At 51.0% G+C, this 57,671-nt stretch carries 51 protein-coding genes, 1 tRNA gene and 1 pseudogene (2 of these 53 running past the window's edge); 21 read left to right on the forward strand and 32 right to left on the reverse strand.

Features of this window, described 5'->3' with window-relative positions; translation table 11 throughout:
- From glmM to KF749_04060, 14 genes are all read left to right on the forward strand, one after another.
- A protein-coding gene (glmM, locus tag KF749_03995) for a phosphoglucosamine mutase (GenBank protein ID MBX2990315.1) crosses the window boundary here: on the forward strand, positions 1-694 show its 3' portion. It extends 689 nt beyond the left edge of the window; 694 of the gene's 1,383 nt are visible here — the last part of the coding sequence; its start codon lies beyond the left edge, outside the window; it ends in the stop codon at positions 692-694.
- Entirely contained in the window at positions 691-2,571 is a 1,881-nt protein-coding gene (locus KF749_04000) for a glycoside hydrolase family 127 protein (protein MBX2990316.1), read from the forward strand. The genes glmM and KF749_04000 overlap by 4 nt, the downstream gene beginning before the upstream one ends.
- Before the next feature lie 12 nt (positions 2,572-2,583).
- Complete coding sequence (locus KF749_04005) at positions 2,584-3,090, forward strand: DinB family protein (protein MBX2990317.1); 507 nt, start codon at positions 2,584-2,586, stop codon at positions 3,088-3,090.
- Positions 3,091-3,120: 30 nt separating this feature from the next.
- Positions 3,121-3,519 carry a hypothetical protein gene (locus KF749_04010; protein MBX2990318.1) on the forward strand — a complete coding sequence of 133 codons (399 nt, stop codon included), beginning with the start codon at positions 3,121-3,123 and terminating at the stop codon, positions 3,517-3,519.
- Between the two features lie 79 nt (positions 3,520-3,598).
- Entirely contained in the window at positions 3,599-3,871 is a 273-nt protein-coding gene (locus KF749_04015) for a EutN/CcmL family microcompartment protein (GenBank protein ID MBX2990319.1), read from the forward strand.
- Positions 3,872-3,876: 5 nt separating this feature from the next.
- The gene (gene dprA / locus KF749_04020) at positions 3,877-5,004 is read left to right on the forward strand and encodes a DNA-processing protein DprA (GenBank protein MBX2990320.1); all 1,128 of its coding nucleotides are present in this window, start codon (positions 3,877-3,879) and stop codon (positions 5,002-5,004) included.
- A 115-nt stretch (positions 5,005-5,119) separates the two neighbouring features.
- Positions 5,120-5,680 carry a DUF3109 family protein gene (locus KF749_04025; GenBank protein ID MBX2990321.1) on the forward strand — a complete coding sequence of 187 codons (561 nt, stop codon included), beginning with the start codon at positions 5,120-5,122 and terminating at the stop codon, positions 5,678-5,680.
- A 16-nt stretch (positions 5,681-5,696) separates the two neighbouring features.
- A complete protein-coding gene (rpoN, locus tag KF749_04030) occupies positions 5,697-7,172 on the forward strand; it encodes an RNA polymerase factor sigma-54 (protein ID MBX2990322.1) in 1,476 nt (491 codons plus the stop codon).
- A gap of 35 nt (positions 7,173-7,207) precedes the next feature.
- On the forward strand, positions 7,208-7,744 hold the full coding sequence (hslV, locus tag KF749_04035; protein MBX2990323.1) for an ATP-dependent protease subunit HslV: 537 nt from the start codon (positions 7,208-7,210) through the stop codon (positions 7,742-7,744).
- A gap of 3 nt (positions 7,745-7,747) precedes the next feature.
- The gene (hslU, locus tag KF749_04040; protein MBX2990324.1) at positions 7,748-9,148 is read left to right on the forward strand and encodes an ATP-dependent protease ATPase subunit HslU; all 1,401 of its coding nucleotides are present in this window, start codon (positions 7,748-7,750) and stop codon (positions 9,146-9,148) included.
- A gap of 230 nt (positions 9,149-9,378) precedes the next feature.
- Positions 9,379-10,029, forward strand: coding sequence for a hypothetical protein (locus tag KF749_04045; protein MBX2990325.1), 651 nt, complete (start codon positions 9,379-9,381; stop codon positions 10,027-10,029).
- 36 nt (positions 10,030-10,065) lie between these two features.
- Positions 10,066-11,406: a hypothetical protein gene (locus KF749_04050; GenBank protein MBX2990326.1), complete on the forward strand. Its 1,341-nt coding sequence runs from the start codon at positions 10,066-10,068 to the stop codon at positions 11,404-11,406.
- A gap of 19 nt (positions 11,407-11,425) precedes the next feature.
- The gene (locus KF749_04055) at positions 11,426-12,850 is read left to right on the forward strand and encodes a hypothetical protein (protein MBX2990327.1); all 1,425 of its coding nucleotides are present in this window, start codon (positions 11,426-11,428) and stop codon (positions 12,848-12,850) included.
- A 17-nt stretch (positions 12,851-12,867) separates the two neighbouring features.
- Positions 12,868-14,178 (forward strand): hypothetical protein, encoded by a 1,311-nt coding sequence (locus KF749_04060; protein MBX2990328.1) that lies wholly within the window; start codon positions 12,868-12,870, stop codon positions 14,176-14,178.
- Between the two features lie 189 nt (positions 14,179-14,367).
- On the opposite strand, the gene KF749_04065 is transcribed toward KF749_04060, so the two are convergent.
- The 4 genes from KF749_04065 to KF749_04080 form a co-directional block, all read right to left on the reverse strand.
- Positions 14,368-15,753 carry a hypothetical protein gene (locus KF749_04065; GenBank protein MBX2990329.1) on the reverse strand — a complete coding sequence of 462 codons (1,386 nt, stop codon included), beginning with the start codon at positions 15,751-15,753 and terminating at the stop codon, positions 14,368-14,370.
- Complete coding sequence (locus KF749_04070) at positions 15,750-17,810, reverse strand: hypothetical protein (GenBank protein MBX2990330.1); 2,061 nt, start codon at positions 17,808-17,810, stop codon at positions 15,750-15,752. The genes KF749_04065 and KF749_04070 overlap by 4 nt, the downstream gene beginning before the upstream one ends.
- Positions 17,811-18,167: 357 nt before the next feature.
- On the reverse strand, positions 18,168-18,494 hold the full coding sequence (locus tag KF749_04075; protein ID MBX2990331.1) for a DUF3467 domain-containing protein: 327 nt from the start codon (positions 18,492-18,494) through the stop codon (positions 18,168-18,170).
- Between the two features lie 41 nt (positions 18,495-18,535).
- A complete protein-coding gene (locus KF749_04080) occupies positions 18,536-19,711 on the reverse strand; it encodes a hypothetical protein (GenBank protein MBX2990332.1) in 1,176 nt (391 codons plus the stop codon).
- Positions 19,712-20,013: 302 nt separating this feature from the next.
- On the opposite strand from KF749_04080, the gene KF749_04085 reads away from it, so the two are divergent.
- The 3 genes from KF749_04085 to KF749_04095 all read left to right on the forward strand — a co-directional run bounded on the left by KF749_04085 (position 20,014) and on the right by KF749_04095 (position 22,532).
- Positions 20,014-20,427 (forward strand): HIT domain-containing protein, encoded by a 414-nt coding sequence (locus tag KF749_04085; GenBank protein MBX2990333.1) that lies wholly within the window; start codon positions 20,014-20,016, stop codon positions 20,425-20,427.
- A 31-nt stretch (positions 20,428-20,458) separates the two neighbouring features.
- Complete coding sequence (gene icd, locus KF749_04090) at positions 20,459-21,712, forward strand: NADP-dependent isocitrate dehydrogenase (protein MBX2990334.1); 1,254 nt, start codon at positions 20,459-20,461, stop codon at positions 21,710-21,712.
- A 325-nt stretch (positions 21,713-22,037) separates the two neighbouring features.
- The gene (locus KF749_04095) at positions 22,038-22,532 is read left to right on the forward strand and encodes a hypothetical protein (GenBank protein ID MBX2990335.1); all 495 of its coding nucleotides are present in this window, start codon (positions 22,038-22,040) and stop codon (positions 22,530-22,532) included.
- Between the two features lie 75 nt (positions 22,533-22,607).
- On the opposite strand, the gene KF749_04100 is transcribed toward KF749_04095, so the two are convergent.
- The 26 genes and pseudogenes from KF749_04100 to KF749_04225 all read right to left on the reverse strand — a co-directional run bounded on the left by KF749_04100 (position 22,608) and on the right by KF749_04225 (position 53,601).
- The gene (locus KF749_04100) at positions 22,608-23,000 is read right to left on the reverse strand and encodes a PspC domain-containing protein (protein ID MBX2990336.1); all 393 of its coding nucleotides are present in this window, start codon (positions 22,998-23,000) and stop codon (positions 22,608-22,610) included.
- Between the two features lie 141 nt (positions 23,001-23,141).
- A pseudogene (locus KF749_04105) lies at positions 23,142-23,339 on the reverse strand (PspC domain-containing protein).
- 130 nt (positions 23,340-23,469) lie between these two features.
- On the reverse strand, positions 23,470-24,027 hold the full coding sequence (gene frr / locus KF749_04110) for a ribosome recycling factor (GenBank protein ID MBX2990337.1): 558 nt from the start codon (positions 24,025-24,027) through the stop codon (positions 23,470-23,472).
- A gap of 21 nt (positions 24,028-24,048) precedes the next feature.
- Positions 24,049-24,777: a UMP kinase gene (gene pyrH / locus KF749_04115; protein ID MBX2990338.1), complete on the reverse strand. Its 729-nt coding sequence runs from the start codon at positions 24,775-24,777 to the stop codon at positions 24,049-24,051.
- 56 nt (positions 24,778-24,833) lie between these two features.
- A complete protein-coding gene (locus tag KF749_04120; GenBank protein ID MBX2990339.1) occupies positions 24,834-25,697 on the reverse strand; it encodes an elongation factor Ts in 864 nt (287 codons plus the stop codon).
- Positions 25,698-25,731: 34 nt separating this feature from the next.
- Positions 25,732-26,493 (reverse strand): 30S ribosomal protein S2, encoded by a 762-nt coding sequence (gene rpsB, locus KF749_04125; GenBank protein ID MBX2990340.1) that lies wholly within the window; start codon positions 26,491-26,493, stop codon positions 25,732-25,734.
- A 139-nt stretch (positions 26,494-26,632) separates the two neighbouring features.
- A complete protein-coding gene (gene rpsI / locus KF749_04130; GenBank protein MBX2990341.1) occupies positions 26,633-27,028 on the reverse strand; it encodes a 30S ribosomal protein S9 in 396 nt (131 codons plus the stop codon).
- A 21-nt stretch (positions 27,029-27,049) separates the two neighbouring features.
- The gene (rplM, locus tag KF749_04135) at positions 27,050-27,487 is read right to left on the reverse strand and encodes a 50S ribosomal protein L13 (GenBank protein MBX2990342.1); all 438 of its coding nucleotides are present in this window, start codon (positions 27,485-27,487) and stop codon (positions 27,050-27,052) included.
- Positions 27,488-27,590: 103 nt separating this feature from the next.
- Positions 27,591-28,469, reverse strand: coding sequence for a lipoyl synthase (gene lipA / locus KF749_04140; GenBank protein ID MBX2990343.1), 879 nt, complete (start codon positions 28,467-28,469; stop codon positions 27,591-27,593).
- A gap of 1 nt (position 28,470) precedes the next feature.
- Positions 28,471-29,802, reverse strand: a complete 1,332-nt coding sequence (locus tag KF749_04145) for a 2-oxo acid dehydrogenase subunit E2 (GenBank protein ID MBX2990344.1) — start codon at positions 29,800-29,802, stop codon at positions 28,471-28,473.
- A 121-nt stretch (positions 29,803-29,923) separates the two neighbouring features.
- Positions 29,924-30,802 (reverse strand): toll/interleukin-1 receptor domain-containing protein, encoded by an 879-nt coding sequence (locus tag KF749_04150; protein ID MBX2990345.1) that lies wholly within the window; start codon positions 30,800-30,802, stop codon positions 29,924-29,926.
- Between the two features lie 199 nt (positions 30,803-31,001).
- Positions 31,002-31,979, reverse strand: coding sequence for an alpha-ketoacid dehydrogenase subunit beta (locus KF749_04155; GenBank protein ID MBX2990346.1), 978 nt, complete (start codon positions 31,977-31,979; stop codon positions 31,002-31,004).
- Positions 31,980-32,007: 28 nt separating this feature from the next.
- A complete protein-coding gene (locus KF749_04160) occupies positions 32,008-32,676 on the reverse strand; it encodes a response regulator (GenBank protein ID MBX2990347.1) in 669 nt (222 codons plus the stop codon).
- Between the two features lie 39 nt (positions 32,677-32,715).
- Complete coding sequence (locus tag KF749_04165; protein ID MBX2990348.1) at positions 32,716-33,117, reverse strand: DUF4357 domain-containing protein; 402 nt, start codon at positions 33,115-33,117, stop codon at positions 32,716-32,718.
- Positions 33,118-33,207: 90 nt separating this feature from the next.
- Positions 33,208-34,218: a thiamine pyrophosphate-dependent dehydrogenase E1 component subunit alpha gene (locus KF749_04170; protein ID MBX2990349.1), complete on the reverse strand. Its 1,011-nt coding sequence runs from the start codon at positions 34,216-34,218 to the stop codon at positions 33,208-33,210.
- On the reverse strand, positions 34,215-34,655 hold the full coding sequence (locus KF749_04175; protein MBX2990350.1) for a hypothetical protein: 441 nt from the start codon (positions 34,653-34,655) through the stop codon (positions 34,215-34,217). Before KF749_04175 ends, KF749_04170 begins: the two co-directional genes overlap by 4 nt.
- Before the next feature lie 150 nt (positions 34,656-34,805).
- On the reverse strand, positions 34,806-36,839 hold the full coding sequence (locus tag KF749_04180) for a tungsten formylmethanofuran dehydrogenase (GenBank protein MBX2990351.1): 2,034 nt from the start codon (positions 36,837-36,839) through the stop codon (positions 34,806-34,808).
- A 100-nt stretch (positions 36,840-36,939) separates the two neighbouring features.
- A complete protein-coding gene (gene lpdA, locus KF749_04185) occupies positions 36,940-38,337 on the reverse strand; it encodes a dihydrolipoyl dehydrogenase (protein ID MBX2990352.1) in 1,398 nt (465 codons plus the stop codon).
- Between the two features lie 246 nt (positions 38,338-38,583).
- The gene (locus tag KF749_04190; protein ID MBX2990353.1) at positions 38,584-39,114 is read right to left on the reverse strand and encodes a hypothetical protein; all 531 of its coding nucleotides are present in this window, start codon (positions 39,112-39,114) and stop codon (positions 38,584-38,586) included.
- 39 nt (positions 39,115-39,153) lie between these two features.
- Entirely contained in the window at positions 39,154-39,594 is a 441-nt protein-coding gene (locus KF749_04195; GenBank protein MBX2990354.1) for an OmpA family protein, read from the reverse strand.
- Positions 39,595-39,786: 192 nt separating this feature from the next.
- Complete coding sequence (locus tag KF749_04200; GenBank protein MBX2990355.1) at positions 39,787-42,783, reverse strand: T9SS type A sorting domain-containing protein; 2,997 nt, start codon at positions 42,781-42,783, stop codon at positions 39,787-39,789.
- Positions 42,784-43,217: 434 nt separating this feature from the next.
- The gene (locus KF749_04205) at positions 43,218-45,302 is read right to left on the reverse strand and encodes a T9SS type A sorting domain-containing protein (GenBank protein MBX2990356.1); all 2,085 of its coding nucleotides are present in this window, start codon (positions 45,300-45,302) and stop codon (positions 43,218-43,220) included.
- A gap of 195 nt (positions 45,303-45,497) precedes the next feature.
- Entirely contained in the window at positions 45,498-46,130 is a 633-nt protein-coding gene (locus KF749_04210) for a response regulator transcription factor (GenBank protein MBX2990357.1), read from the reverse strand.
- A gap of 35 nt (positions 46,131-46,165) precedes the next feature.
- Positions 46,166-49,321, reverse strand: a complete 3,156-nt coding sequence (locus KF749_04215) for a hypothetical protein (GenBank protein MBX2990358.1) — start codon at positions 49,319-49,321, stop codon at positions 46,166-46,168.
- A 472-nt stretch (positions 49,322-49,793) separates the two neighbouring features.
- Entirely contained in the window at positions 49,794-50,471 is a 678-nt protein-coding gene (locus KF749_04220) for a response regulator transcription factor (GenBank protein MBX2990359.1), read from the reverse strand.
- A 70-nt stretch (positions 50,472-50,541) separates the two neighbouring features.
- Entirely contained in the window at positions 50,542-53,601 is a 3,060-nt protein-coding gene (locus KF749_04225; GenBank protein ID MBX2990360.1) for a hypothetical protein, read from the reverse strand.
- Positions 53,602-53,747: 146 nt separating this feature from the next.
- Here KF749_04225 and KF749_04230 point away from each other — a divergent pair, with 146 nt between their 5' ends.
- Positions 53,748-54,167 carry a secondary thiamine-phosphate synthase enzyme YjbQ gene (locus tag KF749_04230; protein MBX2990361.1) on the forward strand — a complete coding sequence of 140 codons (420 nt, stop codon included), beginning with the start codon at positions 53,748-53,750 and terminating at the stop codon, positions 54,165-54,167.
- On the opposite strand, the gene KF749_04235 is transcribed toward KF749_04230, so the two are convergent.
- Positions 54,168-54,971 carry a hypothetical protein gene (locus KF749_04235; GenBank protein MBX2990362.1) on the reverse strand — a complete coding sequence of 268 codons (804 nt, stop codon included), beginning with the start codon at positions 54,969-54,971 and terminating at the stop codon, positions 54,168-54,170. It abuts the gene before it with no gap.
- A gap of 173 nt (positions 54,972-55,144) precedes the next feature.
- Positions 55,145-55,227: transfer RNA gene (locus KF749_04240), tRNA-Ser, on the reverse strand.
- Between the two features lie 479 nt (positions 55,228-55,706).
- On the opposite strand from KF749_04240, the gene KF749_04245 reads away from it, so the two are divergent.
- The 3 genes in view from KF749_04245 to KF749_04255 are tightly spaced (at most 12 nt apart) and all read left to right on the forward strand, a layout consistent with a single transcriptional unit that may run on beyond the window.
- A complete protein-coding gene (locus KF749_04245) occupies positions 55,707-56,663 on the forward strand; it encodes a glycosyltransferase family 2 protein (protein ID MBX2990363.1) in 957 nt (318 codons plus the stop codon).
- Positions 56,663-57,436, forward strand: coding sequence for a glucose-1-phosphate cytidylyltransferase (gene rfbF, locus KF749_04250; GenBank protein MBX2990364.1), 774 nt, complete (start codon positions 56,663-56,665; stop codon positions 57,434-57,436). Before KF749_04245 ends, rfbF begins: the two co-directional genes overlap by 1 nt.
- A gap of 12 nt (positions 57,437-57,448) precedes the next feature.
- Positions 57,449-57,671 carry the 5' portion of an NAD(P)-dependent oxidoreductase gene (locus tag KF749_04255; GenBank protein MBX2990365.1) on the forward strand. It continues 821 nt past the right edge of the window, so only the first 223 of its 1,044 coding nucleotides appear in the window; the start codon lies at positions 57,449-57,451; its stop codon lies beyond the right edge, outside the window.

Raw genomic sequence — 57,671 nt, forward strand, 5'->3', positions numbered from 1 at the left:
CAATCGCGTCAAGTCGGAGAAGGCCGATATCGGTATCGCGGTTGACCCTGATGTTGACCGGCTTGTTCTCATTACAGAAAACGGAGAGCCCTTTGGCGAGGAATACACAATTGCCTCGGCTATAAAATTCGTTTTGGAAAAAGAAAAACAAGCCGGCCGGACGTTCACACAGTCCGTTGTCGTCAACCTCTCGACAACTCGCGCAGTTGACGACATCGCCGCAGAGTACGGTGCAAGAGTCCACCGCACGCCAGTTGGCGAAATAAACGTCGCCAAACACATGAAGAACATCGGTTCGATTATCGGAGGCGAGGGAAGCGGCGGCGTCATTCTCCCTGCTGTTCATACGGGACGTGACGCCATTGTTGGGATTGGTTTGATTCTGCAATTGCTGGCTGATTTTGGTGGAACAGTGTCTCAACTCAAATCGAGCCTGCCTCAATATCAGATAGCAAAAGGTAAGATTGAGTTGGGCAAGATTTCACCGGATGATGCACTGAAAAGAATCCGCCGGTCGGTCAGTGTCGATGCACGCGTAGACACGAATGATGGCCTGCGCATTGATTATGCCGACTACTGGGTTCATCTGCGTAAATCCAACACCGAGCCTATCGTGCGTGTGATTGCCGAGGCGCGAACTATGGGAAAGGCCGCAGAAGTCGTTCAGAAGTTCAAGCAACAGATCTTGACGTGAACGCGCCTGCAAAAGCAGTTCTTGCTGCACTCTCAGCCGGGCTCGCCGCCTGGCTTGCCAACCCGCCATTAATTACCGAGCAGACAGGGAGCCGCTTTCGATCTGCCGCAATACATCCCGTTGCCGATGTTTTCACTCCCCTGCCCCCCTCGACTGTGGAATTCAGCGGATTTCTGGAAAGAAGGTACAACGCGAATATCAGTAACTGGCTTCTCACAAAAAACGAGGACTCGTTGCTCTCGTGCTACACCCGACGCCCGGGCGCTTATGCATGGCAGGGTGAGCATGTCGGCAAGTGGATTCACGCGGCAACGCTTGCATGGGCTAATACGCGCAATGCCGAACTGCGTCGGAAACTGGATCGTGTCGTGGCAACACTTCTCTCAACACAACTCGATGACGGTTATCTCGGCACGTACCCTATCGGTTTTCATTGGAGCAGACGGAATGAATACAAATGGGATGTGTGGGTTCACAAGTACAATCTTATCGGATTGCTGACGTACGCGGAGTTCACCGGATCCGCAGAAGCACTGAAGGCGGCCAAGAAAATAGGAGATCTCCTGATTTCAACATTCGGGCCACGCGGAAGGATGAGCCTCAACAAACAAGGACCGCACAGCGGTATGGTATCCGGCAGTATTCTGGAACCTGTTCTCCTCCTCTATCGCGCAACTTCTCAAGAACGCTATCTCCAATTTGCCCTCTTCATAACGAACCAGTGGGAACAATCGGGCGGCAACAAACTCATCAGCTCCCTCACAAACGGAACTTCCGTTCGCAACACGGGCAACGGCAAGGCATACGAAATGCTCTCCTGCCTCGTTGGATTGAGTGAACTCTATCGCGCGACGGGAGATTCAACGTACTTGCTTCCCGTCCTGAACGCATGGAACAACATCAAACACCATCAACTTCTGCCGACCGGCAGCGGAAGCCGTGGGGAGTTCTGGCTGAAAGAGAATGACACATGCGGTGACGCGTGTGACGGATTGGGTGAAGTGTGTGTTACCGTCACGTGGATGCAGCTGAACCAACAACTGCTCAGACTAACAGGCGATGTTCGTTACGCGGATGAATTGGAACGGACCATCTACAACCATCTCGCATCGGCTCAAAAGTCCGATGGCTCCGCATGGTCGTACTTCACAAATCTGCAAGGGAAAAAAAACTATTCTCCAAAACAAACCTGCTGCTCTTCAAGCGGACCGAGAGGATGGGCTTCCCTGCCGATGTACGCGTACATGCTTGCGCAAGATGGTGTCGTTGTCAATGTCTTCTCAACCGGCAAAGCGACGATGACACTTCGCTCTGGTGAATCAGTAACAGTCACTCAAACGACAGAGTATCCCGCGAACGGAGATATCCGCCTTGTTGCCAAGGCATCAAACCCTGCAAATTTTGCGGTTTACATCCGTATTCCATCATGGTCTCAACTGGAAGACAGACCGCCGGTATCCGGACAATACTCACGCTTCATTTCAGATGAGAATGGCGTTTTGGACACTCGTCTACGCCTTAAAATCCCGACCTATTTCGAGAGAAATCTGCTTAACCCGGCCTCCGCAACACTTATCCGTGGCCCGCAAGTTCTGGCTCTTGACGGGAGGTTCAATCCGCCGTCGACACTTGCAAATCCTCCTAATCTTCAAGTATTCCCCCAGTTTGCCGAACCTATACAAGGGTCATTTGACATCGACGGTCAACCTGTTTACAAATTGCTGGCAAATCGTTATACTGCCAAGGCAAAACCGGATCGTCCCGATGCCATCGTGCTCATGCTCAGTCCATTCTCATCAGCCGGTGCTGAGGGTACGTTCTACAGAGTGTGGCTCCCCGTTGCCCGCGAATCAAGCGCAACTCATCCACAGCAATAACAACTTCTGACAATGGCAGAACTCGAACCTTGGCTGCGTGGCCCGGTTGCAGGCATCGATTCACTTCTTCAACCGGTTGCACATTCTCTTTTGCAAGCCCGGGAAGATCTTCCCCTCATTGTTGGTGGTCTGACAAACGAGCAACTGTGGGCAACTCCGGGTGGAGCTGCTTCGATCGGATTTCATCTCAAACACATCGCGGCAAGTCTTGACAGGTTGTACACCTATGCACGAGGCGGGAAACTCAGCGAAACTCAACAAGCCGCCCTTCGCATAGAGAAGGAGCCCGAGAGTCGGAACGTCGAAGAACTTCTCTCATTGGCAACGGTACAAATCGACACAGCTCTGCAACAAATACGCGAAACACACCTCGACGCTCTTAATGAAACATGTCCGGTCGGGCGCGCAGCCATCCCGGCTACACGGTTCGGCCTGCTCTGCCACGGCGCCGAACACGTACAGCGCCACATCGGTGCAATCATTGCGACGGCGAAAGTTGTGAGAGAGTACATCCGATAACTATAGCACGAGATAGGTACGGGCATTCCCATGAAGGACGCAATTCGAGAATATTTGAAGGACAAAGGATGTGCTGAACATGTTGTGAAAGGCGGCCTGCAGGGCTTGGTTGAAATGTGGGAGACCATCGTTACAGAAATCTCCCACGGCTATGATTTGACGTTTGAAGACTATCTGAGTGATATGGACACGCGTCAGCTTCTCGAAGAAGTGAAGCCCCTTGCCACGACTGCAGCGCACAAGTCACTTGTCAGGAAGCTCGGACGCATTGATGCGATCATGAGAACTCTCGTCGAGCCAACGCGGCAAGCGATACCGGGCGACCATATCGCACAGGAACGGAGTTGGATTCCGGCCAGACATTGGTGGTACTTCAGCAAACCCAGGCACCTTGGCCCCGACTTGCGGGAGGAAATGGAGAATTTGTAGCCTTTCATCCTCCTGGTAAATCTCGTATCTTCGTTGCAGTTGTATTCAACACGCACCCACTTCGCAAACCGGAACCAGCATGACACTCTGCAAGGTCACAGGCACAATCGTCGCAACACAGAAAAAAGAGCAGCTTAACGACAAAAAGATTCTGCTTTGCCAGCCGATCTCGCTTGACGGGAAAGCCATCGGGCGCGACGTTCTTGCCCTTGACAGTGTGGACGCAGGAATCGGGGACACCGTGCTTGTCGTGCAAGAAGGCGCGGCGGCAGCGCAAATTCTGAAACGGACGGATGTGCCGGTTCACAGCATAGTCGTGGCCGTTGTTGACGGACTGGATGTTGCGGAGTAAAAGGGATGCGGATCGATCTTCGGGAACTTCTCACCCTCTCCACGATTCCCGGGATCGGCTCGACCCGGCTGATCAATCTCCTCTCCCACTTCAATGATTCGCATCGGGTCGTTACCGCCCCGGCAAAAGATCTCGTACGTGTGCAGGGCATTGAGAAGAAGACGGCTCTCTCCATTGTAAACTTCTTCCGCGATTCGGGTGCCGCACATGCACAGCGGTATGTTGACGACCAGCTTTCCCGCCTCAACAAAGCCGAAGCACGCATCGTGACGTTCTGGGACAAGGAGTATCCCGCCAACCTTAAGAACATCTTCGACCCTCCTGCATTTGTTTTCGTGCGGGGTAGAATTCTGGATGAAGACAAGTATTCCGTTGCTCTCGTCGGTACACGCAGCGCTACACCATACGGCATTCGGATGGCGCAAAAATTCGCCGAAGGATTCGCATCGCTCGGCATCACAACTGTAAGCGGACTTGCCCGAGGTATTGATACCGTCGCCCATTCATCAACCCTCAAGGAACGTGGCAGGACGATTGCCGTTCTCGGATCGGGGGTGGATTCCATTTATCCTTCGGAAAACAAAGAACTCGCCAACCGCATCGTCCGGTCCGGCGCATTGATCTCAGAGTTCCTGATGGGCGCAAAGCCTGACGCTCCCAATTTTCCAAGACGCAACCGCATCATCAGCGGCATCTCGCTCGGTACGGTCATTGTGGAGACGGGAATCGAAGGCGGCGCTATGCTTACCGCCTCCCTGACATTTGATCAGAATCGGGAAGTGTTTGCAATTCCGGCGGCAATTCAGGATAGGAAAAAGTGCGGAACGCATCTGCTCATCAAACAGGGAAAGGCATCACTTGTCGAAACCGTTGAAGACGTCATAGCTATTCTGGCGGCGCAGCTCAAACCTGTGATCGGCAAGGCGCCATCCGCAAAACACACCCCCTTACCCGAACTCACCGTATTCGAACAGAAACTCATCGATGCGCTGGGCGAACAGCCGATACACATTGACGCCCTCGCCGAACGCGCAGGATTCCCGACCTCCGATACACTTGTTCATCTTCTTTCTTTGGAGTTCAAAGGTGTTGTAAGGCAACAACCGGGGAAGATGTTCGTCCGCATTTCGTAAGCTGTTTCCCGTACTGACGTAGCTCACAAAAAGAGGGCCAGAAGCTAAAAGCCCTTTTCTCTTTGCTTGAATTTGGCTATTTTGATTGCAGTTACAGCAATAGCGGAAAGGATGTATGCTCATAATTGGCGAAGTTATGGTAGACGATGCTGTTCCTGTAACAGACTTCTGTTGCGACCTGAGACAATGTAAAGGCGCATGCTGTACGTTGGAGGGCGGTCGAGGGGCTCCGTTGGAGGACGAAGAAGTGCTGGAAATTGAGAAGGCCTATCCCATCGTCAAGAAATACCTCGACGAGGAGAATCTCCAGACAATCGACGTGAGGGGTCTGTACGAGGGAACGAAAGGCGATTTCTCAACTACGTGTATAGAACGTCGCGCATGTGTCTTTGTGTATTATGATGCAGGTATCGCCCGTTGCAGTTTCGAGAAAGCATTCCTGAACGGAGAGATTGATTGGCGCAAACCGGTTTCGTGCCACCTGTTTCCGATCAGGGTTCGCAGTGACGGAGGCAAGCTACTCAAGTACGAACAAATAGAAGAATGCGCCCCGGGCCGCTCGCGGGGCAGAACCGAAGAGGTAGCCCTCATCGATTTTCTGAAGGAACCTCTTGTACGCAAGTACGGAGAAGCGTGGTATCACAAGCTTGTTACATCTAAACAAAAAGTAGGATAGCTGTTTTGTCAACCCGATGCTGAATCTCTCACTCCAACATAAGATGATGATGAAGCTGTCGCCTCAGCAGGTGCAATACCTGAAGATGCTGCAGCTTCCGACATTGGCCCTTGAACAGAAGATAAAGGCCGAGTTGGAGATGAATCCCCTTCTTGAGGAAGGCATCGAGGACGAAGTAGAAGTTACCGAAGATCAGTTGGAACAAGAAAAAATGGAATCCGCTTCCGAGGAAGGCGCTGAAGAGGCTGTCAAGGCGGACGAGGCAGCCAAAGCGACGAAAGAAGAAGAGTACTCGCTCGACGACTATCTCAAAGATGAATACACCGGACACAAGGCAGCCGAGCCGTTCGATGCTGAAGAAAAGGAAGAAATTCCGCTCGCTGATTCCGTACCGTTGTACCATCGCCTGCTCGAACAGTTTACGTTGCTCGAATTGGACGACGAAGAAGCTCTCGTCGGGCCGGAGATAATCGGCAATTTGGATGAAGACGGGTATCTACGGAGGGATTTGAGTTCTATTGTTCAAGACCTGAACCTTTCACACGGGACCAGTATAGAACTCAAGAAGGCCGAAGGTGTGTTGTTCAAAATTCAACGACTTGATCCGGTCGGCGTCGGGGCACGCACGTTGCAGGAGTGTCTGATCGTTCAGGTCGAGATGAAAGAGATGGATGATCACTACCTCAAGTTGATCACGCTACAGGTCCTGAAGGAGTTTTACGAAGACTTCACCATGCGGCACTTCGAGGAGCTTGCCAAGAAACTGAACATCACCCTCGATGATTTGAAACGGGTTATTGACGTTATTCAACATCTCAACCCGAAACCCGGAGAAGGCGAGTTTACAGCGCACGAGAACTATGTTGTTCCCGATTTCATCGTCACGCAATCAGATGACGATTTCGTCATCACCCTGAACGATAGGAACATCCCCCCTCTTCGCATCAACAAGCAGTACAAGAACTTGATGTCGAAGCGAAAGAAAGACGGCGTGCCGACGGAAGCCAAGGATTTTATCCGGCAGCGATTTGAGGCGGCGAAATGGTTCATCAGTTCCATTCACCAGCGGCGCGAAACAATGTTGAAAGTGATGCGCACAATCGTGGAAAAACAGCGGGAGTTTTTCGAGACCGGCGAAGGGCTGAAGCCCATGATCTACAAGGATATTTCTGAAGTCATTCAGATGGATATCTCTACAATCAGCCGCGTCGTCAACAGCAAATTTGTGCAGACGGATTACGGTGTATTTTCGCTGCGTCATTTTTTCAGCGACTCCATCAGCACCACCGATGGCGAAGAAATTTCCAACAAAGAAGTGAAGAAGAAATTACGGGAACTCATCGATGCAGAAGACCCTCTGAAACCCCTCAGTGACGATAAACTGGCAAAACTCCTGAACGATCAGGGCTTGAACATCGCACGGCGGACGGTTGCAAAATATCGGGAAGCGATGCTGATTCCTGTAGCACGACTTCGGCGTCGGCTCACATAGGTCCCTCACCTTCATTTTCTGCGGAGCATTCCTCCATGTCTCACATAATTCGTTCCACAACTGTTCTCGGCCTAACCTGGCAGGGAAAGAGCGTCATGGGTTCTGACGGACAAGTCACCGTCGGCAATGCCGTCATGAAGCACAGCGCGAAGAAAGTCCGGAAGCTGTACAACAACACCGTTCTCGCAGGCTTTGCCGGCGCGGCCGCTGATGCCTTCACCCTCTTCACTAAATTCGAGGATTATCTTGAGAAGCACCGCGGTAATCTTGAGCGCGCGGCGGTGGAGTTGGCCAAGGAGTGGCGGACTGACAAGTACCTTCGCCATCTTGAAGCACTTCTCGCCGTGCTGAACAGCGAAAAATCCCTCATTATCTCCGGTACCGGAGAACTCATCGAGCCTGATGACGGTATCGTTGCAATCGGTTCGGGAGGAAGCTATGCGCTTGCAGCCGCAAGAATGCTTGTGAAGCACTCGCATCTTTCTGCCCGTGAAGTTGTTGAAGAATCCCTGCGCACCGCCGGCAGCATCTGCATCTACACGAACACGAATCTGACACTTGAAGAGCTCTGAAGTATGAACGACACACCACAGCCGGGATCCGAACAGCGCGCACGGGAGTTGACCCCGCGTGAAATTGTACGCGAATTGGACAAGTACATTATCGGACAGCAAAATGCAAAAAAATCCGTGGCAATTGCTTTACGTAACCGGTGGCGGCGACTGCAAGTCCGCTCCGGCCTGCGCGAAGAGATCATGCCGAACAACATCATTCTGATCGGCCCGACAGGTGTCGGGAAAACGGAAATAGCCCGCAGGCTGGCAAAACTCTCGGATGCCCCGTTCATCAAGGTTGAAGCGTCGAAGTTCACGGAGGTAGGCTATGTTGGCCGCGATGTCGAATCGATTATCCGCGACTTGACTGAATATGCAGTCAATATGGTCAAGGCCGAGAAGCGCGCCGAGGTGAACGACAAGGCAAAGGAAATGAGCGAGGAACGCATCCTCGACATTCTCATCCCTCCTTCGCGGAAACGTCACGCTGTTCCCGCGGAAGGGCCGCTCCTCAATACAGATGAGCAGGAGGATAACAAGGCAACCCGCGAGAAATTCCGGCAGAAGTTGCGTGATGGCAAACTCGAAGACAAGATTGTCGAGCTTGATGTTCCAGCATCCAACGATGCGCCGCTGATGCAGGTTATCGGTCCGATGAATCTGGAGGAAATGGGCGTCAACCTGCAGGAAATGTTCGGCGGATTGATGCCGAAGAAGATGAAGAAGCGCAAAGTAAGCGTGGCGGAGGCCCGGGTTATTCTCGCAAATGAAGAAGCAAAGAAACTGATTGACCAGGATGCTGCCATCAAGCAGGCGCTGCTCAGGGTTGAGAACTCAGGCATTGTGTTTCTGGATGAGATTGACAAGATTGCCGGTTCAAAATCGACATCCGGGCCCGATGTGTCACGCGAGGGTGTTCAGCGCGACTTGTTGCCCGTTGTCGAAGGCTCGAATGTTATGACGAAATATGGAATGGTTCGCACAGATCATATTCTGTTCATAGCTTCGGGGGCGTTTCATATGTCGAAGCCCTCCGATCTTATCCCGGAACTTCAGGGACGATTTCCGATTCGTGTTGAGTTAAGCAGTCTCACCGAAGACGATTTCGTCAAGATTCTCACCATACCTCAGAATGCCTTGATCAAACAATACGCGGCGCTGATTGAAACGGAGGGAGTGGAAGTGGAGTTTTCTGACGACGGAATCCGGGAGATTGCAAAGATCGCAAGCGAAGTGAATGAGAACGTCGAGAACATTGGCGCCCGCAGGCTGCACACCATCATGACGTCACTCCTCGACGATATCCTCTTCGACGCACCGGATGACCTTGAGGAGAAGAAGATTCTCATCAATCGTGAGCTTGTGCAATCAAAGCTCTTGAATATTGCCAAGAATCGGGATTTGAGCCGGTACATTCTCTGACGGAGACGGCTTTTGAGGTTTCCACAAGGTTCAAAGCCGCCGGCAACGCCCTTATTCCGTGCTGAAATCAAAGGGGGTGAAAGGCGGGAGCAGGAGGATTTGACGCATCTCACACGAAAAACATATTACTTGAAAATAGTTGTGAATTCAATATATTGACATGAGTTATCGCGGTCGAATCAGAACGACAACGACACTGCAACAAGAAAACTTTCATACAGGGGAGAATCATGGAGACACACAAGACTGTGTCTGGGGTACAATACGCGCCACCAGTCCACAACGTACGCGCTGAGCCGAACGGAATCGCCAGATTCTCGAACAGGGTTCAGGGACTCGCGTACGGAGGCGCAGCAGCACTGGTCGTCATCATCGGACTCCGGTCAATTTATGGACGCAATATTCCCACATGGCTCGTAATTAGTGCCCTCCTCCTGGAGGCGTGCCTCCTCCTCATGATTGCCGCCGTGTATTACCTTACTCCTGAGGATAAAGGTGGCGCCGCTCCTTCGACAGAAACTCAGATCCTTTCCGGCGAGAAAGAAATTCTCAACCTCCTGAAGAAAGATATCATCCCCGGAGAGAACGAGATGATTCGTGTACAGCGGGAGATGTCGGGAAATCAACGGGAAATAGTCAGTGTCCTTCGCCACGAAATACTCGCAGGTCAGCGGGAGATGTACACTTCATTGCGCGAGGATCTGCTGAACAGCGGGGCGGAATCACTCCATGTGCTGCAACAAATTGAATCCAACATCAACAAGATCGTCGAACGGGAAATAGAACGGGTTGTGCAGGAGAAAGTTCAGGACGTCTTCACATCAATGGTGCGGCAGGAAGTACACAAGTCGCTTGAGTCGCATCGCAACAAGGTTGCGTAGTCTTGTGAAGAATACTGATACCGGGGAAAAGATCCGATGAAACAGAAAACGTCATTCTATTTCGTGTTGTACCTCGTCGCGCTTGTGAGTTTGCTGGATGTCATCTCGGAACGCGATGAAGCACAACGGGAAATAGCAGAAATCCTTGTCCGGAAAATATCGACGGCTCCCGATTTGCAAGTTCCGGATACGCTTATCTGGTTTGCGAAAGACAGCAGTCGCTCGCTGATCAGGGTTCGCGGACTTGTCTCGGAAGCCGAAAGAGCAAGCATTCTCTACGAACTGAAATCCCTCAACGGCGGTTTTCCGGCCGGCCTCTCACCCATGATCGTCAAAGATTCTGACGGAAACGGAATCATCATGGGGACGATGCCCGAGAAAGGAACCTATACACTTCAGGCATCCGCCGAGGTCAGTCGCGAACTGCCGAATGATCTTCCGGAATCCGTTCTCGATCTCATCAAGCGACAAATCGGAAACGAGATTCCACTCAAGAGCAATCCGGCCACCTTCACATTACGAGTGGAGCCTGAACTGGCCGCTCCGCCGAAGCTTACACTCACGGTTGAACCGCCGAAAGACGAGAGATGGATAGTCGGGTCGCCGTATGCAAAGAGCATCTATGTCGGCGGACCGGATCCACGCATCGTCAGCTTCTCCGTTTCTGATCCGCGGTTCACAATTGTTCGGGATATCGGCCGCATACGCCTCGAGTGGAGCAATCCGATTGTTACGAACAACCCCATTTCTGTGACAGTTTCCGCACGCGCAAATCGCGGAGCGGCCCCTGATTTGGAGAATGCCACAACAAGTTTCACCTTGTCGGTTGCCCCGCCCCGATGGGATCCTGAGCCGCCAATTGAAGCATATTGGGAGGTGCCTTTCACATTTGCGAGCGGTGTTCGCGGACTTGACGCGAGCAAATTCACCGTGGAGATCCTCGCTAACGGCACGACTCCAATCAGGCGAGTATCAGCAATCGAGTATCCGATTGTTTTCAAGCCCGAGCGGACATGGACAAGCTTGACATTCCGCGTCCTGTCTGTTGTAAATACCGAAATGCTGAAAAAAGAAATCCCTGTGAAGAAGCCAATTCCGCCACAAATCAAGTGGATCGGATCGACATGGCAAGGGAACGAATACGTTATTAAGTTCTCCAGCGTCGACGTCGGCAATGGCGACGTGGTGGTTGATAACTGCACCGTCATCCAACCGGAGGGGATCGTGTCCAGACTTGATTCTCGCCGTGGCAAGCAGTTTACCCTGACTGTTCAGAACTTGCAGGCAACACGTCCGAGCGCTATCAAGCTCAAGGTTACCGTGACCGGCATCGGAGGTTCACGAACAGATCAGGTAACCCAGGCAATACTCTATTGACAATCATTGTAGAAGAGAAATGAAAACACTCGTGTTCGTTTGGTTTGTAGTTGCGCCGTTTGCGGGATTTGGCGCTATGGAGATGGACAGTGTGCAGTCCAACGACATTAACCGGTCGTTATCTCTCGCCGCCAATAATCTTGCTTCTGCCACGTTGACCGAATTGCCGGCGCAACAATCGTCCGGCCGATCTCCATTACACGATTCGCTGAAGGCTACCATGAATCGGATCGAGCGCCTTCAAAGCGTGCTCGACAAAGTAACTTTCGGGCCGCAATCATACTACTTCACGCGGCTTCGTTCGTGGAGCATCCCGCTTGCTGATGTGCTGAACGACTCGATTGCACAGTACTTTTTTGAAGTGCTTGATAACGATTCAAGCTTCATCGAAAGCCGCGGTGACATTCAGGTGATCGCAACTCCCGAACCCTCGACAGATCTCGTTGCCGTGTACTTCGCAGGCAACGGCAAAGAAATGAAGGGACAACGCCTGCGTGAAGCACTTGAGAAGAAGAAAGAACGGCAGATGTACAGTCAAATTCTTGAAAGCCGCGAGTACAGTGAGGATAAAGAGCTGATCGACAGAAATTTCCGCATCGTGCAAAACGACGGGCCGCATCTGATCAAAGAGGCAGACAGTGTGATTGTGCCGTTTGATCGATACAGCTATGTCAGCGTTGACCATCGAACGGAAACCATCCTGACGATCCGGATACCCGACAACATCCGGGTAAGGTTCGGGAATTTGTGGGGGGCGGAAGTCAAACTTGGCAACGACGAGTACGGGTTGCCCATCTGGAGTTCGGGAAACGTTGCCCTGCTTGCAATCTACAACCAGGTGAAGGTCGGTGTACACATCCCGTTCAAATGGGGCGCGCCTGGAACAACAGGCCTCACGTCCTTCCTGAAACCCCGGGTCCTGAACGGAACGATTGGCGTTTCGGGTGAATTCGACTGGGCGTTCGCCGGCGGATCCTTCCTGGTCGGCTTTCCTCGAACCGATGTTGACGGCACGTATTCGACGAACAGAGATACAGTGTACTCACTTCAGGTTGCCGGCACTGTGTGGTATTCGTTTACCTTCAACACCAATAACAAAGCAAATCTATTTCGTATCAAGACGGGAGCTGGGATTGAGCAAATCGGTATTGATTTTCTGCGAAGAACCCCCGGCGGAGCTATCAGGGAGGTGAGAGCGGTGGAAGACAGGTTTGTCTGGAGCCCGTTCTTCAGAGTCGACTATATGAACCAACAGTTCGACAGGCGCTTCGGTGGAGGGGCACACTATTTCCGTGAGCGCATCTTCGCAACACTTTGGATGGAGATCCTGCCGGAACAACTTCGTGTTGAGCTTAAGTACTCAACCAATGTGGCCAGCAGCCGCGATAGCTGGGAGATCCCGTATATATTCGCGTTCTCAATACCATACACGTTTAGCCTGTAACGGGGAGATTTGAAACCATGAGGAAAGCGACCATAAAACAAGTAGTCATCCTGTCTGCATTCGTGTACTGCGGAGTACCCACTGGCGTTCTGGCACAATCGAACGGAGAGCCAACTCCGGAGATGAAACTTATGAGTGATATCGAGAATGCCCGCCTCAATCAACAGTCGCTGGAGCGCATTCTGGGGGAATTGAACATGGTTGACAGCGCGTACGCCCCTTCGTTCCCGCGTTGGCAAGTCGATGAGCCGAACCTGAAGCTCCGCGTCTATGCAGCTTTTCGAAACAGAGGATTGAGATTCTCCGCGGATGAACCCATCACCGTAATCGCCAATCCCGATTCACAATCCATTTCCGAGATAAAAATCGGGGATGTTTCATATGGAAAAATCTATGTTCAGACTCTTCTCGCCCGCGATCTCAAAGCCGATTTATTGAGTCAGGCAGCGCAAAACGAACCCCCGTACGGACTTCTGGATCACTACGAGGAAGTCTCTAACCCGCTCGCCCGCCCAAGCAAGCCCGACTGGGTCGCCGCTGAGTTCTCATTATTCGGGGGCGCTTTGCGTTTCGGAAATAATTGGGGGATCGCAGCACGAATCGGAGAGGATGAGTTGGGGTACACCTTCTGGTCAGTCGGAAATATGAGAGTCATGCTCTCCTACAAATCCCTGAAATTAGGTGCCTGGGTGCCAATTAACGGTGGACTGGTCAGAGACGACAAGGATGAAATCACGGAAGAAGAAAGTTCATCCCGTTTGCTCAATGGAACGTTTGGTGTCGTCGGAGAATTCGAGTTCGAGTGGGATTTGATCAGAATCAAATCCGACTACTTCCCTTACGCTGCAATCGGCGGAAAATTCGGTTTTGGAACGCTGCCGGGACGACGTGAGACCTTCTATACACCCAATCTCGACAGTTTGAGATATATCTCCGTATCCGCCCAAGCGTACTACGCGTTTGACGTTCTGTTTGATGAGAAACAACAGAATCTCAACGTGCATCTTGGCGTCAGCTATCACAGAGTGAATTTAGGCAAAGCTCTGCCTGTCGGTGGAGTAGAAGACAAGATGGTTGTGTTCGAAGCCGGACCCCCTGAAGCTTTCGTCGATCCGTATGTCCGCATTGAGTACAGATATGCCCGTTTCGATCGATTCAGAGTTACTGCTCAGTACAGCAATCTCCTGATGCTGATCGGTTGGGCCGAGATTGTACCTCCGTTCATCTACGTTGAGGTCAAATACTCTGCCCCGGCGTTTCGCGACAGACGACCGTGGGAACACAAGAACTACCTGTACGCGACTGCTGGCTTCAAATTTGATTTTTGATTTGCCTTTGCCAATGGGCTACGGGAAGAAAAACCAGTAGCCCGTCTTTGTTCCTTCCGCCTTCCCTTCCGGCCGGATTCATCCGACCGTCCATTCAGCGAGCAATAGGTTCTGCACTCCACAAACACGAAGGCGCTTCGCATACAGCCAAAGCGCCCGATGGAAAAAACAGATGTTCTGAGGATTGGATCAGAACCTGAATCGCGTGCCAACGGCAACCGAACCATGAGTAACACCGTCACCCGCCCAAAGCAATTCCATATTTTCTGTCGCGACATCCAGATCGAAGAAACCAAGATTGAATCCGAAACCCAATGCATAGTTCAGCCGATCAGTCCCTCCAAATGATACTCCGCTTCGTAACGGCAGGAACTTCAATAACTTCCACTCGAAGCCTATCGAGAACCGGCCGTGGAGTGTCGTACCCGGAGCATCAACTAACCCTTGGTTGTAGTCTGTCGCAATCAACAACTCGCCCGGTATCCAGGTGGAAATCTTATCCATTTGCACTGCCACTCCAACACGGAATGTCGTCGGCAGATGAGATGAAAACGGCGTCCCTTCCCGCTTGTGTCCTTTCAGGACGTTCTCGATGATGTCTCCATTTGCTACTTCACGCGGGTCATTAATCGTCAGACTCGTGTCGGCGTAGGTTTCCTCGATCTTTCCTTCCCATTTCATTTTCCCGATATCGGTAACACTCACACCAACAGTGACGTAGCTGCCGATACCGCCGGCAATCCCGAAATCGAACCCCGTGCCGTTTCCGTGCACCGGCATTCCGAAAGGCAGTATAGTAAAACCACTGTTGTTTTCTGTCGGGTCAACGCCAACAAGGCGTGATTGGTAGCCGATTCGGCCTGTGAGGGTTCCGTTGTCGGATGTAGCAAGAGATGTGTTGACCTTCCCTAACTCGTAGTATCCGTAGCCCTGAACAATCTTTACTGCAGCACCGACGGAAAGCCATTGCAGAAACTCAGGATGAGGTATTGTCCCTCCGAACGAAAGGGCGTATTCGCGCAACCACGAGGCTCTGGCTCCCGTCCTGCTAAAGTCGTACGATGAGCCGGGTGTGTTCCCGTAGAGTCCGAATCTGACGTAGTCACTTGGGATACTGACAAGACCTGCAATTTGGTCCGTGATCGTTACCGCAAACCCGCCTACTGATGGAATCTGGTAAGAAACACCCGCGAGACGCACACTTGCATCCATGCTCACCTCGCCAACGTCACCACGAAAGGCATTAAGGATGCGTTGCTTGTCCGCTTCCTGAAGATGTTTGCCCGCACGTCCCTCGGCAGTTTCCACTCCGACAAAATAGTCTCTGTATAACCCCAGCGTCAGGAAGTCACTTCCCGCATGAATCCCAAACGGTGCAAGGCTCAGCGTCAGCTTATCTTCCTTCATAGCAAGAAGAGCCGGATTGATGCTCACTGCATCCAACCCTCTTGATGCAGCAACATAACTGCGGGCCATTCCCATTCCCCGGACATTTGCCCTATCTCCTCCTGCAAACGAACTGCTTACTCCAATCATTAAGAGAGTAACGGCTGTATATAAGATTCGTGTTCTCACTTTCCTACCCTCCCTGAAACTGTTGTCCACACTCGCACTTTCACCTGATGATTTGTCTTGAATTGCACTGTAGAGCTCCCTCCTGCCGTGTTCAGGCCGACGGTATAAGCAACAAATTCAGCAGGATTGAATTGAGAGAGATCATTCGCGGTCAATTCAAGAACCGTTGTACTTCTACTGGGGGCAACAACATCGCCGGCGCTATTCACTTGTGCCGCGCTTAAGTGAACCAAGTGTCCTTGGTGCGGAAGCGTAAGCAGGTTCTGTAGCGACAGGTTCAGTAGCGATGTCTTAAACGTCAGGTCTGCCGGAGTCCCGTTTTCCAACTCAATGTATACGTTGCCCTTGTTGTAGCGATCCAGGAAAGATTGATCGAACGTCACGCCTCTCCTTCCGTTGCCGGACGTATCGCCGATAACAAGTGTATCACGAACCGTTCCTCCCACAATCCCGATATTGAGCGGCACATCCACACTAGCAGAGCCAGCAAGCGCACTCTTGCTTCCAACCGATGCAACGCCTGCAACGTTTGGGACATACACATCATGCGGATTGACAAGGAATCTGCCGTACACGCGAAGCGAATCCGGGAACTTTGCAGATAACTGGCTCAGGAATTGCCCGACCTCCGCTCCATTAAATACTATCTCATCTCCGCCCGGCGTAATTCTCCTTTGCGAAGCCGGGACAGCAAGAAAAACGGAATCGCCCGATACTCTTCGCGCTCCAACGCGGAAGTATGCATCTGCGGGAAATCCGACAGATGATGACGTGGCAAGGCGAAATTGGGCCGACGGAAGAATGAGTTGGCCGGAGAATTTTTGCGCCGCCGTTCCGAAATTCAGGGCGACTTTTGTATCGATATCAACCCACGTCGGTTTCACAACTCCGACCGCCGAGTCAACGACAACAGTGGATGTGTTGGTTACTGAGATATGAATCAGATCCGTTTCCGAGATGGAAACTGGTTGACCCTGAGTCGGTGCGATCGATATTGACCCCGCCACATCGAGAGAACTGATCAATGAATTATCGGAAGCCTTGATCCTCGTATTTGCGAGGTCAAGACTCATTGAGCCGTTTCCACCCGCCGGAAGGAACAGACTATCCTCGTATTGAACATAGGCCGAACCGACTCTCCGATACAACTGGTTGAACTGGAACACGAACACCATCGGAACAGCAACATCGTTCCTGATTGCAAAATTCAGCCTCCCGCTTTTGATATGCACCTCCTTGACGAGCGTCGAATCGTCCATTCGAAGTCGGGCACTATCATTATCTGCAAGTCTCTGTTGAGGAATATGAGCTAAGGTGGCTTGTCGAGCCTTGAGGTTACTGGTTGAGATTGTCGCGGTAAGCAACTCACCGATAGGAATCATCACCGGAACTGCGCTGCCCGGAGTGTGGAACTCCAATCCCGTCATCCGGTAGTCGCTCGAGAAGCTCTTTGATCCAAGATCATCCGATGCAATCCGGTAACTGTGTGCCGGGATCACTGCCGGACTGAAATGAAAAACCGCAATGATGGCACCGCTCAGATCTAGCAACTGTATTGGTGAAAGTATCTCCATTGGCACAGGAAGATTGTTATCAACTCTCAGCGAGATGGTACCGCTCTTCAGAGTGATTGTTTCGAAGGCATCAAGCCTCGAATGGATGTCGGCAATGTGTAACACGGTATCAGGAATCGGAATAGTGTATCCTCGCGGAAGCCACGGAATCTCCAGAGAAATTGCCTGGTCGGGCGAAGAGACAGAAAAAGCACCCAACTGCATCTGCACAGAAGTATCTTTCGGATTCAGAGTGAGGAAATCATTGACAAACGTCGGGGGTACCGAAGCTGACTTCGATACAGAAATCTGGCTGCCCTCGCCTCTCTTCAGCAGCGACGTATCCTTCGAAATCAGATCACCGAGTGTATACGTCCGGCTGCTGAGCGGAAATGTCGCGGTGGCATCCCATGTCGGCGAAACAGGCGACAACGGTTCGTTGAAACAATTCAACGAAATAACAGCAGTGAAAAGAATTAAAAGAACTCTCTGCAAGTATCTCATGTCTCCTCCGAAGATGAGCAACAAATGACAATTTCATTCATCTTAGGAATTGCAAGGCAAGTGCCAACATGATCCCTTTTGCTCGCCCGTCACAATAACTCTCGGAACAGGTTGAATCAGCCGATTCGGTGAAGATGAATACAGAGAATGGAAACAGGTGATGCAGATACCTCGCTCATGTCAAGCGCCGATTCTTCAAACGGCTGGGGATTGACGAATTCGAAAAGCCGCAACAATTGGATGATGTGTATGCAGAAGAACACTCATACTGCTCTTCGTAACGCGCTGACCAGAAATGAAACGCCCGATTCTCGTTGCGAGAATCGGGCGGCAATTACCAGATAGGACAAATACTGATTAGTGTACTTTCTCGTCCTTGACAACGGGCTGAAATCCGAATCCGCCCGGCGCGTCACCATGGATCTTTATCTCGCCAAATTTGCCTTCGAACTTGCTGATATTATCTTCAAGGGCGTGCATGAGCAATTTGGCGTGTTGGGCTGTCATAATAAGACGAGCCAACACCTTTGCTTTCGGAACACCGGGCAAGACTCTTGTGAAATCAATAACAAACTCTGCCGGCGAGTGGGTAATGATAGCAAGATTCGAGTAGATTCCTTCCGCTTCTTTTTCACCCAACTCAATGTTGATTTGCTGTCCGCCGGGTTGCTGTGGATCATTCATGAGATTCTCTTTCGTAGTTTGGTGAGCACATCGCCCGTGCTTTACTCTCCCTTTAGCAGCTTGTCTGCGGTGTCAAAAGCAGCCTTCGCTTCTTTTGTCATGTTGAGATTTGCGTACAGTCTGCCAAGCGCCTGATAGATTGTCGGGTCGTCTTTTTTGAACTCCGTCACCTTCTCAAAATAGGTGAGAGCTGACTTGAACTTATCTTTGTACCTTAAATCAGCCTTCTCTTTCCCTTTGCTGTCTTCGACCTTCTTGTCCGACTCTGCCTTCATTGCCACACCCCAGTTTTGATACGCAACGCCAACATTATACACGCCGTCTTGGTACATATCATCCTTGTTGTCGGGCTCGATCTCGATCATTTTCTGGAATTGGGTGATGCCTTCTTCGAAGCGATCTTTCTTGATCAGGTACAGACCGTAGGCATAGCGGCACAGCCGGTTATTCTCGTCCTGCTTGATGCAGCCGGAAGTCAACTCAAGAATCTTGTCATCCTGTTTCGAATGCTCATAGGCAGTAATAAGACTTCTGATGTTTTCCGGATCGGCGGGATCCGCTTCGTATGCCTTAAGCAGCGCATCGGCAGCCAACCGATACTCGGCAATGGCCCCGCTTGCATCCTTTGCATCAGCCTTGGCATTACCTTGATTCATGTGCAAGTCGCCGAGTAGACGTGCAGCCTCTGTACGTCGCGGATCTTTCTCCAAGCATGTCTTCAGAAACGAGATTGCCTGGTTATTGTCTTTTTTCGCATACGAAGCCAACCCTGCCACGTAATACGTACTTGCGCTATCCGGTGCCATTACAATGGCTGTTTTGAACAAGCTCACTGCCTTGTCATATTTGGCAGGATCGTCTCTGCCTTCATTATAGGCTGCAATTCCTTCATTGTAGTTGCTTGCCCAAGCGGCAAGTCTGTACCGATCAATCTCGGTTTTGTGCGAGTTGCCGGCTGCAAGGGTCTTGGTAAAGGCTTCATGCATCCCGATGTGATCCTTGAGTTCGGAACGAACCTGTCCGAGCATGTACCATGCTTCTTCGTTCTTGTCGTTCTTTGCAACCTCCTTCATCAGGCTTTCTTCGGCCTTCTTCCAGTCTTTTTGCTGCATTGCGAGCTTGGCAGTCGTGATTTCAGCGGAGCCGCATTGAAAACCGGTAACGCTTACGTACACCACGGCAAGCACAAGAGCGACCAGGGGAGTTAGTTGTTTCATGATATCTCCTACTAAAAAAGTAATGTAGATGTGTAATGTTGGCAGGCAACGTGATACAAAAATATACCCAAACACCACCTGAAAAACAAGGAACTGTCCGTTGACTTTCCCTCACCTTTTGGTTAATTTTTCCCCCGATGTTGCATGAAGTTGAATGCAAGGCTGGGTCTGCAACATCCTTGAGTGAGACCTTCCTTTCTTCCCGTTTGTTCTTTTCGACCCGTTTGTTCTTTTCGAATAGATACGTGAAGCCCGGTTATCGACGAGACCGCTTATTCTAATAATGACTGTGTGATTGAATTGTGGATTGTGTTTTTTGCAAAATTGCCGCGCATCAACTCCCGGCTGAGATTCTGTATGAGACTGAGAACGTCGTTGCGATTCTCGATATCAACCCCATCCATTACGGGCATGCCCTTGTTATTCCCAAAACACATTGCACAGATTTCCTGCATGTGCGGGAAAGGGACCTTCACGATGTGCTTCACGTGACTCAAATTGTGGCAAGGGCCATGGTACAATCACTGGAGCTCGAGGGCTTCAACATATTCTCGAACAACGGCAAGGCGGCAGGACAGTCTGTGTTTCATTTTCACATGCATGTAACGCCGCGTTATCCCGACGACGACATCAAGTTTGTGCTCACGTTAAAAACATACGACGGCAACGCAATGGCAACTTATGCGGAGAAGATCCGTCGACTTATTACCAACTAACTTCCGGCTTACCCACAAGGAGAAACGAACAATGGCAACATACAAGAAACTGACACCGCCGACGAGCGGGCAAAAAATCTCGATAGTCAACGGAAAGCTCAACGTTCCCGACAATCCCATTGTCCCCTTTATTGAAGGAGATGGAACCGGGCCTGATATCTGGCGAGCTTCGCAGATTGTGTTTGACGCGGCCGTCTCGAAAGCATACGGCAGCAAGAGGAAGATTGTGTGGTTCGAAGTGTATGCCGGCGAGAAATCCAATGTTGTGTACGGCGAAAACACCTGGCTTCCTGATGACACGCTTGAAGCCATCAAGGAATACACGGTAGGTATAAAGGGCCCGTTGACAACACCGGTGGGTGGCGGTATCCGCTCTATCAACGTTGCATTGCGCCAATTGCTTGACTTGTATGTTTGTTTGCGACCGGTTCAGTACTTCAAGGGCGTCCCTTCACCCGTCAAACACCCCGAGTTGATCGACATGATCATTTTCAGGGAGAACACCGAGGATATTTACGCCGGCATTGAGTGGAAAGCAGGAACTCCCGAGGCTCAAAAAGTGGTGAAATGGCTTCAAACAGAGATGGGGGTGGCGAAGATCAGGTTTCCTGAAACATCAAGCATCGGCGTGAAACCCGTTTCACAGCAAGGAACTGAACGCCTCGTGCGGGCAGCGATACAGTATGCGGTAAATAACAAGCGTAAATCGGTTACGTTTGTTCACAAAGGAAACATCATGAAATTCACGGAAGGCAGCTTCAGAGACTGGGGATACGAACTCGCAAAACGCGAATTTGCCGGTACGACTGTCTCGTGGGATGATTGCGCCGGGAATCCGCCCGCAGGGAAGGTTCTTATCAAGGACGTGATCGCTGACGCGTTCTTGCAGCAGATTCTGACTCGTCCGGCGGAATACGATGTTATTGCAACGCTGAATCTCAACGGAGACTATATTTCCGATGCGCTCGCTGCCCAAGTCGGAGGAATAGGAATCGCTCCGGGAGGAAACATTAACTACGAGAATGGCTATGCCATGTTCGAGGCAACCCACGGAACAGCACCAAAGTACGCGGGGCTTGATAAGGTCAATCCCGGCTCGGTAATTCTCAGCGGCGAAATGATGTTCCGTTACTTCGGTTGGACGGAAGCAGCTGACCTGATTATAACCGCCCTCGAAAAAACGATCCAGTCAAAAGTTGTGACATACGACTTTGCCCGACTGATGGATGGCGCAAAGGAAGTAAAATGCTCCGACTTCGGCAAAGCAATCATTTCAAACATGTAAACATCTCTGTTCTCTCTCCTTTACTGAGGCGTTTCCCGGAACCGGAAATCTTGGGAAACGCTTTTGCTTTAACATCTCTCACCGGCGTCATACTAACTCCCGCCTCTTGTCCACTCATCGTTCATCGCATACAGGAAGATTGAACAACGTATTGATTGCAGTTCTACAAACCGCGGCGTGCATACCTCACCGATACGAAGACCATGCAATCAGTTCAACAAATCCGCTCACCTGGAAATGGCACACGGTTAGTTGTAGAAAAGGACATCGGAAAAGGATTCTACTCAGTAACATTCAACCATACATTACACAGAAAGGTAATCACGTGAGAATACTTTCATTCTTTGTTGCGCTTGTTGTTGCAGTGGCTTTCTTAGGATGTCAGGACGGCAACAGCCCAATTGCGCCCGAACACGCATCAATAACTCCGACATTTGTGAAAAGTGCATCCATTCCCGGAGGCTTGCTTATTCTGAACGCGGAAGTGAGTTCGGGTTACGGCAACGTTCATGAGATCGTCTACGACCTTGGAGGCTCAATCCGGTACTCGCTTGTAACCGAAGAGGGTGGAAAAAGCATCCTCGAACTCTTGATCGATGCCACGTTGACGGAAAAGAACGCAAACGGAGAAGTCAAGAAGATTCAATCCGAAAAAGCGGAGTATTTCGAGGCGCTCGAGGAGATAACATTCTTCTCCCAGGAATTCTCAGTTGATGGTACGCAAGGCAGCCTCCACTTGTTCATCGAATTCCAACTTAGCGGCAACCAGATTCAAGTACAGAGGGTTGCATTGGTTGATTCAAACGAAGCTGCAGGATAAGCAGACAAACAAATAACGAAACGTCCCGGCACAGCCATCAGTGTCGGGACGTTCCTTTTTCAGAAACAGATCTTCTCAGGAAATCTTGTATGAGGGAATTTCTTTCGGCAGAATAATTGCCATCAGGATGTACCCGAGCAATACAATTCCGCCGGACGCAAATGCAGCAACAAGAAACAGAATTCGGACGATGGTGGAATCAATCCCGAAATACTCCCCCAACCCTCCACACACACCAAACAACTTGCTGTCCGTGAAGGATCGATACAGGCGACGAGGCTGTTGAGACTGCTCTTCAGAATAGGATGGCACAGGCTCACCTGTTGCTTGATCGGGCGCAGCAGTCGCCGGTTTGGTAAGTGAATTCCTGCCTCCCCACAGAAATGCAACACCTGCCAGGATCAACAAAACAGGGACAAGCAAATCGGGGCCGAACCACCACCAATTATGCCAGAATGAAAAGCCCATGTTGTGAAGGAAGAGGACAAATCCTATGGCCATCAACAGGATACCCCAGAAGAGACTGTTCTTTTTCGATGACGACGCACCTGCGTCCGGAGTAGACGAGGGGGTTGCCGGTTCTGCTTTTTGGAAGGCCGCCATATTGAACGGCTCTTTGGGAACCACGATCATTGCAGCAATATACAGCAAGATGCCCGAGCCACCCATGAGCGTGAGCAGAACCCATGCGATGCGAACGAGGGTCGGATCGAGGTTGAAGTATTTCGCCAATCCACCGCACACACCGTCGATCATTCGGTCTGATCGGGATTTATAGAATCTCTTTACGCCGGTTGATTCTGACATGCCTGCCTCCTGTTGAATGGTGATTTCTACGTTGTGGTACGCAATGCCCATTGGCAAGTTGCATCCGTAAACCAGAAAAGCCGGTCTGCGACCGGCCTTTTGCTAAATGATGGCAACGTACATTTACGCGTTACACTTCCATGATTTCTTTCTCTTTGTGCGCTAAAAGTGTGTCAATATCCTTTACGAATTTGTCAGTCAGTTTCTGGGTTTCCTGCTCGCCCCGCTTGCGGTCGTCTTCCGACAAATGCTCAGATTTCTCCGACTTTTTCAGATGTTCAATCGCATCACGGCGGATGTTGCGAATGGCAACCTTCCCTTCTTCGCCAAATTTCTTTGCCAGTTTTACAAGCTCACGACGGCGTTCTTCATTAAGAGGAGGAATCGGCACGCGGATCAAGTCTGCATCTTTCATGGGATTCATTCCAATGTTTGCAGCTTGAATGGCCTTCACAATCGGATCGAGCATGCTCTTGTCCCACGGAGTAACAGTAAGGGTATGGAGATCAGCGACGCTGACATTTCCCACTTGATTGAGCGGAGTCGGCGTTCCGTAATAATCAACCTTGATGGAATCGAGAAGTGTTGTTGTTGCTTTGCCGGTTCGAATTCTGACGAGTTCCTGGCGCACCACATCCGTAGCTTTCGTCATTCGTGTTTCGGTATCTTTAAGGATCTCTTTTATCATAGTGTAACCTTCGTTGTTGTTCTACGATGAAGCAAGCTCATGAACTCTCGTTCCGATCTCCTCTCCCGTCATCAAGCGTTTCAGGTTGCCGGGTTTGTTCATATTGAAGACAAGAATAGGCAATTTGTTCTCCCGGCAGAGAGTTATTGCCGTCATGTCCATCACGTTGAGATTTCTCTTCAGCACATCGATATAGGAGATTTCAGGAAACTTCATGGCATGGGGATTTTTTTCGGGATCGGAATCGTATACACCGTCCACGCGGGTTCCCTTGATGATAACATCGGCCTCGATTTCCACTGCACGCAATGCCGCCGCCGTATCGGTGGTGAAATACGGATTGCCCGTTCCGGCTCCGAAGATGACGATTCTATTCTTCTCAAGATGTCTTACGGCTCGCCTGCGGATAAACGGTTCGGCAATCACTTCCATTCTGATTGCAGAAATGAGTCGGGTAACCAAATCCTGATGCTCGAGGGCACTCTGCAACGCCAGTGCGTTGATGAGTGTGGCGAGCATTCCCATGTGATCGCCCGTTACCTTGTCGATATTATCGGATGAGTTGGAGACGCCACGATAGATATTTCCTCCACCAATCACAATCCCCACTTGGGCACCCAAATCGTACACGGATTTGATTTCGAGGGCGTATTGCTTTAACACTGCCGAGTCGATACCGAACTGCTTGTCTCCCATCAGCGCCTCGCCGCTCAGTTTCAGCAAGACACGCCTGTATTTGAGTTTGCTCATGTATTGAAGTTCATTTGACGTGATACAAAAATGTCCCCTTGAAGGGGACATTCATGTTACTTGGTTTCTTCACCGAGATGAAAACGCTGGAAGCGCTTGATCGAAATCGGCTGACCTGACAATTTGCCTGCCTCGGCAAGGAAGTCCTTGATTGTTTTCCCGGAATCCTTGATAAACGTTTGTTCCATCAGCGCAACTTCCTGATAATATTTTTCAAGACGACCGAGGGCAATCTTCTCGACGATCTGCGCCGGCTTTCCTTCATTTGCGGCTTGGGTCTTGTAAATATCGAGTTCACGTTCTATCAGAGATTTTTCAACCTGATCGCGAGAGATGACGAGCGGGTTCATTGCTGCAACTTGCATTGCCACGTCACGCCCGGCACCGGTTGCCGCTGCGTCAGTTCCGATACCCGTCATTTCGACCAACACGCCTATTTTGTTTCCGAGATGCGTGTATGCGCTCACAACGCCGTCCGGAGAATCCACAACGCTGAAACGGCGGATTTCTATCTTCTCCCCCACTTTTGCGAGCAAGTCGTTGTAGAGTTCAGAAACCTTCTTTCCGTTCATCGTCACGTTCATCAGCGCTTCGACCGAAGCCGGACGATGCGCCTCAACCGCCTGGGCAATCGTGTTGGCAAACGTCGCAAAATCATCACTGCGCGCCACGAAGTCGGTTTCACAATTCACTTCTACTATGACGCCGCTTTTTCCGTTTGCTGCAATACGTGTGACAATCATGCCTTCTTTGGCCGCCCTGTCTGCACGCTTCGCTCCGGACGCGGCTCCTTTTTTGCGAAGATACTCGATGGCTGCATTCATGTCTCCGCTCGATGCTTCAAGCGCCCGTTTGCAGTCCATCATTCCTGCCCCGGTTTTCTCGCGGAGATTCTTGATCATTTCACTGGTGATTTCCATAACAACAGTTCAGCTTTCCTTTGATGAATCGAAATCAGTTGAGGGACGCTTTTTCTTCCGCCTCTTTGCTTTTTGCTTCCGCTTCTACCGCCATCTCCATTTGTCGTGCTGCTGCCCGTTCCTTGCCTTCCAGAATGGCATCTGCAAACACCTTCGTAATAACCTGAATCGACTTCATGGCATCGTCATTCGCCGGAATGACGTAGTCGATATTATCCGGATCACAGTTTGTATCAACGATGGCAAAAACCGGAATGCCGAGCCGGTTCGCTTCCTTCACACTAATCGCTTCTTTCTTCACATCAACCACGAACAGGGCCCCGGGTAAGCGCGTCATTTCAACAACACCGGAAAGTACGCTGTTCAGCTTTTCCTTTTCACGTGTAAGAAAGAGTCCCTCTTTCTTTGTGATCTTATCAAACGTGCCGTCACTTTCCATTTTCTCTATGTTGGTGAGACGCTTCACGCTTTTGCGAATAGTGGTGAAGTTGGTAAGTGAACCGCCGAGCCATCGTTCGTCGACATAAAACTGTCCACAACGAACTGCTTCCGCCCTTACGATTTCGCTTGCCTGCTTTTTTGTCCCGACGAACAACACACGCTTCCCTTCGGCAACAACTCTGGCGATGGCATTGCACGCTTCTTCAAGAAGGTCACGGGATTTCATGAGGTCTACGATATGAATCCCGTTCCGTTCCATGAAAATGTACGGCTTCATTTTGGGATTCCAACGGCGGGTGAGGTGTCCGAAGTGACATCCTGCTGCCAACAACTCGGCAACTTCTACTCGAGGCATGGGGTCTTCCTTTATTTTGTGTTTTTCTTCTGCCTTTCTCATCTTTTGTTGAGATCCCGCTCTGATCGGAGCAGGACACTCTCAACAAAATCAAAAGGCATGCTTATTTACTGCAACTGCTATGAATCTTACACTCAGATTAGCGCTTCGAGAACTGGAAGCGTTTTCGCGCCTTTTTCTGTCCGTACTTTTTGCGCTCGACCATACGCGGGTCACGCGTAAGGAGGCGTGCGGTTCGCAATGAAGCACGATTCTCTTCGCTCATCTCGACAAGTGCGCGGGCAATGGCAAGTTTCACTGCTCCGGCCTGCCCGGTTGAGCCGCCACCCTCAACATTCACTTTCGCGTCATATTTCCCGGTTGTCTGCGTTGCTTCAAACGGTTTCATCACATCGGCCCGGAGCATCTCGAGGGGAAAGTACTGCTCAACAGGTTTCCGGTTAATGGTAATTTTTCCCGAACCGGGCAGCAAAATGGCCCGCGCTACGGCTGTTTTTCGTCGACCAACTGCATTTGTTGCGTGTGCGTGTTGCATTCTTTTTCTACACTCCTGAGATTAGTTGAGATTGTACGCTTCGGGACGTTGCGCAAGATGCGGATGCTCGGCACCGGCATACACTTTCATTTTCTTGATGATCTTCCTGCCCAACCGGTTGTGCGGCAACATTCCCTTTACAGCATGTGCGAACACTCGTTCCGGATGTTTGCGAATCAAGTCCTGAAATTTCTCGAACGTTGCCCCGCCCGGATAGCCCGTGTAGTGGAAGTACTCTTTCAACTCGCTTCGTTTTCCGGTGAGTTTCACATTCGCCGCGTTAACCACAACCACGAAGTCGCCCAAGTCGGCGTTCGGGGTGAACATCGGCTTGTGCTTGCCGCGAAGAAGTTTCGCAACTTGCGTCGCGACGCGGCCTAAGGTCTGCCCGTTGGCATCAACGAGATGCCATTTTTGAGTCGTATCAGACGTCTTGAAGAACTTTGTTGCCTTTTCCACTTGAAGTAACTCCTGTTGAAATACGATGAAAAGCTGGGTTCAAAAGTTGTTAAATTTAGACAAAAGGGGTTAGAGAGTCAACGAGGCCTCTGATTAAGAGTGCTTAATCCACATGCTTTTCAGCGTGGTACGAGCTTCGAACAAGCGGGCCGGATTCCACATGCTTGAAGCCCATCTCCTTGCCACGAGTCTTGTACATTGCGAATTCATCGAGTGCAATAAAGCGATCAACCGTCAGGTGTTCCCTTGTCGGCTGCAAGTACTGCCCGATAGTCATGATGTCGCAACCACTCGCGTAGAGATCGGACATCACTTCCAACACCTCATCAACCGTCTCGCCGAGTCCCACCATAATGCCGCTCTTCGTCGCCATTCCTGCTTCCTTCGACCATTTGATGATTTGAAGAGATCGTTCATACTTCGCCTGCCGTCTGACTTTTCGATAAAGCCGCGGAACCGTTTCGGTGTTGTGATTGAGGATATCGGGCTTTTCCGCCAGAACTATTTCAAGCGCCCATTTCTCTCCCTGGAAATCAGGAATCAGAACTTCAATGGTAATTTCAGGATTAACTTTCCGGGCCTGCCGAATCGTCTCTGCAAAAATCTCCGCTCCGCCATCAGGCAACTCATCTCGATTTACGGACGTGATGACGGCATGCTTTACGCCCATGATGCGGATTGCATCGGCAACACGGGCGGGTTCTTCCTTGTCCAGCCACGTTGGTCGGCCCGTCTTCACATTGCAGAATCCGCACGAACGCGTGCACACATCGCCCAAAATCATGAAGGTCGCCGTGCCGGCGTTCCAACATTCGGACATATTGGGACAGCGTGCCTCCTCACAAACCGTGTGAAGCTTGTGTCCCGCGATGAGGTTTTTGAGTCGAGCATATTCTTCACCGGACGGAATCTTGATTTTCAACCACTCCGGTCGTGATGGACGTGGTTGGGGTTTCTGAACCGGTATTTCCTGGATGACCATGTTAGAATGAAAGACTCGTATCGAAATTCTCCAATCCCTTTACAATCTCTTCAAGAAACATCCCGCCCAACGCTCCGTCAACAATGCGATGATCGAACGAGAGTGTAAAGAACGCCATCGATCGGATGGCAATCATATCATCAACAACCATCACGCGCTTCTTGATTGCGCCCGTTCCCAGAATTGCGACTTGCGGCTGATTGATGATCGGTGTTCCAATGACAGTGCCAAACACGCCGAAGTTAGAAATCGTGAACGTGCCGCCTTGAATGTCGTCGGGGGTCAGCTTCTTCTTGCGCGTGCGTGTTGCAAGGTCGTTCACGGCACGGGCGAGGCCGAGAAAATTCTTCTCTTCGGCATTCTTGATGACTGGAACAATCAACCCGTTATCCGATGCAACAGCAAGTCCGAGGTTGATGAAGTTTTTCCTGATAATCTTGTCACCATCAATCGACGTATTGACAAGAGGATATTTCTTCAGCGCATCAACAACGGATTTGACGATGTAGGGAGTGTATGTAAGCTTGAAGCCTTCCTTTCCCTCGAAGGATGCAGCGTTCGCCGTACGATGCTTCACAATCTGTGTCATATCGACTTCGTGAACGGCAGCAACATGCGGAGATGTGTGAACACTCTTGACCATATGTTCCGCCATCTTCTGCAGAACATTGCTCATCTGAATGATCTCGTGTTGCGGAGCAGGATACTTCGCCCGCAGTTCGGGAACTTCGACAACCTTGCCTGTCGCTGCCATCGAAGGCGCTGCCGGTGATGGCTTGGTTGACGGCATTGCTGCCGCAGGTCTCGGAGATGCAACAGCGCCGCTCTTCTTTGCATTAACGTACGCAAGAATATCCTTCTTCGAAACACGCCCACCCTCTCCGGTTCCGGGCACGGTTTCAAGTTCTTGCATCGAAATGCTTTCCTCGCGGGCAATGTTCAATACGAGAGGCGAATAGAATCGGCCGCTTGCATGCTGGGCCAATGGTTGAATAGCCGGCACAGTTGGAGCAACTGTTGCGTGTGCGGGGGCAACGTGTTGCGTAGCCGGAGTTGCAGGCTTCGGGACTTCCGTGGCAACTGCGACTCCTCCCTCGGTTTCAAGGAACGCAATCACGGTCCTCACCGGAACTGTCGTCTGTTCCTGCACAACAATTTCGGCCAGAGTTCCGGAGGCGGGAGAAGGAATCTCCGAATCGACTTTGTCGGTTGAGATTTCAAGAAGCGTTTCGTCCTTCTTCACCTTGTCGCCGATTTTCTTGTGCCACTTGACGATTGTGCCTTCGGCGATGCTCTCGCCCATTTGTGGCATTACGACTTCTACTCGTGCCATGACAACTTCCTTATGTTCTTTTCCATTTACTGTTAGTATCCAATGCTCATGTTTCCGCCACTAGCGGGATAGTTCCTTCCGCCTTCGTCGGCACCCACCAGGGTTTCTTGTCGTGGCCCGGCTATTTTGTCGGAAAGGGATTTAGCGCGCCAACCGTAACGGTTACCGAATCTGATGCGTATCCAACAGCGTTGCTACAACTAATATAGTAAGTCGCTGTATTGGTTAGGTTTCCTGTGGCGAAGGATCCGGACAAACCACGACTGCCATCCCAACCATTCGTACCACCATAGCCAAGACAGGAAGTGGCATTGATGGATGACCAACGAATGGTCGTAGTTCCATTGTAAGGAACATAAATGTTGTCTGCTAAAATTTTGACGTAAAGCAGAGGTTTTATCGTTTCCTGTGGTTGAACATCTTGCGTGAGCATTTGTGGAATAATCCAAATCCCTGCGAGTGCAGTTATTCCTGTAAGCACAATAATCGTCAACACGCGTAGGACCTTCTTGAAGTAAAAGTCCTTTGCTGGTCGGATCCTGACTTTGGGTTCAGCAATGCGAGTCAAAAGCGCTTTTTTAATCTGTTCACCTATCTCGACGAGCGCTTTTTCCTGTTTCCACTTTGTCATACTCTCGAGCGGCTCTTGCGGATCATGTGTTGCCTGATAGGCAGGTAGCTCGGTTTCACCAAACATGCAATAGGAAATAGGCACCCAAATTATTTTCATCCCTCGGCTCTTAGCTGCTTTGAGTAATTGCGGAATCTCTTGACCGGTGACAAAATCCGATGCAAGAAAATTCTGGCTCACAAGCATCACTGCAATATCGGCTTTATTGAGCTCTTTTTCGATTTCCTCTTTCCATTGTTCGCCAGCGTGAATCTTAGTATCATCCCACACCGAGATGGGATTGTTGCGCAGAAACGGCTTCAGCGTCCTTTGAAGACGTTCAAGCCATTGCTTGTCTTTATGACTATAGCTGATGAACACATTATGCATCGCACACCGTTCGCACTATCCGAATCAGTCTTCTCTCTTGATGCTCTCGCCCATCTGAGGCATTACGACTTCTGCTCGTGCCATTCTTTTCCTCTGGTTGTTCGAATCGAGTTCGTAGGGTTTGTAGAGTTAATGGAGTTGCATGCGGAAGAAAAACTCTACAAACTCTCAACTCTATGAACTCTACAAACTCACATACTTAAAACGCCGCCATTTCTCGCAGCTCGTGAACTATTCTTGATGTATTCGGCAAAACAAAATCCTCAAGCGTCGGCGCAAACGGAACGGGGACATCCAAAGCTCCCAACCTCTTGATTGGTGCATCGAGATAATGAAAGGCATTGTCGGCAATGAGTGCAGCAACTTCCGCTCCGATTCCGCCGGTAACATTATCTTCATGAACGATGAGGACCTTACCGGTTGACTTCACCGCCGCGAAGATTGCATTCTTGTCCAGTGGAGCGAGCGTTCGCAAATCCAACACCATCACCTCAACGCCATCTTCTTTAGCGAGAATCTCAGCTGCCTCCAGAGATTGATGCACAGTCGAACCGTATGTGATGATTGCGATGTCGCTGCCATTTCGCTTTACATCAGCTTTACCAATCTCGACAACATTATCTCCTTCGGGAACTTCGCCTTTGATGCGGCGATAGAGGTATTTTGATTCGAGATAGAGCACGGGATTATTGTCCCGCACCGCAGCTTTCATGAGTCCCTTTGCATCAGCCGGAGTTGAAGGGGCAACGATCTTGAGCCCGGGAAAATGGTGAAACCACGCTTCCGTACTCGACGAATGATACGGCCCGCCGCGAATATATCCGCCGTTCGGCAGGCGGATCACCATCGGCGCCGGAAGATTCCAGCGATAATGAACCTTCGCGCAATTGGTAATGATTTGGTTGAACCCGCACGACACAAAATCCGCAAACTGGATTTCGACAATGGGCCGCATGCCAACCACCGCGGCACCCGCAGCCGCGCCAATGATTGCGGCCTCTGACAGCACGGAATCAATCACACGTTCTTCGCCAAAATGCTTTTGAAATCCTTTCGTTGCTTTGAACGCTCCGCCGTACGCGCCTATGTCTTCGCCAATCAGGAAAACAGACCCGTCACGTTCCATTTCCTCCCACATGCCTTGGGAGAGGGCTTCGATGTATGTTAGGGTTGGCATATGCAAAAATGCTATTCGGATTCCAGCATCATAAAATGTGACTCTGACTAACCTCAAATCGCACTCTAAGACTACCACAATACTTCTGAAACGACAATGCATCCTGGTAGCGATAGAAACTCCTCATGAGGGTCTGCGAGCCACAGAAAAGCTCCACGTGATATATGAGCCTCGGCTGAAGCGTACTATCTTTTTGTGGATTGAAGGGAACCCAGTCTTTAGCCATGCGGATTTTTCGTTGTTCTGCCGTTTCCTTCATAATCGAGTTAGCGGGAGGTTTTGCCTCTGTTTGAGTCTTTTCAAAAACAGGCGCATTCGCAACTGTAGTAAGCGCATCATCTATCACATTAAGTAACTCATCCCTATCGACAGGCTTCCATACCCACGCGTGGGCTCCAAGTTCGAATGCTCGATCTTTTTTGTATTCTGTTCCTCGCCCAGTTACAATGATAATGGGAATGTCTCCCGTTTTCTGATTCTGCTTAATCCTCTCCAAGAACTCGATGCCATCCATTCCCGGAGACATGATATCAGTCAAAACAATGTCGGGTTGCACCGAATCGATAGACTCTAAGAAGCTTGCTTTGTCCTCAGCCTCACAACACACATAACCAGCGTATTGCAGTACCATTTTTAGTGCAGACCGAAGTTTCTTGTCATCATCCAAGATCGCAATAAGCCCTTTCCCTCGATCCATCTTGTACTCCCCAAGAAAACATGATTACAACAAACTCGATTACCGACCAGAGTCCTTAATGGACTTTAGGCTCTTCCACAAAGTTTGCCCGGGAAAGCGGCACTCCCAAAAGACCCAACCGTTCACTGAGTTTCCTGTGACTGCAATCGCAGCTGCAGACGGCGAGCTGTGTACTTTACCGTCAAGGTACAGCCCGCCGTTTTGTGCTTCGGCTTGATAAACGCGCCCTTTGTAATTCGCTCTGAACTCTGTTCCAACTGGGAAGTGAATGCCCTTGCTGACCCATCCGCCGCCTTGCTGATTCTTCTGAATACGTGGAGCTGTAGAAGAGGGCTGAAGATCCAACATTGCGCGAAGGACATCATTGTATGTCTCGCTCTCTGAACGGCGCTTGCTAGTCAGCGCTTTGAAGACATCGAAATCGACTTCGATTGTTTGCATTGGCTCTCCTTATTTATTATTAGCGCTAATAGAACTAATAGTAGTATAGCACTAATAAATCAGATTGTCAAACCAAATTCGCGAAAATGCCTATTTCGTGTACACTCCTTCCCCCGCCCACTCACCAACTGGATAGGGCTGCGCTACTGCATAATCAACCGCCTCCTGAATCTCCGCAAGAATCTTCTCATGCATTTCATTCTTAAGAGATTCAGAGAGAATATTCTGTGACATCAACTTTTCTTCGTACAACACAATAGGGTCTTTCTTCTTCCACTCGTCAACCATTCCCCTCGGTACGTACGAGGCGTCATCCGAAAGAGAATGTCCGTGCATGCGCATCGTAATCGTTTCGATGAGTGTGGGACCATCGCCTTTTCGTGCACGCTCAACAGCTTCTTTGCATACCTCGTACACTCGCTCGACATCTGTTCCGTCAATAGTGAAACCGGGAATGCCGTAGCCAATCGCCCTGTCCGACAGTTTCTTCGCCGCGAACTGTTTGTGGTTCGGGGTAGAATAGGCGAATTGATTGTTCTCGATAATCATGACGAACGGCAGCTTCATCACCGCCGCCATGTTCATCCCCTCATGAAACTCACCGACGTTGCATCCGCCATCGCCGATGTAGTTCATCACCACGGCATTTTCCTTTCTCATCTTCGAAGCAAGCGCAACCCCGCACGCCATGGGAATCATGGCGGCAAGATGGCTGACATTGCCGTAGATTTTCTTTGATGGGTCAGCATAGTGCCCCGTTCCGTCGCGACCGCGGGCAAGCCCCTCTCCCCTTCCGAGTTGCATCAGGAAGATGTTGCGCAACGTCTGCCCTTTGACGAGATGCGCTCCGAGATCACGATGCATCGGAAATAGATAGTCATGCTCTTCAAGCGCGAACGCGCTGCCGACAGCCGTCGCCTCGTTGCCGTATCCTGTAAACGCCCCGCCGACCATCTTGCCTTGCTTGTAGAGCTTGATGATGGCGTTGTCTACCTCGCGTGTCAAGAGCAGATAACGGAATAACTCCAGACGATCCTGATTCGATAGAAGTGATTTTGTATCCGTCAATTTCAGATCAGCAGTCTGTGAATAGTTTCTCATGCAAGATTTTCGAGATCGTCACGGTCTCTCGGTCTGCCGCTCTTTCTCTTGTTCGTCAGAAGGTCATCGAAACCTATCAGGCTGATCTTCAAGCCGTGGACTTCAATCTCACTTCTTCTTTTGTACGCGGCGTCGAAATCGACTCCATCAATTGAGGTAATGACATCGATCCGAACCGGCGGTACTCCAAGTTGATTGACTTTTCCTTCGGAACAAAAATCTTCTGCTTTGAACCCAAGCGAACCAACGCCGAAATCATCAAGTGTCTTCAAAACTTTTTGCGCGTTTTCCACGGTGGGACGGACCCAGATATCCATATCGCCGGTAAAACGCGGATAGCCATGAAGCACGACGGCATATCCGCCGACTAAAAGGTACTCAACGCGGTTTGCGTTCAGTAACTGTATAAACTCTTTGAAGTCCGGGTCGCTTATCATACTTGAAACGAATGTACTGATCTCTCAAATAATCCAGAGCGTCGAGACGTTTCTCGTAACTTTGTCTTGACCAATACGCGAAGTCGTTTTCCTTGTTATGGAGTGTCGTCCGCCTGCCTTGTGTCTTGTCCAATCGTACCATCACTCACCTCAATAGTTTGACAACTTCTCCAGCGCTTTCACAATATCCGATTCTTGCGGCAACATTGCATTCTCCAACTCCGGTCCGTAAGGAACAGGAGCATCCTTCGCAGCAACGCGCTGAATCGGCGCATCGAGACGCTCAAAAGCCTCGTTCGCGATAATGGCGGCAATCTCTGCTCCGAAGCCGCTTGTGAGTGTGTCCTCGTGAACAATGAGGACTTTGCCTGTCTTTCGAACAGAGTTCAGAATCGTTTCCTTGTCCAATGGAATTAGCGTTCGTAGATCAATCACTTCAACGCTGGCGCCGGTTTTCTCCTGAATCTTGTTCGCCGCATCAAGTGAACGCTGCACCAACATCCCCCACGTAATGATTGTGATATCGTCGCCAGGGCGTTTCACTTTTGCAAGGCCAAACGGAATGAGATAATCTTTGTCGGGCTCGGGAGATGAAGCGAAGCCTTGACGATACAATCCTTTGTGCTCACAGAAAATGACGGGATTCTCTTCACGACACGCCGTCTTCAACAAGCCTTTCGCGTCAGCGGCGTTTGATGGGAACACAACATGCACTCCGGGAATGTGCGTGAAGAATCCGTCGATAGATTGACTGTGATACAATCCGCCGTGAATGTATCCGCCGACCGCGACGCGAATCACCATCGGGCATGCCCACTCGTTGTACGAACGGAAGCGCAGCATCGCGACCTCGTCGCGGATTTGCATGAACGCGGGCCAAATGTAATCGCCGAACTGGATTTCGACAACGGGCTTGTAGTCGCCGCGCACGGCGAGACCGAACGCAGTTCCCACAATACTCGCCTCAGCAAGCGGAGAATTGAAAACACGATCTGCACCGTGCTTTGCCGTCAAACCTTTCGTTGCCGTAAACACGCCGCCCTTGTTGCCCGCCACATCCTCACCGTAGATGAGCATCTTCGGGTTTCGTGCGAGTTCTTCATCAAGAGCGTGGTTGATGGCGTCAACCAGAACGATTTTGTTCCCCTTGTGTTCAGATTCGACAAATCCGTCCTTTGGAACGGCGACGCGAGGTGAATACACATACCTTTCCAAGTCGTTTACATCAGGCAACGGCTTCTCTTCCGCCCACTCGGCAGCCTTGTCAATTCTTTCTTGAATCTCTTTCTTGATCTTCTCGAAATCAGCATCCTTCAGAATCTTCTGATCGGCCATGAACTTCTCGAACCGGGGAATCGGATCTTTCTTGCGATCTTCTTCCAACTCCTCGTTGCTGCGATATTTCTTCTGATCGTCTGAAGAGGAATGGGCAAGAAGGCGGACGGTGTCGGCCTCAATCACGCTCGGCCCTTGTCCGTTGCGAGCTTTCAAAACCGCATCAGCAACCACTTCATACATTTCCTTGAAATCGCATCCATCGACGCGGTAGCGGTTCAAGCCCTTGTAGCCCGCAACCAGCCCGTAAACGGACTCGCCCGCCATCTGATCCTTTACCGGTACTGAGATGGCAAACTTGTTATTTTGAATGAGAAAGATAACCGGGAACTTGCCCCTCGCCGCCCAGTTCACCGCTTCGTGAAACTCACCTTGACTCGTCGTGCCCTCGCCCGACGAAACATAGACGACCTCATCCTTTCCATCCTTCACGGCACCCATTGCCGTTCCGACTGCTTCGAGAAACTGGGTACCCGTCGGCGATGATTGCGCAATGATGCGTTGCTTCTTGTGTCCGTAGTGGAACGGCATTGCAAAGCCGTTGCTGCTCGGTCCGCCTTTGCGATGGAGCGCTTCGAGCATGATCTCTTCAATCGTATATCCGAACTGAAGCGAGAATGCAAGGTCGCGATAGTACGGATATGCCCAATCATAGCCGGGCTTCATTGCAAGTGCCGTGGCCGTCTGTGCCACTTCGTGCCCCGATCCGCCGATGTGAAAGAATACCTTGCCCTGCTTCAGCAAAACAAGAATCTTGTTGTCAAGCAAACGTGCAGCAACACAGTTCTTATACGTGTTGATGATTTGGTCGTTGGTGAGATTTGACAACGCGCTGCCGGCAAGGATGATCGGTCTTGAGCCGTTCGAGCCCTTCGGCGTACTCTCAGTCTTCACATTCTTAATGGTGGACACGAATCGATTCCTCACGATTGATGATCGAAATTTCTCTTCAGATGTTGATCGCCTCGCCGTACGCCGCCGCCGCCGCTTCCATCACTGCTTCGCTCAATGTCGGGTGGGCGTGGATTGTATGGAAGATGGATTTACCGGTTGCTTCGAGTTTTTTCGCCAACGCAAGCTCGGCAATCATCTCCGTCGCTTCGCTGCCCATGATGTGCGCGCCGAGTAGCTCGCCGTACTTTGCATCGAAGATGAGCTTTACCATTCCCTCTGTCTCGCCGATGGCAATGGCTTTACCGAGCGGACGGAACGGGAACTTGCCGATTTTCAGTTCGTATCCCTCAGCTTTCGCCTTCTCTTCCGTCAACCCTACGCTTGCGATTTGCGGCTGGCAATAGGTACAGCCGGGAATCATCGAATAGTCGATCGGTTCGAGATTCATCCCTTTGATGGCTTCGACGCAATGAATGCCCTCCGCACTCGCAACATGCGCAAGCCACGGTGCACCGATCACATCGCCGATGGCGTACACGCCGGGAACGTTCGTTCGATAATCCTTGTCAACTTTGATGTGATTGCGTTCTACAGTAACGCCAATCTTCTCCAATCCGAAACCCTCGACATTCCCCTGCACGCCGATTGCCATCAATGCGACATCTCCCTTCAACTCCTTCATTCCTTCGGGAGTGTTGACGACAACAACTACATCGTTTGCGGAACTCTTCACGCTTTCGACTTTCGTGTCGGTCAGAATTTCAATCCCCTGCTTTTTGAAGCTCCGCTCCATCTCTTTCGTCAACTCTCGATCTTCAATAGGAAGAATGCCGGGCATCATTTCAACAACGGTGACTTTCGTGCCGAGGGCGTTGTAGAAGTAGGCGAATTCAATGCCGATGGCTCCTGCGCCAACCACGATCATGCTCTTCGGCTGTTCGCTGAGCGACATTGCCTCGGTACTCGTAATGATCCGCTTGCGGTCGATTGTTACGCCGGGAATCGAGCGGGCGCGGGCGCCGGTTGCCACGATGATGTGCTTCGCCGAGACTTTGTATGATGCACCTTCTTTCGGCTTCACTTCTATCACCCCGTTGCCTTGCAGCGTTCCGTATCCCGACATGTAATCAATCTTGTTCTTCTTCATCAAGAACTCGACGCCTTTGGAGATTTTGTCGGAGATGCCGCGGCTTCGCTGGATGATCTTACCGAAATCGAACTTCAGATTGTCGTATGAAATCCCCCATTCGCTCGCCTTCTTGAATTGATGGAGAATCTCGGCGTTCTTTAGCAATGCTTTGGTCGGAATGCATCCCCAGTTCAGACAAATACCGCCTAATTTTTCCGCTTCAATAATGCCGGTGTTGAATCCAAGTTGGGCAGCACGGATTGCTGCTGTGTAGCCGCCCGGCCCGCCACCAAGAACGATTATATCGAATGATTTTTCTGCCATGAGTTCCTCTATATCAGGGAGCGATTGGACAAATCGCCTCACTCCACACAACAAAAAAGGGAATTGTGGTTCCCTTCTTGATATCGCTAAGAATTGGTATAAGAACGAATCCCCACGTTGTCCCCTGTTCGATTGCTTATGGGAAAAATCACCATTACAGGAGAGAAATGACCTAACTTTCGGGGAACAAAGTGCGGAAAATATACCCAAAGCGGGCTTGAAAGTCAACGAAACCGAATCCGGCGGCTATTCTATAAGGTAGTCCATTTCGTTGTTCTGGTAGGATTCTTCATGAACCGGTTCACGACCGAAGTAATCTACGGGATGAAAGGCATGCGGATAATAGGAATCCGTGCGGAGTAAAAAGTGCAACCGGATTCCGGGTGGAAACTGCCCCCAATGATCAAGAACGACTATCGTGCTGTCACCTGCAGCAATCTTCCTTCTGCCGAGACCACCGGCAAAGGGATACCGATTCCTCTCGATATCCCTCCAATCAGGTGTGTAGTTGAACATCGTGGAGCCCTCGAAGTCCGCAACTCCGACATTCCGGATGTAAAGAGAGAACTTCGTCATCGGTTGCGAAGGACCGTGACTCCCGTACCTTTCGTAGGTAAAATGTTCAATGTGGGTGATCGCAAGATCGGGAATCGGGCCTGCCGGCGGCTTCGGAGCCTCTTGGACATGACGTTGTAACTGAGTGTAGCCGCAGGAGACGAGAACACAGCATACAAGCAAAGGAATTATTCTTGATACATAGTCTCCGATATGACTCACGAGCTTCTCCGATCAATCGAGTTTGCCGCAACGGAGGTTTTACTTCTTTACAATCTCCACTCGCCTGTTCTTTTGCTCGCTACCTTCTGTCTTATTGTCGGCGATGGGCTTTTCCTGTCCCCAGCCTTTAGACGAAAGCCGTGACTTGTCAATCCCTTTGGCGATGATAGCGTTCATCACCGATTTGGCCCGGTTCTCGGAGAGCGTCTTGTTTGACGCGGCAGATCCGACGTTATCCGTGTGACCTTCGATGCTGACGTTCAGGGATTCGTCCTCGTTCAACAGCTCAACCACCTGATCAATGATGTATTGTGATTCGGGTTTGATATCCGCCTTGGCAGTCTCGAAATTAATCTGGAGCGTGATAAATCCGGTTTTCTCCATTTCATCCCTCATCGTTTCGGAATCCGAACAGGCGGCAAAAAGAAACGCGAACAGCGTGATGCCTGCAACAGAACACAAGTGAGCTTTACGATTCACGGCTGACTCCTATCGTTGTTGTGAATGATTCGTTCGCAGAACGGGAATGACTAACGGGAAATACTGCATGGAGAATACCAAATCATGAAGTAAGTTGCAACACGAAACGAGAATCAGCCAGCTCATCAAAACCGTATAAAAAAGGAAATCCCGCCCATTACAAAGCGGGATTTCTCTGAAAAGCGAACCATTCTAACGCATTAGCGTCAGTTTTCTTGTTTGAACCAGACCTTCTGATTGAAGTCTGTAGAAATAGACTCCGCTTGCCAAGTCTCTTGCGTCGAGAACGGTTTCGTATCTTCCGGCATTCAGGTGCCCGTCCAGCAGCCTCTGCACTTCCCTTCCAAGAACATCGTACACCGACAATCTTGTGTGCCCGGAAACAGGAAGCGAAAACGCTATCGTCGTTGTCGGGTTGAACGGGTTGGGATAGTTTTGCATGAGAGAGAACTCTTCGGGAACATCAAATCCCCAGGTGATTGTCATGTTTCCCCCTTTATACAGAATATTGCCCGTCGGGATGATGCCCGAATTTATCTTGACTTTATTATTCACTTTCGTCGCAAGATCACGGGCAAGAGCATCGTTGGACGATATACCGTCGGTGACAAGCATGGAAACGTACGTCAGAACGTCACCCGCCGTTCGGTTATCCTTCGTGACGATTGTATGCTGGCCGATCTTGAGTGAAACAAAATTCATCACAAGGGCTGCAAGCTGCTTTTTCGCCTTGTCCTGCATCGATGGATGCCGCCGAAGACTCAACACATCGTCCCAATCGTTAATCGTCAGAAGGTTCGCAAACACATCGAAATGCGGAGTGTAATGCTGGTGCACGGCCTCTATGTAGGAATTCAGTTGGATGAGGTTTTCATCCCAGCGGTGGCGGCGGCACCTGTGTTCGTCGAATTGATGCTTCCAATACCCGACGCTGCGAGCCCGATTTGCAATCACGGCTTGCGTGAGCGTGAAATCGACTATTGCTGATCCCCCCGCCGGTAGTGTCAGCCCTTTTGGATTTGCATCAACTGCATAGCCGAGCGGCTCGATGATTATCACTTGGTAGTCGATTCCGGAAGGTACATCTGCGAACGCATATTCTCCCGAGGCATTCGAAATGACAGCGGGAAAATCCTCAATCGAAGCACCGTCAGCATCCAGCAGTTTCACGGTTACGTTTTCCATTCCACCACCGCCTGATCTGAGAATGGTTCCCGAAATCGTGCCATTGGAAACTGAACCTACAGAGACGGCCAAGTTGCTTGAAGCTCCCGAGAAGCAACTGTTCTTGGGTGTAACACTGACATCTCCTGAGGCAGCGCCCCAATCAACTGTGATCGATGTTGTGCCTTGCCCTGAAGCAATACTCGCCCCTGACGGTACGGTCCACTCGTATTCTTGCGCTCCCGTCACATCTGCAATCGAGAATCCGACGCCAGATTGTCCCGAACTGACCGTTGTCGGGCCTGAGATGCCGCCTGCCGCCGCCACAACGGGTATGACTGTGACGGCAAGCGGGCTGGAGGTTGCGCTATTTCCTTTTGCGTCGGTTACCGTCACGGAGTAGTCTTCTTGTACGGAAACGGCAATGGATTGTGTTGTGGCCCCCGTTGACCAGAGGTACGAAGCGGCCGCGCTCGATGTCAGCGTGACACTCCCGCCTTCACAAAACGAGGTCGGGCCGTTTGCGGAAATTGCCGGGCTTGCGGCATTGTTTCTCAGCAGTATATCGTCGATACGGTATGCACTGCTGGCAGAACTTCGGAATCTGATTCTCAGATTCTCCGTTGCAGGAATTGTGCCGCTTGCCGTCCGCGAATACCAGCCTGTCGAACCGCTGGCCGTGGGCAATCCGCTGAATGTCAAAGCGGAATACGCCAGTCCGTCGTCACTTACCTCAACGAAGAAATCCGACCCGTCAAGAGCAAGGGCGTCTTTTCGAATGCCGAACGAAAGCTCGAGGGCATTCAATCCGGTGGTAGTGATTCCCGCAATCTCGAAAGAAGCATTCGATCCGCCGGAGAAGAAGATGTTGGCGCCGCCGGATGCGGCCGAATATCCTGCAGACGCATTGGATGCCCGTACATCAGAAGTACCGCTGAAAGTGAGGTTGTCACTGTCAAAGCCACCTGCGGAGACATGCGCGGCAATCGAAGTCGTGGTTGAAACAGTTCCCATTGTCTCATGAAACACAACCTGAAACGGAATAGGCATTACCCCTGTCCCGCTCACAGGAATACTCTGCGAGGCGGCGCCTGTACTTACACACGAGATGTTGCCGGAGTAGGGGCCTTCGACTGCAGGCGAGAAGCGCACCTCGATTGCCGTTGCGTTTACGACATCCCCCGAGCGCGCAAGAATAATCGGGATTGATGAGAATGGATTGATACCGGTTCGGATTTCAAATCCGGCGGGCGGTGTTATCGTAATGTCGTCTATCAGTTCTGAGCCGCTGACAACAAAACTCGAAGAGCCGGATGACCCGCCAACCGGCACGCTGCCGAAACTGCCATTAAATGATGAGGTGTTCAAGAGAATAGTTGCCCCGCCGGTCAGTTCAAATGTTCCTGTTAGCGTGATGTTTCCCTGCAACCCTCCGGTGCCGGTGGTGCCTTCGGAGTTGAAGCCGTACAGCCTGAATTCGGCAGTGCCGGCAAGCTCCTCGTACTCAACACCGAGTCCGAGAACATTGCCCGTCCAATTGACATCTGAGTCAGGTGTCGTCAGAATTCCTGATGCACTTGTTAGACCCGCATTAAGAGTGGTGAAGTTCGCGAATGGCGTTGCGTGTCCGTCATGGCTTCCCCGCCATTGCCACTGTCTCGGGCCGGTGGCGCTGCGACCGATCCCAAAGGAAACCGATGTGATTGTGAACTTGTAACCCGGAACTGCTGCTACTGTCACTCCGATGTATTTGTTGAGATCAATAGAACCAGTAAAGACATCACTGCCGTTTGTAGCGCCGGTCGGCCAGTTGCTTCCCCTGAAGTTTCCTGTGCTGGAGGAACTTGATATGCCTTCTTTCACAAGACTTCCTGACGAAATGCCTGCATACGAAGTCCCGTTGTAAGCAAACGATGGTACATTGTTCCCGTCTCCCGCAAGATTGTATGTTGCGGTGAACGGTGTTTGTCCTCTGGCAATCCCTGTTATCACTAAACAGGCTGCAACCAAGGCGATCTTTTTCATATACCCTCCGCGAAGAATGTGTGAGAAATAGTGGATTGTGAGATACCGTAGTGGTATAAGATCGATTGAACAACAGATTGACAGTTGGAGAGTTCGCTAAGCCCGTGAAGTACATCCGTCAATACGGTTCACGGGCCACGACCCCAAACGAATGTGTAAGCAGTGGGTTCAGCTACCCCGGCAATCGAGAGTTAGTGGAAGAGAAACAGAGTTCTATGGGAGAAGAGCAATACGATTGGCTCGATCGGAATAGAGGATCGAGAAGAGAACATACGAAGCAAGTGAAGAACGGCAACATGTCGACAAGTTTGCAGGCGTGGACAATGTCAGAACTACATGCTGCCACCAATATACAAACAGTAGGATAAATGTCAAGTGAGAAAGGAGGGCGGAGACCGGCACGCAAGGCATCCGCCACCTACCGGAGAGGTTCCTTATTTCAGAAGAATCATTCTCTTCACCTCGCTGAAGTTTCCACTCTGCATTCTATAAAAGTACACGCCGCTTGCGAAACGAGTGGCATCGAACGTCGTTTCATAACTTCCTGTCGGTAGATTCCCGTTCACCAGCGTTGCTACTTCCCGGCCTATCGCATCGAATATCTTCAGTGAAACATGACTGGTGCCCGAAATGTGGAACTTGATTTTTGTCGAAGGGTTGAACGGATTCGGATGGTTTTGCTCAAGAGCAAATGCGTCCGCCAAGTTCCCGGCGACTTCCCTCACCGATGTCAATTGTGAGAAGGGCCTGCGCCACGCCCCGTTGCCGTTCGTCCCGGCCATCAAATCACTTCCGCTGACTATCAACGATTGAATTGACGTGTTGATAAGTCCGGTGTTAGCAGCAGTCCAGTTTGCCCCGGCGTTTGTGGAGACGAAAACTCCAAGCGATGTGCCCGCAACAATTGTTGAGCCCGATGCCAATAGAGTCCGGACATTTGTTCCCGTAAGTCCTGAATTTGATGCAGCCCAGTTTGCGCCGTTGTTTGTCGAAATGAAAACTCCGCCATTCGAAGTGCCCGCAAAAATGGCCTGGCCGTTCGATGCAAGAAACTGCACAACCAACGATGTCAATCCGGTGTTTGAGACAGCCCAATTCTGTCCTGCGTTCGACGAGATGAAAACGCCACCATTCGTGCCCGCAAGAACATTCGAGCCGGCAACAAGCAAAGCGGAGACTGTCGTGTTTGTCAAGCCTGTGTTTGACACACTCCAGTTGGCGCCGCTATTGGTTGAACGGTAAATGCCGCTGCTTTGGCTGATGCCGGCAAGAATCGTTGTGCCCGAAACTGCAAACGCACGCACGTCACCAACAGAGGCAAGTCCTGTACCTGAAAAAAACCAGGATGTTCCGCCATCAGTCGAGCGATGCACGCCTCCTGCGGACGTGACTGTTCCCAAAAGCATGTCGCTTCCGTTCTGCACGAGAGAGAACACTCCCCCCCCGAAATTGTTGATCGGAAGCCACACCGTGCCATTATTGGTTGTCCGATATAACGCCCCGTCGGAGTTGCCGCCAAAGAGGTTTGGTCCGTTAACGAGAAATGCGGTCACGAAGGTATTGATGTACCCGTTATTCTTCTCCACCCAAGTTCCGCCGAGATCGATTGAGCGGTAGATGCCTGCCTTGTCTCCGTTGTTTCCCATACCGACAAAAAGTGTTGTGCCAAGAACTCCGAGCGAACGTGTATTGTTTGTTGGAGGAATTCCGGTGTTGGCGGGATTCCAGGTTTGTCCCGCATCGGTCGAGCGCTGCACGCCGCCGAGTGTTGCCTGAAATGCATTCGCCCCGATAATGGCAATAGCAAGAGTGATGTCGAAACCGCCACCGCTCCAGTTTCCTCCATCATTGGTCGAACGAAACACCCCACCCGATTGAGTGCCGGCAAGCAGAACTCCGTTCACGATGCCCAATGTGTTGACGTTCGTGTTTGTCAGTCCGGAACTGGCGGGCAGCCAACTTGCGCCATTGTTTGTCGATCTAAAAACGCCGCCGGCAGTCCCGGCAAAAATCGAAGAGCCGTTCGATGCAAAACATCGCACGGCCAACGATGAAAGTCCAACCGTATCAACGGACCAGCTTGCACCACTGTTTGTGGAAAGAAACGCTCCCGCACTTGCCGTTCCCGCAAACAACAGGTTCCCGAAGGCATGCACGACATTGACGTTTGTGCTCGTCAATCCGGAGTTTGAAACTGCCCACGAAACTCCGCCATCGGTGGATTTGTAGACTCCCGAGGAGGTTCCTGCATAAAGGATCGAGCCGTCGTATGCCAGCGAACGAACCTGTGTGCCGACAGGCAATCCCGATCCCGACCAAATCCAACTATCGCCGCTGTTCGTAGACTTGAATACTCCACCCGCAAACGATCCTGCGTAGATTGTTGTACTGACAGAAACGAACGACATCGGGTAGCCTCCTTCGGGGCCGGAGGTTTGAACCCACTGAGCTGTGGCGGAAAAGGTGAGAAAACAGAATGCAAACAGAAGCGCTGCGGGTATCGCACAATTCTTCGACATGTCATACTCCTTGAATGTGAATGAACGGATGTGATTCTGATTGGAAGAAATGTATTGCGAAACGGCGTGCCGGTTCAATGACTCAACTGAGTCATTCTTGCATCGTGGAATTTGGCGGAATGGCTGTGGCGTGAGGACATGTGTCTGCCGCAAGGATAAAGAACGAAAATGCAGGACAAGACGGGAGTCTTATCACTACACCAGTCCCTGCTTGATTGCTTTTACCACCGCTTGCGACTTCGAGTGAACGTGGAGCTTTTCGTAGATGTGTTTGATGTGATTACGGACGGTTTCGGGGCTGATGAACAGCTTGTCGCCAATCTCGCGGTTGTCCAAACCAAGAACAAGCTTCTGAAGAATTTCCACCTCCCGCTTCGTCAGCGAGTAATTCTCTTTCCCGGTTGGCGCATAGTGTTTGAAGAGTTCGATAACACGCCGCGCAATGTAGGGCGTCATCGGAGCCCCTCCCGCCGCGGCATCCTGAATTGCGATCAACACATGGGCAGGCGGCGTCTTTTTCAGAATGTAGCCATCGGCACCGTTCACGATTGCACGAAACACATTCTCGTCATCATCAAACACCGTGAGCATGATGATGGACGCGGAAGGAACAAGACGCTTGATATCCGCAATGCTCTCAGTCCCTGACTTTCCCGGCAGATGAATATCAAGCAAAACCACATCGGCGTCGGGAAAATCCGCAAGTGCATCCTCGATATTGGAGAACGAACCGACGGAAGTGAATCCTTCGGTAAAGTTGAGAACATGCACGAGTCCCTCCCGGAAATCGTCATGGTCTTCTACGATAACAACTCTGATGGGCTTCATATCGGTTTGGAACTTCGCAAAACCCCGTCACTCATTCAATGACCCGATTGAGTTATTCTCCCCTTCAATCGCACAATCGTGCCTGATGTGATTGCGTGCTCGAAGGAAAGTTCGCTATCAATTTCTTCCGCCCGCTTCGTCATGTTCCGAAGGCCGTGGCCTCGCTTTGTGTGCCGCGATGCATGGCCGGTTGCGGGCATTCCCTTTCCGTTATCTTCAACAATCAACTCAAAACCTCCTTGATAAATAACAAACGCAACGGAGATGAGAGAGGCCCCTGCATGTCGAACGGCATTCGCCAGCGACTCCTTGAAAATGAGATCCACGTTTCGTCGGACGTTTTCCGTGATGGTGATGCCTTCGATGTGTTCGGCAAGATTGACTTCATACTTGAGTTGGTGAGCGCGACACATGTCTGCCGTGGTAAGGCGGATGCGGGCCAGCAGACTTTCAAGCGTATCATGGTTCGGCGAAACCGACCAAACAATGTCACTCATCGCCTCTTCGGCTTCCGTGAGAAGCGAGCTTGTCCTGTCGAGAAACTCCTTTGACTGTGCCGGAATATCCTTGAGCTGCCCCTTTACCGATTCAATGAAGAAACCGGCGCTTCCGACAGTCGAAGCAAGATCGTCGTGCAAATCGCGGGCAATGCGTTCACGCGTCCGCAGGCGTTCCTCCTGGAATTCTTTCTCCCGCTCAAGTTGGGCAATGCGCTTCTTGAGCTTTTGGGTCGAGATGAACCTCACTGTTCCTCCAAACGTGACAACACCCAAAGCGGCCATCAATCCGATAAACCAACCGGTTCGCCAAAACGGCGGGACAATCGTGACATTGATCAATGTTCCTGCTTCATTCCATACACCATCGTTGTTACCCGCCTTCACCCGAAACACATATTCACCCGGGTCGAGATTTGTGTAACGCGCCTCCCTCCTTTTGCCGCAGAACACCCATCCTTTGTCGAACCCTTCCATCATGTACGCGTACCGGTTTTCCTGCGGATTGGTAAACTCGAGTCCGGCAAACTCGAAGGAGAAAACAGATTCATTGTACGATAATGTGATGTTATCGGCAGCCGAAATATCCTCATCAAGTTGTGCGGGTTGGTCGAATTTCTTGAATCGTGTAAGCACGACTTTCGGCAAAACAGGATTATCCTTCACACTGTCGGGAAAGAACGCATTGAACCCGTTCACGCCGCCAAAGAACATTTCCCCTTCTGCTGTCTGAAAGTAGGTATTTGTATTGAATTCGGAAGACTGTAACCCATCATGAACGGCATAGTTGCGGAACCGGGGTTTCTCAGGATCGGCGGTCGTCATTTTGGAGAGGCCCCGATTTGTGCTGATCCACAAATTTCGGTGATGGTCCATCAACACACCGTAAATGAAATCATTCGGCAGGCCGTCGGCGGTTCCGTACCTTCGCCATGATTCCTTGACGGGGTCAAACCGGTTCAACCCGTCTTCCGTTCCGATCCAAAGAATGCCGTCAGGGTCAACGCAGATGGTTTTTACGGAATTGTGTGAGATGGAATTCGCGTTCCGGGGATGAGATTTGTACTGCTTGACTAATTGTCCGTCAGGAGAAAACCTCAGCAGGCCGATTCCCAGTGACCCGCACCAAATCCCGTTCCGGTCGGCGGCAAAACACAATGCGCCCGGCGCAACGTAGGATGTATCAATTCGATCGAGCGTAAGTACAGGTTCGAGAATATCCCGTTGGCGATCATAGCGCAGCACACCCGTGGCCGACCCGACCCATACATCTCCCGACGAATCTTCGCAGAACGCCGTGATAATCCGGCCTCTGGAATCATCGCGGGCAATGCCGCGAAGATCGTACTCTCTGAATCGCTTCGATGAAGCATCAGCACGATACAGTCCTTTCACCGTGCCGACCCACACAGAACTGCGGCTGTCTTCAAAAAGTGCAAAAACACTATTGGCGCCAGCACCACCTGGCCCCGAAAATTCGTCGTAGAGCCGCTTGACGTTTCCGGTTTTTCTGTCGAGAACAGCAACCCCCTGATTGTACATTCCGAGCCACACACGGTTTTCCCGGTCGACCATCAGAGCTTTGAAGAAGTTGTCTCCCGTATCCGTTTTTCGTGATGGAGGGAGAAGTATATGCTTGAATTTGTTGCGGCGAGGATTGATCATGACAACGCCGGCCCCGTCATATCCTACCCAAATCAAACCGGAACGATCGCGGCAGACAGAGGCAACTTTGTCATAAAATGTATTTGTGGGAGAATACGGAACAATCCGGGTAAACCTGTTTTTCTTTTCGTCAAAAACATTCAGCCCGCCTGAAGTCGTGCCAATCCACAAACGTCCTTCCTCATCGGCACACACAGCCTTGACAACGTCGCTGCTGATAGTTCCGGGATTGCCGGACTCGTGACCCCATTTCCGCCAGGTGTTGTTTGCCGGATCTAACGCGTAAAGCCCTATGCTGGCGCCACTACTTCCCATCCAGAGAATACCGGCCTTATCCATATAGAGACATCTACCACCTTCAACCCGTTGACCCGGCAAAAGAACCGACACAAAACGCTTCGACGCGTATTCGTACTTCATGATGCGATCCGGCATCGACAACCAGACGTTTCCTTCGTCATCAACAAAATGAGCCCGTACGTTTTCGCCATCAGCCTTCAATCCCAAATCGGTGGCGTGATACTCGCGAAGTCTCCCGGACGAATCGAGAACCGACACTCCCTCCGCCGAAGAAATCCAGATGTTGCCGTCTCTGTCTTCGACAAGCGAGTAAATTATTGAACGGAGATGAGCCGCGTGATAGGCCGCATCGTCAGGAAGGTATGAGAAGGTTTCAGTCCGTCGATCGAAACGATGGAGCCCCTGTAGTGTTCCGACCCAAATCCTTCCTGCTCTGTCCTCAAGCAGCGACCAGACGGTATTGCTTCGTAAAGAAGACGAGTCCCTCGCGTCATGGCGATAGACTTTGAAAGTGTATCCATCAAAGCGGTTCAGCCCGTCGGCGGTGCCGAACCACATGAAGCCTTGACTATCCTGAATAATACACCAGATGGAGCTTTGCGAGAGGCCGTCTTCAACAGAGTACGTTTGGATCCGATGGTCGAGAATGTTGAACTGGGCCAATAATTCTTGTCGCGTAAAAAGAACGCTAACAAGCAGACACGCCCGTGCAACCAGTGCCAGCGCCATGCGCTCCGAATCCGAGTTGAGTTGGGTAAATGTGGAAAGTGTGCAGCTAAGGTAGGGAGAGAGGCGAGCAAATGCAAGAACAGTAGTTCATCCGACTCTCCCGGTACCGATCAGAATTCACACTTCACGGTCACTTTTTCCTTCGCAAGGTCAAATTTACCCCGATTGAATTGACGTTTGCTCGAAAATTATGTTCCCGTGAAAAGCTCGACAATGGCACAGTGTGGGAGGAGTGCATGGTCGGGAACACTCAGGAGGAAACCATCGAATGAAACGTAGTGAAAAGGTACTTCTTGTATTTCTTTGTACAATTCTCTTGCTCGCGTTCTTTTCGGCGAGAGTCTCCGGAACCACTACTCACAACACTATGTTCAACGCGCCGCCAAAGATGCTCTTGAAGCCTGAGCACCGCGCTACTGGCTTTTGTCGTCACACAACACGGGAAGGCTGCGTTATGCTTTCTCGATTCCGGCTACACCAGCCCGCGGTCAAGCGCCACCCGGACAGCCAGCGCCCGTGAATGTACGTGCAGCTTCTTGTAGATATTCTTGATGTGGGTTTTGACGGTATGAGGCGAGATGAAGAGTTTCTTTGCAAGGGTCTGGTACGTTTCGCCATGAACGAGTCCCTGCAGCAATTCAAGTTCACGTTCGGAAAGATCGAATTCAACCGGCGGCGGAACGGGAAGGCTTACTTTTGAATTGCCGACAGATTTCTCGCGAAGAAATGAAAGCACTGTACGGGCAATGGATTGCGACATAGGGGCACCTCCAGCGTGCAACTCCCTGACGGCATCAACAACCTTCTCGATAGGGTCATCTTTCAGAAGATATCCCGCCGCGCCTGCCTGAATTGCCTGAAAGATTTTCACTTCGTCTTCGAACACTGTGAACATCATGATTTCTGCTTCGGGGAAGAGTTCCCTTGCAGCGATTGTTGTTTCGATGCCGCTCATGCCGGGAAGTTCAATATCCATTAGGATGATGTCAGGAATCTGGCTGGGAGGCAATTTGCGTAATCCCGAGAGCGCCCCTTCCCCCGATGCGTATGTTGCAACAAGCTTGATGTCTTCGAAGAACTCGAACTGTTCTTCAAAGCGTTTCCGCAAGGATGAATTATCCTCAACGAATGCGACTTTTATGATATTCATGGTGATTGAAGTTGCCTATTCATCAAAAAACCTTCAATACCCCAAAGGCGGTATTTCCGATACGACTTGTTTACTGTGCAACATCTGCATCAGGAATTCGAACGGGGATTTCGAATTTCACTTCCGTGCCGCGTCCGCTCGACTCAAGCCATAACAAGCCGCCCAATTCTTCCGCACGCCTGCGCATGTTGGTTACGCCGTTCCCTTCCAGTTCACTACCTGCCGCCCGTCGCATGCCAACACCATTATCCTTCACTGAAATGCAAATTCTGTCGGAACCGGGGGAAGACAATGTCACCGATATCAGCGATGCACGCGCATGCTTCACACAGTTCGTCAGTGCTTCCTGCACAAAGCGGAAGCAATTGAGAGCCTGTGTCGGGGTCAATTCGATGGCGGGATTGCTTGAGAACTCAACACTCAATTCTGTCGCATCCTGCAATTCCATCTGTCTGCGTGAGTACGCTTCGACCTGTGCAGCAAACCGGTCGAGCGTCATTGACTCGGTTTTCATTGCCCAGATTGTTTCACGGAGTTGCAGCATACTTGAACGGGCATCTTGTTGCAGAGCCTTCAGCAGACGTTGTGCACGGGTTTCCGCGGGCGGCGAGTATTTCCCAACAAGATCAAGCCCCGAAATAATATTCACCAGCTGGGCCCCTACGTGATCATGCAGATCTCTGGAAATTCTCTCGCGTTCTGCCTGAATTGCCCGCTCACGTTCCAATTCGTCCACCTTCTTTCTCAACTTTCTGACCGAAACATACCGGACAATTCCTCCAAAAGCTCCTGCCACAACAAGAACCATGGAAGCAATGAACCACCACCGCTCCCAAAAGGGAGGCAGAATAGTAAACGAGATGGTCGCAGGCACAGCCGAGACGACATTATTGCCGTTGATTGCGAGAACGGAGAACGTGTAGTTACCATCATTCAGATTGCGGTAATGAACCTCCCGGTCTCTTGTCAGCCGCGACCAATCTTCTTCAAGGGGTTCAAGCTTGAAACGATAGCGAACATCTTCCTCATCCAAATAGCTCAACCCTGCGAAACTGATGCTGATGTTGTTCTGAAAATGTTCAAGATCTACCGGTTGAGGATTCGGAAGTTCCCGCGTAGGCATATGAAAGAACACCCGCAACGTGTCATTCAGCAATCCTGTGATTCGGACACGGGGCGGAACCGTGTTCTGTTCGAGTTGGTCAAGATCGATCTTTGAAACGCCGCCGGTCGTTGCGATCCACAGCGAATTATCGGAAAGGCGATAGTCGGCTTGCGTGATGCTGGCGGCAGGAGTGGGCCGCAACATTGACGAACCGAAGGAAATCAACTCGCCGGCGCGGAGCTGGTGAAGCGATCTTTCCGTCAGTATCCAGAGCGCATCGGGCACCCCTTTGACCTTCCCTATCCACAAGACCGAGTTGCCCTGCAACCCGAATTTTTCATTAATCACAGCGGCTCTTCCTTTGTGCATTCGCGCCAGACCTTTTCCGGTACCGAACCAGATCGTTTCCTCCTCCTCAAACACCGAATAGATCTCGTGAGAGGGAAGTCCCTGCTCCACGGAAAACTTTTCAAATACGCCATCACGCAGACGCGAGGCGCCGTTGTCGCGGGAAAGGAACCAAAGCGAGTTGTAGCCCGGAACAATTCCCTCAATCATCTGCGAGGGCATCCCGTCGGCTTCATCGAGAAGGCGCGTCCGGCCATTGATCGTGTGATACGTTCCCGACCCGTACGAACCGCTCCATCGGCCCCCGGCTGAGTCAAAATAGATAGTTGAAACTCCACCTCCGACTCTTACCCCATCCTCGCGTCGAAGGGTTCTTCGAAACCCATCACGTTCGGAAGGCCCGTAGAGAAACTCAAAAGTCCCCACAAGTATCTTGCCTTGGGGGTTTTCGGCAACGGCCCGGACTTCGGCGAATGAACTGTTGCGCAGCGAAAGCCTTCCGTCGCGATCCAGCATTCCCAGGAAGCGGTTGCCTCCGAGCCAGACGTTCTGTTTCGAATCACAAAACACAGCGGAGATGTTTGCCGTTGGAAGTCCCGATTCAATTGTAAAGAAACTGATATGATCGTGCGAAAGCCTTTTTGCGCCACCCCCGAACGTTCCAAGCCACAACGAGCCTTCATGATCGCGAAACATTGATTGCAGAAATTCAGGATCAATTCCCTCTTCTTTCTTGTACAATCGTATCGAATCGCCGGCGATTCGAAAAAGCCCGATTCGCGTTGCAGCCCAGATTGTCGAGTCATTTTCTTCGGACATGCCGTACACAGTTGGAAGTGAGCCGGGGAGCGTGATTGTTTTTTTCAATCGAACGGATGCCCCTTTGTCTTCTATCTCAAGCACGGCAATTGCATTGAGTCCGCCCAACCATACCTCGCCGCCTTCACGAACGAGAACACTTGATGCGTTTTGGCCAGAATAGCGGGTAGTTTGAGGAGGGAGTTCAATTGTATGTGATGCAATATGATGATCGTTCGTCGGTGTAATGCGGGTTAGCGTTCCTCTACCGACACAGTAGATAGCGCCATCATGCTGAAAGAGAAGGCCGGCATCAACCGATGAACGTTCACTTGCCACGGAAATACTGTCTCTAAAGAGAACGCTCACGCCACTGTGACTTTGAAGATAAATTCTCCCGAACTTATCTTCTGTAATTCTCGGAATAACAGAATCGGGAAGGCCGTGTTGCGTTGAATATGTCCGGAATTGCCTCCCGTCGAAACTGCACGCCCCTCCCTTGTAGGTACCGAACCACATCGTTCCGTCCGAAGATTGATGAATGCTGTATATCAGATTCGCCGGGAGTCCGTCGAACGTGGAGTAGTTCCGGAAATGATGCCCGTCGTACACCGAAACGCCGCGATCAGTGCCGAACCACATGAACCCGTCCCGATCCTGATACAATGAGAAAATGTAGTTGCTGGGAAGGCCCGTCGCTCTGGTGTATGTTCTGAGGGCGAGTTGCTGCGGAAAGGAAAGTGTCGGCAAGGCAACAATCAAGAGAACAGAAGCAAGCAGGATACTGCTGATACTGCTGATCCTGCTCGACCTGTGTGCGCGACCAACATACGGCCGCAAGGCTTCGTTTGCAGACCTATGCCTCAGCAAATGGACCATATTGCGTGAAACTGATGAATTCCCCTCAGGAGAGATGATACCTGCACTAATTAATCGCTAACCGGATTGAATTGCAAGAACCAGGATTGAAAAGCGGGTAATTCTGTTCTATCTTGACGGAGAAACACAACACTCCAGAGGATAAAATGGAAATCAAAACCGGACAATTCTCCGTCCCCACGAAAGGCGGCTCGGAAGTGCTCGACATTACGCAGCATGTTGACAACATCCTTTCCCGTCACAAGATGCAGGAAGGAAGCGTCACGGTTTTCGTGGTCGGCTCGACAGCCTCGATTGCCACAACGGAATTCGAGCCCGGCTTGAGAAAGGACATTCCCGAAGCCCTCGACAAGCTTGCACCCAAAAACCACTGCTACCATCACAATGATACGTGGCACGACGGCAACGGGCACTCGCATGTTCGGGCGGCGATGATGGGCTGCTCGATAACGATCCCCTTTATGAACGGAAGAATGATGCTGGGAACATGGCAGCAAATTGTGTTGGTAGATCACGACAACCGCCCTCGAGAGCGGACGATCGTGGTTCAGGCAATCGGAAAGTGACTATTCGGGCAATTCTCCGTAGTCCAACTCCGAGCCGAAGAGGCTGTGCGGGATCAGAAAGACAATCAGCGTTATCATCGCCGCCGCGAATACCCAAGTCTTTGGTTGGTTGGATTTGAACAGCGCTATTGCAGCAACGATCCACGCTACAAACGCAATCAGCGTTTTGTTGTCCGTGAGATCGGTGCCGAAAGGGATGCCCGTCCAGTACTCACCGAAAGCATACTTCTGCACTATCGGGCCAAGTATCATCCCCCCGACCGTCATCAGGCCGAGCGTCCAGATCGTAAGACCCTTCAGATTTGGCTTGCTGTTGAAGATTTCAATACCTGCCCGGTTCGAAAACAGCATAGCTGCAAACATTGCTATGACGTGCGGGATAAGAGCGCCAGCCGGCACATCCCCCTTGAATCGGATTACTACAGTACCGGATGAAGGCATCTGTGTTTGTTCCCTGCCTTTCGTCAGATGCACCTTGTATTCGAGTTTGCCCGCCGGAGGCTGATGCGGAAGTTCCGCAACGAGTTCATTCGCCCTTCTTGTCATCTCCACCTCGGTCCATTCGTCCTTTGTCTTGAACCGCTTCCAGTGTAACACTCCGGAAATTGATTCATCAGGCACAGGTATACTCACGAGGGCGTTGCCATCCCCGCCGTGACTTCGTAACAAGTTGTATGTAACCGAGAGGCCGTCAACAACCACCTTTCCCGAAAGAGGATACGTCGGGCCGGTAGTCCGTTGGTAGTAAGCGGCGGCAAGAGTAATTATTAATGAGATGAACCAGAACAGTAGAGGGCGTGCCATAAGAAATCGCGTGGGTGTTGTTTGCAAGAACGATGATTAAATCCAACTCTCAAGAAAGGTAATTAAAACCGGATTTGAGATAAGGCGGAAGATTGAGGGGAAACTTCTTTGATTGCGGATGAGCCTCCGGCTCAAAACCTCGAACAGTTGATGGCGCAACTTCCGTCGTGTTGCGGAGAGCCGAGGATTCGAACCTCGAAGCCCTTGCGGGCGCCGGTTTTCAAGACCGGTGCAATAGCCGTTCTGCCAGCTCTCCAAAAATCCGAACCAAATCTACTCATTTGGGTGGCACGTTTCAAGAAGAAAATTATGTTTTGCGTGGCATACGTCACGAACATCGTTTGTGGATTTCGTACGTTTGGTCTGACTCTTTCATCCCTCGCTGCAATAAGGTTCACTGCAGGCCTTCGATTACTGCTGAACTGAGAGAGAGCCGTTCGGGCAAACAGAATTCAGTTCTTTAAAATAAAATAGGGAGAATGCAAGTTTCCTTCTGTGCTTCGCCGCGCGCAACACGAGTTTCGACGATCCTCCGCAAAGAAGGCAAGTTTGTATTCTCCCGACCCATTTTATAGCCCCTTCTAAGCGTTCTCCCGCAGAAACAATCACACATCTCATCACACGGACACGATGTCCGCTCACGGTCTCACTTGATGCATGTCAAGTAATGCCATGTTTTTGCCGATATATTGATGAGAGGGACTCGTCTCATCACGTACTTGCAAAACAACGGATATGAACATTCAATCTCCCCTGCCTTTAGTCAGTATCGGACTGCCGGTGCATAACGGGGAGGAGTTTCTTGCATCCGCCATCGAGTCTATCCTCTCGCAAACGTATTCCCATTTCGAATTGATCATTTCCGACAATGCGTCGACTGACGGCACGCAGGCGATTTGCAGGGCGTTTGCAGCGTTGGATAACCGCGTCCGATATGTTCGGAACAAGACAAACGCCGGGGCTGCAAGAAACTACAACGCCACAGTTGAGCGCGCAACGGGAACGTACTTCAAGTGGGCATCGCACGACGATCTCTGCAGGCCAACGTTCATTCAACGATGTGTCGATGTTCTCGAAACATATCCCGAGGTAGTGCTGGCGTATCCCAAAACGATTATCATCAATGAATCCGGCAACGTGATAAATGATCGGTTCGAGGATCTATACAATCTTCGCTGGAAAACGCCCTCGCGACGCTACAAAGCATTTACGAAAACTCCGTTGGACTGCAATCCCGTGTTCGGCCTTATGCGGTTGAGTGCCCTGAGAAGAACACCGGGCATCGGCCCGTACGAATCGTCGGACAGAGTGTTGTTAGGCGAACTCGCGTTGTTAGGCGAGATTGCAGAAGTACCCGAACGGCTCTTTCTCCGGCGCTATCATCCGCATGTGTCGACATTTGCATGTAAGTCAAAGAAGGAAATTGCCGCATGGTTTGACCCCTCCTCAACAGGACGCTTCACAAGGCTGCAACGATTCGTCGAGTACATCCGGTCCATTTATCGAGTACATCTCTCCTTCGGGGAGCGGTTCATGTGTGTGTGGTATCTGCTTCTGTTTTATGCCCAGACTTACACACAACCCGCCCGGTGGGGGCGGATCGTGAAGCAAGAGAATGCAAAATTCTCCCTCGCAACGTATTCGCAGTACAAGCCCGCAAAAACCGTACACGAAAAAGAGGAAATCTATTGATGAAAGTGGGTATCCTCGCAGGCGGAGTCGGGAGCAGGCTTGCCGAAGAAACCGAAATAAAGCCCAAACCAATGGTGGAGATCGGCGGCAGGCCGATTTTGTGGCACATTATGATGCACTACTCGTCCTACGGGTTCAGCGATTTTGTGATAGCCCTTGGCTACAAAGGCGAGCAGATCAAAAAGTACATAGTTGATTACGCCTCTCTCACCGGAAACCTCAAAGTCAACGTCCGGACACGGCATGTCGAAACCGGTGGAGGGTACCGGCCCGACTGGAACGTTGACCTCGTTGACACCGGAATCGCCACGCTGACCGGCGGACGGATTAAACGTCTGGCGCCGTATTTCGGCGACGGAACATTCATGCTCACGTGGGGCGACGGCGTCTCCGACGTGAATCTGAACAAGCTCATCGATTTTCACAAAAGTCACGGCAAACTTGCAACGTTGACTGCCGTTCGACCTCCTGCGCGGTTTGGTCATCTTCAGTTCGAGGGCAGCCGGGTTTCCTCGTTCGAGGAAAAGCCGCAAACATCCGAAGGCTGGATCAACGGAGCGTTCTTCGTCCTCGAGCCCGGCATCTTCGACTATATTCACGGAGACGACACTCCATGGGAAGGAGAACCGATGAAACGGCTTGCAGCCGACGGCCAGCTCATGGCCTACAAGCACGAATCGTTCTGGCAGTGCATGGATACCCTGCGTGATAAGAGAATGCTGGATGAACTCTGGCGACGTAACGAAGCCCCGTGGAAGATCTGGAATGATTAGGGTAGACTTCTGATGCGAGTACTCGTGACAGGACATCTCGGCTACATCGGAACAGTACTCGTTCCAAAGCTTCTCGAGCAGGGACATGAAGTTGCCGGCCTTGACAGCAACCTGTTCAGGCGTTGCACGTTCTGTAACGGGATTCGTGTAATTCCCGAGTTGCTGAAGGATGTGCGAGACATCCAGCCGGAGGATCTCGATGGATATGAAGCAATCATCCACCTTGCGGCTCTCT

This window comes from Bacteroidota bacterium, assembly GCA_019637975.1.
Classification (GTDB): Bacteria; Bacteroidota; Ignavibacteria; order UBA10030; family UBA6906; genus CAADGV01.

Bases quoted from the DNA above. Each gene is read 5' to 3' on its own strand.
- icd (MBX2990334.1), top strand. From the start codon at position 20,459: ATGGCAACATACAAGAAACTGACACCGCCGACGAGCGGGCAAAAAATC.
- hslU (MBX2990324.1), top strand. From the start codon at position 7,748: ATGAACGACACACCACAGCCGGGATCCGAACAGCGCGCACGGGAGTTG.
- KF749_04005 (MBX2990317.1), top strand. From the start codon at position 2,584: ATGGCAGAACTCGAACCTTGGCTGCGTGGCCCGGTTGCAGGCATCGAT.
- KF749_04165 (MBX2990348.1), bottom strand. From the start codon at position 33,117: ATGCAAACAATCGAAGTCGATTTCGATGTCTTCAAAGCGCTGACTAGC.
- hslV (MBX2990323.1), top strand. From the start codon at position 7,208: ATGTCTCACATAATTCGTTCCACAACTGTTCTCGGCCTAACCTGGCAG.
- KF749_04150 (MBX2990345.1), bottom strand. From the start codon at position 30,802: ATGCATAATGTGTTCATCAGCTATAGTCATAAAGACAAGCAATGGCTT.
- KF749_04055 (MBX2990327.1), top strand. From the start codon at position 11,426: ATGAAAACACTCGTGTTCGTTTGGTTTGTAGTTGCGCCGTTTGCGGGA.
- KF749_04100 (MBX2990336.1), bottom strand. From the start codon at position 23,000: ATGGGCTTTTCATTCTGGCATAATTGGTGGTGGTTCGGCCCCGATTTG.
- KF749_04155 (MBX2990346.1), bottom strand. From the start codon at position 31,979: ATGCCAACCCTAACATACATCGAAGCCCTCTCCCAAGGCATGTGGGAG.
- KF749_04215 (MBX2990358.1), bottom strand. From the start codon at position 49,321: ATGGCGCTGGCACTGGTTGCACGGGCGTGTCTGCTTGTTAGCGTTCTT.
- KF749_04200 (MBX2990355.1), bottom strand. From the start codon at position 42,783: ATGAAAAAGATCGCCTTGGTTGCAGCCTGTTTAGTGATAACAGGGATT.
- KF749_04160 (MBX2990347.1), bottom strand. From the start codon at position 32,676: ATGGATCGAGGGAAAGGGCTTATTGCGATCTTGGATGATGACAAGAAA.
- lipA (MBX2990343.1), bottom strand. From the start codon at position 28,469: ATGGTCATCCAGGAAATACCGGTTCAGAAACCCCAACCACGTCCATCA.
- KF749_04015 (MBX2990319.1), top strand. From the start codon at position 3,599: ATGACACTCTGCAAGGTCACAGGCACAATCGTCGCAACACAGAAAAAA.
- KF749_04170 (MBX2990349.1), bottom strand. From the start codon at position 34,218: ATGAGAAACTATTCACAGACTGCTGATCTGAAATTGACGGATACAAAA.
- KF749_04010 (MBX2990318.1), top strand. From the start codon at position 3,121: ATGAAGGACGCAATTCGAGAATATTTGAAGGACAAAGGATGTGCTGAA.
- KF749_04025 (MBX2990321.1), top strand. From the start codon at position 5,120: ATGCTCATAATTGGCGAAGTTATGGTAGACGATGCTGTTCCTGTAACA.
- rfbF (MBX2990364.1), top strand. From the start codon at position 56,663: ATGAAAGTGGGTATCCTCGCAGGCGGAGTCGGGAGCAGGCTTGCCGAA.
- lpdA (MBX2990352.1), bottom strand. From the start codon at position 38,337: ATGGCAGAAAAATCATTCGATATAATCGTTCTTGGTGGCGGGCCGGGC.
- KF749_04045 (MBX2990325.1), top strand. From the start codon at position 9,379: ATGGAGACACACAAGACTGTGTCTGGGGTACAATACGCGCCACCAGTC.
- KF749_04235 (MBX2990362.1), bottom strand. From the start codon at position 54,971: ATGGCACGCCCTCTACTGTTCTGGTTCATCTCATTAATAATTACTCTT.
- KF749_04230 (MBX2990361.1), top strand. From the start codon at position 53,748: ATGGAAATCAAAACCGGACAATTCTCCGTCCCCACGAAAGGCGGCTCG.
- KF749_04210 (MBX2990357.1), bottom strand. From the start codon at position 46,130: ATGAAGCCCATCAGAGTTGTTATCGTAGAAGACCATGACGATTTCCGG.
- dprA (MBX2990320.1), top strand. From the start codon at position 3,877: ATGCGGATCGATCTTCGGGAACTTCTCACCCTCTCCACGATTCCCGGG.
- KF749_04205 (MBX2990356.1), bottom strand. From the start codon at position 45,302: ATGTCGAAGAATTGTGCGATACCCGCAGCGCTTCTGTTTGCATTCTGT.
- rpsB (MBX2990340.1), bottom strand. From the start codon at position 26,493: ATGCCTCGAGTAGAAGTTGCCGAGTTGTTGGCAGCAGGATGTCACTTC.
- KF749_04245 (MBX2990363.1), top strand. From the start codon at position 55,707: ATGAACATTCAATCTCCCCTGCCTTTAGTCAGTATCGGACTGCCGGTG.
- KF749_04225 (MBX2990360.1), bottom strand. From the start codon at position 53,601: ATGGTCCATTTGCTGAGGCATAGGTCTGCAAACGAAGCCTTGCGGCCG.
- KF749_04060 (MBX2990328.1), top strand. From the start codon at position 12,868: ATGAGGAAAGCGACCATAAAACAAGTAGTCATCCTGTCTGCATTCGTG.
- KF749_04175 (MBX2990350.1), bottom strand. From the start codon at position 34,655: ATGATAAGCGACCCGGACTTCAAAGAGTTTATACAGTTACTGAACGCA.
- frr (MBX2990337.1), bottom strand. From the start codon at position 24,027: ATGATAAAAGAGATCCTTAAAGATACCGAAACACGAATGACGAAAGCT.
- pyrH (MBX2990338.1), bottom strand. From the start codon at position 24,777: ATGAGCAAACTCAAATACAGGCGTGTCTTGCTGAAACTGAGCGGCGAG.
- KF749_04080 (MBX2990332.1), bottom strand. From the start codon at position 19,711: ATGAAACAACTAACTCCCCTGGTCGCTCTTGTGCTTGCCGTGGTGTAC.
- rpsI (MBX2990341.1), bottom strand. From the start codon at position 27,028: ATGCAACACGCACACGCAACAAATGCAGTTGGTCGACGAAAAACAGCC.
- rpoN (MBX2990322.1), top strand. From the start codon at position 5,697: ATGCTGAATCTCTCACTCCAACATAAGATGATGATGAAGCTGTCGCCT.
- KF749_04220 (MBX2990359.1), bottom strand. From the start codon at position 50,471: ATGAATATCATAAAAGTCGCATTCGTTGAGGATAATTCATCCTTGCGG.
- KF749_04070 (MBX2990330.1), bottom strand. From the start codon at position 17,810: ATGAGATACTTGCAGAGAGTTCTTTTAATTCTTTTCACTGCTGTTATT.
- KF749_04075 (MBX2990331.1), bottom strand. From the start codon at position 18,494: ATGAATGATCCACAGCAACCCGGCGGACAGCAAATCAACATTGAGTTG.
- KF749_04120 (MBX2990339.1), bottom strand. From the start codon at position 25,697: ATGGAAATCACCAGTGAAATGATCAAGAATCTCCGCGAGAAAACCGGG.
- KF749_04145 (MBX2990344.1), bottom strand. From the start codon at position 29,802: ATGGCACGAGTAGAAGTCGTAATGCCACAAATGGGCGAGAGCATCGCC.
- KF749_04050 (MBX2990326.1), top strand. From the start codon at position 10,066: ATGAAACAGAAAACGTCATTCTATTTCGTGTTGTACCTCGTCGCGCTT.